Annotated in this window: 51 protein-coding genes and 2 pseudogenes; 23 read left to right on the top strand and 30 right to left on the bottom strand. The window is 64.3% G+C overall.

The window, feature by feature from the left end:
• The first annotated feature begins 31 nt into the window (after nt 1-31).
• From ASD21_RS07105 to ASD21_RS07090, 4 genes are read left to right on the top strand one after another with little or no spacing between them, the layout of a single operon-like run.
• The gene (locus ASD21_RS07105) at nt 32-241 is read left to right on the top strand and encodes a hypothetical protein (protein ID WP_056438748.1); all 210 of its coding nucleotides are present in this window, start codon (nt 32-34) and stop codon (nt 239-241) included.
• The gene (locus tag ASD21_RS07100) at nt 238-1,002 is read left to right on the top strand and encodes a ParA family protein (RefSeq protein ID WP_056438745.1); all 765 of its coding nucleotides are present in this window, start codon (nt 238-240) and stop codon (nt 1,000-1,002) included. The genes ASD21_RS07105 and ASD21_RS07100 overlap by 4 nt, the downstream gene beginning before the upstream one ends.
• A 12-nt stretch (nt 1,003-1,014) precedes the next feature.
• The gene (locus tag ASD21_RS07095; RefSeq protein ID WP_056438744.1) at nt 1,015-1,974 is read left to right on the top strand and encodes a ParB/RepB/Spo0J family partition protein; all 960 of its coding nucleotides are present in this window, start codon (nt 1,015-1,017) and stop codon (nt 1,972-1,974) included.
• A complete protein-coding gene (locus tag ASD21_RS07090; protein WP_056438741.1) occupies nt 1,975-2,271 on the top strand; it encodes a hypothetical protein in 297 nt (98 codons plus the stop codon).
• Here ASD21_RS07090 and ASD21_RS07085 read toward each other — a convergent pair.
• Entirely contained in the window at nt 2,230-2,613 is a 384-nt protein-coding gene (locus ASD21_RS07085; RefSeq protein WP_056438738.1) for a MerR family transcriptional regulator, read from the bottom strand. The genes ASD21_RS07090 and ASD21_RS07085 overlap by 42 nt on opposite strands.
• Before the next feature lie 416 nt (nt 2,614-3,029).
• On the opposite strand from ASD21_RS07085, the gene ASD21_RS07080 reads away from it, so the two are divergent.
• Both ASD21_RS07080 and ASD21_RS07075 read left to right on the top strand, forming a co-directional pair.
• Entirely contained in the window at nt 3,030-3,542 is a 513-nt protein-coding gene (locus ASD21_RS07080) for a MobC family plasmid mobilization relaxosome protein (protein WP_056438737.1), read from the top strand.
• A complete protein-coding gene (locus tag ASD21_RS07075; protein WP_200941405.1) occupies nt 3,539-4,603 on the top strand; it encodes a relaxase/mobilization nuclease domain-containing protein in 1,065 nt (354 codons plus the stop codon). The genes ASD21_RS07080 and ASD21_RS07075 overlap by 4 nt, the downstream gene beginning before the upstream one ends.
• A 46-nt stretch (nt 4,604-4,649) precedes the next feature.
• Here ASD21_RS07075 and ASD21_RS07070 read toward each other — a convergent pair whose 3' ends face one another.
• From ASD21_RS07070 to ASD21_RS07010, 14 genes are all read right to left on the bottom strand, one after another.
• Complete coding sequence (locus ASD21_RS07070; protein ID WP_056438734.1) at nt 4,650-5,057, bottom strand: helix-turn-helix domain-containing protein; 408 nt, start codon at nt 5,055-5,057, stop codon at nt 4,650-4,652.
• Nucleotides 5,058-5,074: 17 nt separating this feature from the next.
• Nucleotides 5,075-6,565, bottom strand: a complete 1,491-nt coding sequence (locus ASD21_RS07065; protein ID WP_056438733.1) for an LPD7 domain-containing protein — start codon at nt 6,563-6,565, stop codon at nt 5,075-5,077.
• An 18-nt stretch (nt 6,566-6,583) separates the two neighbouring features.
• A complete protein-coding gene (locus tag ASD21_RS07060) occupies nt 6,584-8,533 on the bottom strand; it encodes a type IV secretory system conjugative DNA transfer family protein (RefSeq protein ID WP_056438730.1) in 1,950 nt (649 codons plus the stop codon).
• Entirely contained in the window at nt 8,499-9,506 is a 1,008-nt protein-coding gene (gene virB11, locus ASD21_RS07055; protein WP_235523783.1) for a P-type DNA transfer ATPase VirB11, read from the bottom strand. Before virB11 ends, ASD21_RS07060 begins: the two co-directional genes overlap by 35 nt.
• Nucleotides 9,503-10,735, bottom strand: coding sequence for a type IV secretion system protein VirB10 (gene virB10 / locus ASD21_RS07050; RefSeq protein WP_200941404.1), 1,233 nt, complete (start codon nt 10,733-10,735; stop codon nt 9,503-9,505). The genes virB11 and virB10 overlap by 4 nt, the downstream gene beginning before the upstream one ends.
• Before the next feature lie 2 nt (nt 10,736-10,737).
• On the bottom strand, nt 10,738-11,589 hold the full coding sequence (locus ASD21_RS07045) for a TrbG/VirB9 family P-type conjugative transfer protein (RefSeq protein ID WP_056438727.1): 852 nt from the start codon (nt 11,587-11,589) through the stop codon (nt 10,738-10,740).
• Entirely contained in the window at nt 11,586-12,266 is a 681-nt protein-coding gene (locus ASD21_RS07040; RefSeq protein WP_056438725.1) for a virB8 family protein, read from the bottom strand. The genes ASD21_RS07045 and ASD21_RS07040 overlap by 4 nt, the downstream gene beginning before the upstream one ends.
• Nucleotides 12,267-12,629: 363 nt before the next feature.
• Entirely contained in the window at nt 12,630-13,580 is a 951-nt protein-coding gene (locus ASD21_RS07035) for a type IV secretion system protein (RefSeq protein WP_056438721.1), read from the bottom strand.
• A gap of 15 nt (nt 13,581-13,595) precedes the next feature.
• Nucleotides 13,596-13,826, bottom strand: a complete 231-nt coding sequence (locus ASD21_RS23850; protein WP_156390604.1) for an EexN family lipoprotein — start codon at nt 13,824-13,826, stop codon at nt 13,596-13,598.
• A complete protein-coding gene (gene virB5 / locus ASD21_RS07030; protein WP_056438719.1) occupies nt 13,826-14,569 on the bottom strand; it encodes a P-type DNA transfer protein VirB5 in 744 nt (247 codons plus the stop codon). Before virB5 ends, ASD21_RS23850 begins: the two co-directional genes overlap by 1 nt.
• Nucleotides 14,569-16,971: a VirB4 family type IV secretion/conjugal transfer ATPase gene (locus ASD21_RS07025; protein WP_056438716.1), complete on the bottom strand. Its 2,403-nt coding sequence runs from the start codon at nt 16,969-16,971 to the stop codon at nt 14,569-14,571. The genes virB5 and ASD21_RS07025 overlap by 1 nt, the downstream gene beginning before the upstream one ends.
• The gene (locus ASD21_RS07020) at nt 16,964-17,299 is read right to left on the bottom strand and encodes a type IV secretion system protein VirB3 (protein WP_056438714.1); all 336 of its coding nucleotides are present in this window, start codon (nt 17,297-17,299) and stop codon (nt 16,964-16,966) included. Before ASD21_RS07020 ends, ASD21_RS07025 begins: the two co-directional genes overlap by 8 nt.
• Before the next feature lie 59 nt (nt 17,300-17,358).
• A complete protein-coding gene (locus ASD21_RS07015; RefSeq protein ID WP_235523782.1) occupies nt 17,359-17,700 on the bottom strand; it encodes a TrbC/VirB2 family protein in 342 nt (113 codons plus the stop codon).
• Between the two features lie 354 nt (nt 17,701-18,054).
• Nucleotides 18,055-18,699, bottom strand: a complete 645-nt coding sequence (locus ASD21_RS07010) for a lytic transglycosylase domain-containing protein (RefSeq protein ID WP_056438712.1) — start codon at nt 18,697-18,699, stop codon at nt 18,055-18,057.
• Nucleotides 18,700-19,078: 379 nt separating this feature from the next.
• Between ASD21_RS07010 and ASD21_RS07005 the strand changes: the two genes are divergently transcribed.
• Nucleotides 19,079-19,306 (top strand): ribbon-helix-helix domain-containing protein, encoded by a 228-nt coding sequence (locus ASD21_RS07005; RefSeq protein WP_056438710.1) that lies wholly within the window; start codon nt 19,079-19,081, stop codon nt 19,304-19,306.
• Complete coding sequence (locus ASD21_RS07000; RefSeq protein ID WP_056438709.1) at nt 19,303-20,328, top strand: replication initiator protein A; 1,026 nt, start codon at nt 19,303-19,305, stop codon at nt 20,326-20,328. The genes ASD21_RS07005 and ASD21_RS07000 overlap by 4 nt, the downstream gene beginning before the upstream one ends.
• 1,303 nt (nt 20,329-21,631) lie before the next feature.
• On the opposite strand, the gene ASD21_RS23255 is transcribed toward ASD21_RS07000, so the two are convergent.
• Nucleotides 21,632-22,090 (bottom strand): SOS response-associated peptidase family protein, encoded by a 459-nt coding sequence (locus ASD21_RS23255; protein ID WP_082554662.1) that lies wholly within the window; start codon nt 22,088-22,090, stop codon nt 21,632-21,634.
• Nucleotides 22,091-22,173: 83 nt separating this feature from the next.
• Nucleotides 22,174-22,335 (bottom strand): annotated as a pseudogene (locus ASD21_RS25210) (helix-turn-helix domain-containing protein); the annotation flags it as partial.
• Between the two features lie 499 nt (nt 22,336-22,834).
• Here ASD21_RS25210 and ASD21_RS23245 point away from each other — a divergent pair.
• The 4 genes from ASD21_RS23245 to ASD21_RS06980 all read left to right on the top strand — a co-directional run bounded on the left by ASD21_RS23245 (nt 22,835) and on the right by ASD21_RS06980 (nt 29,323).
• Entirely contained in the window at nt 22,835-23,290 is a 456-nt protein-coding gene (locus ASD21_RS23245) for a MucR family transcriptional regulator (RefSeq protein WP_082554661.1), read from the top strand.
• A gap of 642 nt (nt 23,291-23,932) precedes the next feature.
• Nucleotides 23,933-25,426 (top strand): putative bifunctional diguanylate cyclase/phosphodiesterase, encoded by a 1,494-nt coding sequence (locus ASD21_RS06990; RefSeq protein ID WP_056438704.1) that lies wholly within the window; start codon nt 23,933-23,935, stop codon nt 25,424-25,426.
• Between the two features lie 159 nt (nt 25,427-25,585).
• Nucleotides 25,586-27,496 carry a hybrid sensor histidine kinase/response regulator gene (locus ASD21_RS06985; RefSeq protein WP_162250214.1) on the top strand — a complete coding sequence of 637 codons (1,911 nt, stop codon included), beginning with the start codon at nt 25,586-25,588 and terminating at the stop codon, nt 27,494-27,496.
• Nucleotides 27,497-27,616: 120 nt separating this feature from the next.
• Complete coding sequence (locus ASD21_RS06980) at nt 27,617-29,323, top strand: hypothetical protein (protein ID WP_235524853.1); 1,707 nt, start codon at nt 27,617-27,619, stop codon at nt 29,321-29,323.
• A 30-nt stretch (nt 29,324-29,353) separates the two neighbouring features.
• Here the strand turns inward: ASD21_RS06980 and ASD21_RS06975 are convergent, their stop codons facing one another.
• The 8 genes from ASD21_RS06975 to ASD21_RS23240 are packed head-to-tail and all read right to left on the bottom strand — an operon-like array spanning nt 29,354 to nt 36,703.
• The gene (locus ASD21_RS06975) at nt 29,354-30,466 is read right to left on the bottom strand and encodes a protein-glutamate methylesterase/protein-glutamine glutaminase (protein ID WP_056438696.1); all 1,113 of its coding nucleotides are present in this window, start codon (nt 30,464-30,466) and stop codon (nt 29,354-29,356) included.
• A gap of 3 nt (nt 30,467-30,469) precedes the next feature.
• Nucleotides 30,470-31,327: a CheR family methyltransferase gene (locus ASD21_RS06970; RefSeq protein WP_056438693.1), complete on the bottom strand. Its 858-nt coding sequence runs from the start codon at nt 31,325-31,327 to the stop codon at nt 30,470-30,472.
• A 32-nt stretch (nt 31,328-31,359) separates the two neighbouring features.
• Complete coding sequence (locus ASD21_RS06965) at nt 31,360-31,848, bottom strand: chemotaxis protein CheW (protein ID WP_056438691.1); 489 nt, start codon at nt 31,846-31,848, stop codon at nt 31,360-31,362.
• Nucleotides 31,848-33,530, bottom strand: a complete 1,683-nt coding sequence (locus tag ASD21_RS06960; protein WP_056438688.1) for a methyl-accepting chemotaxis protein — start codon at nt 33,528-33,530, stop codon at nt 31,848-31,850. Before ASD21_RS06960 ends, ASD21_RS06965 begins: the two co-directional genes overlap by 1 nt.
• A gap of 17 nt (nt 33,531-33,547) precedes the next feature.
• Nucleotides 33,548-34,048: a chemotaxis protein CheW gene (locus tag ASD21_RS06955; RefSeq protein ID WP_235524852.1), complete on the bottom strand. Its 501-nt coding sequence runs from the start codon at nt 34,046-34,048 to the stop codon at nt 33,548-33,550.
• Nucleotides 34,049-34,062: 14 nt separating this feature from the next.
• Entirely contained in the window at nt 34,063-36,024 is a 1,962-nt protein-coding gene (locus ASD21_RS06950; RefSeq protein ID WP_056438682.1) for a chemotaxis protein CheA, read from the bottom strand.
• A complete protein-coding gene (locus ASD21_RS06945; RefSeq protein WP_056438680.1) occupies nt 36,021-36,386 on the bottom strand; it encodes a response regulator in 366 nt (121 codons plus the stop codon). Before ASD21_RS06945 ends, ASD21_RS06950 begins: the two co-directional genes overlap by 4 nt.
• Complete coding sequence (locus ASD21_RS23240) at nt 36,383-36,703, bottom strand: STAS domain-containing protein (protein ID WP_162250213.1); 321 nt, start codon at nt 36,701-36,703, stop codon at nt 36,383-36,385. The genes ASD21_RS06945 and ASD21_RS23240 overlap by 4 nt, the downstream gene beginning before the upstream one ends.
• An 896-nt stretch (nt 36,704-37,599) precedes the next feature.
• Between ASD21_RS23240 and ASD21_RS23235 the strand changes: the two genes are divergently transcribed.
• On the top strand, nt 37,600-38,244 hold the full coding sequence (locus ASD21_RS23235; RefSeq protein ID WP_082554657.1) for a response regulator: 645 nt from the start codon (nt 37,600-37,602) through the stop codon (nt 38,242-38,244).
• On the opposite strand, the gene ASD21_RS06930 is transcribed toward ASD21_RS23235, so the two are convergent.
• The 4 genes from ASD21_RS06930 to manD form a co-directional block, all read right to left on the bottom strand.
• The gene (locus ASD21_RS06930) at nt 38,216-40,048 is read right to left on the bottom strand and encodes an ATP-binding protein (protein WP_156398307.1); all 1,833 of its coding nucleotides are present in this window, start codon (nt 40,046-40,048) and stop codon (nt 38,216-38,218) included. The genes ASD21_RS23235 and ASD21_RS06930 overlap by 29 nt on opposite strands.
• Nucleotides 40,049-40,105: 57 nt before the next feature.
• Entirely contained in the window at nt 40,106-40,495 is a 390-nt protein-coding gene (locus ASD21_RS06925; protein ID WP_162250212.1) for a response regulator, read from the bottom strand.
• 472 nt (nt 40,496-40,967) lie between these two features.
• On the bottom strand, nt 40,968-43,295 hold the full coding sequence (locus tag ASD21_RS06920; RefSeq protein WP_056438668.1) for a glycoside hydrolase family 3 N-terminal domain-containing protein: 2,328 nt from the start codon (nt 43,293-43,295) through the stop codon (nt 40,968-40,970).
• An 88-nt stretch (nt 43,296-43,383) separates the two neighbouring features.
• The gene (gene manD, locus ASD21_RS06915; RefSeq protein WP_056438665.1) at nt 43,384-44,595 is read right to left on the bottom strand and encodes a D-mannonate dehydratase ManD; all 1,212 of its coding nucleotides are present in this window, start codon (nt 44,593-44,595) and stop codon (nt 43,384-43,386) included.
• 844 nt (nt 44,596-45,439) lie between these two features.
• Here manD and ASD21_RS06910 point away from each other — a divergent pair.
• The 10 genes from ASD21_RS06910 (at nt 45,440) to ASD21_RS23845 (ending at nt 55,832) form a co-directional block, all read left to right on the top strand.
• Complete coding sequence (locus ASD21_RS06910; RefSeq protein ID WP_056438662.1) at nt 45,440-47,662, top strand: TonB-dependent receptor; 2,223 nt, start codon at nt 45,440-45,442, stop codon at nt 47,660-47,662.
• A 115-nt stretch (nt 47,663-47,777) separates the two neighbouring features.
• Nucleotides 47,778-48,323, top strand: coding sequence for a sugar-binding domain-containing protein (locus ASD21_RS06905; protein WP_056438659.1), 546 nt, complete (start codon nt 47,778-47,780; stop codon nt 48,321-48,323).
• A gap of 321 nt (nt 48,324-48,644) precedes the next feature.
• Nucleotides 48,645-49,289 (top strand): TetR family transcriptional regulator, encoded by a 645-nt coding sequence (locus ASD21_RS06900; protein ID WP_200941403.1) that lies wholly within the window; start codon nt 48,645-48,647, stop codon nt 49,287-49,289.
• A 141-nt stretch (nt 49,290-49,430) separates the two neighbouring features.
• Nucleotides 49,431-50,792 (top strand): MFS transporter, encoded by a 1,362-nt coding sequence (locus tag ASD21_RS06895; protein ID WP_056438656.1) that lies wholly within the window; start codon nt 49,431-49,433, stop codon nt 50,790-50,792.
• Between the two features lie 73 nt (nt 50,793-50,865).
• Nucleotides 50,866-51,168 (top strand): hypothetical protein, encoded by a 303-nt coding sequence (locus tag ASD21_RS06890; RefSeq protein ID WP_056438653.1) that lies wholly within the window; start codon nt 50,866-50,868, stop codon nt 51,166-51,168.
• A 98-nt stretch (nt 51,169-51,266) separates the two neighbouring features.
• Nucleotides 51,267-52,418 (top strand): Gfo/Idh/MocA family protein, encoded by a 1,152-nt coding sequence (locus tag ASD21_RS06885; protein WP_056438650.1) that lies wholly within the window; start codon nt 51,267-51,269, stop codon nt 52,416-52,418.
• Nucleotide 52,419: 1 nt separating this feature from the next.
• The gene (locus ASD21_RS06880) at nt 52,420-53,595 is read left to right on the top strand and encodes a dihydrodipicolinate synthase family protein (RefSeq protein WP_056438647.1); all 1,176 of its coding nucleotides are present in this window, start codon (nt 52,420-52,422) and stop codon (nt 53,593-53,595) included.
• Nucleotides 53,595-54,413 (top strand): sugar phosphate isomerase/epimerase family protein, encoded by an 819-nt coding sequence (locus ASD21_RS06875; RefSeq protein WP_056438644.1) that lies wholly within the window; start codon nt 53,595-53,597, stop codon nt 54,411-54,413. The genes ASD21_RS06880 and ASD21_RS06875 overlap by 1 nt, the downstream gene beginning before the upstream one ends.
• Complete coding sequence (locus ASD21_RS06870; RefSeq protein WP_056438641.1) at nt 54,397-55,680, top strand: glycerate kinase type-2 family protein; 1,284 nt, start codon at nt 54,397-54,399, stop codon at nt 55,678-55,680. The genes ASD21_RS06875 and ASD21_RS06870 overlap by 17 nt, the downstream gene beginning before the upstream one ends.
• Nucleotides 55,677-55,832, top strand: coding sequence for a hypothetical protein (locus tag ASD21_RS23845; RefSeq protein WP_156390601.1), 156 nt, complete (start codon nt 55,677-55,679; stop codon nt 55,830-55,832). The genes ASD21_RS06870 and ASD21_RS23845 overlap by 4 nt, the downstream gene beginning before the upstream one ends.
• 192 nt (nt 55,833-56,024) lie before the next feature.
• Here the strand turns inward: ASD21_RS23845 and ASD21_RS23230 are convergent.
• Nucleotides 56,025-56,549: pseudogene (locus ASD21_RS23230) on the bottom strand (transposase); the annotation flags it as partial.
• Nucleotides 56,550-56,782: the final 233 nt, after the last annotated feature.

Here is a 56,782-nt window from a genome sequence, read left to right as displayed (position 1 = left end):
CGGCGGCGCGGTCTTGGGGGTTTAGCAAGGCATGGAAGTGAGCGACGAGGCTGGCGAGTCCATGTTGAACATGAAGGTCCCAACGGCGCTTCGCGACGAGCTGAAGAAGCAGGCCGCCGAACAGGGCGTGACCCTGCGTGTGATCGTGCTTAGGGCCCTGAAGGCGGCAGGCTTCACCGTCAACGACCACGAGCTGGCTGATCGGCGCCCCGAGCGTTCGGGCAGGAAGAAAAGCGCATGAAAACCATCGTCGTGAACAACCAGAAGGGCGGCGTGGGTAAGACCATGTTGGCGATCCATCTGGCGTGGTTCCTGGCCGAGGAAGCGGCGACCCGCATTCTGTTCGTTGACCTAGACCCCCAGGCCAACGCCAGCCACACCCTGGCCGCCGAGCGTCAGGGGGGCTTAAGCAGCGCCCTCTTTTTCGGTCCTGACCTGACGCTCAAAGGCCTGCCGGGCGTGACGGTGCTGCGCGCAGACGACAAGCTGCACAATGTCGATGGGCTGTTGAACGAGGCCATCCCGGCGATGGCCAAGCGGTTCGCCGCGCTGAAGGACCAGTTTGATTACTGCGTGATCGATACGCCGCCCACCTGGGGCGGTCGCAATTTCGCGGCCCTCCTGGTCACCGATCTGGTGATCTCGCCCATCGATCTGGAAGACTATTCGCTGTTGGGCATCGGCAAGCTTCGCAAGCAAATCAAGCTGGTCGAGGACCAAGCGCGCGGCGGCCGACGCATCGATTTCCTGGGCCTGCTGCCTTCGCGGTTCGTCAGCACCTCGCCGCGCCAACGCGAGAACCTCAAGACCCTCCTGACCCAGGGCGGCACCTCGCTGATGTTCGACGGCGTGCTCACCCAGCGCCAGGGCTACGCCGAGGCCGTCAGCCTGAAGGCTCCGGTCTGGACGATCAAGAAGAAGGCCGCCCAAGACGCCGCAAAGGAAATTCGCGGCGTGCTCGGGACCATCAAGGGCCGCCTGTCGGCCGCTGTCGCCGCGTAGAGGATCATCGCCATGACCACCAATTTCGCGGCGCTCGTGGGCGGCCTGGTCGAGGACAGCGGAGAGCCGGACGGCTCGCGCCTGAAAGAACTGCCGCTGTCGGAAATCTACGAGGACCCCAACAATCCGCGCACCGGTTTCGACGACGGGCAACTCGCCGACCTCGCCGCCTCGATGCGCGAGCACACGGTGCTTCAGCCCATCACCGTGCGCCCCAAGGACGAGACCGGTTACATGATCCGGTTTGGCGCGCGCCGCTTCCGAGCCGCGCAGCTGGCCGGGCTTGCGACGATCCCGGCGGTGATCACCACCAGCAACGCCAGCGAGGTCGATATCCTGGCCGCCCAGGTCATCGAGAACGACCAGCGTGAGCCGCTCAATACCGAGGAGATGACCACGGCAGTCGCCCGTCTGATGGGCCTGGGGCTCAATCAGCAGCAGGTCGGCGAAAAGCTTGGTCGGTCGAAGGAGGCCATCTCCATCTATGCGGCGCTTCGGGACCTGCCGCCCGAGCTGAAGGCCCTGGCGTCGAAGCTGGGCGCGCGGACGCTCTACGAGCTGTCCATCGCCTGGAAGCGCGACGCTGCCTGCACCCTGGCGCTCGTGAGTGAGCGCGGCGATACGATCACCACGCGCGAGGCGGTGGCCTTGGCGGCCGAGCTGAAGCCCGCGCCCAAGGGCGGGAAGGATACCCCCGCCGCCGCGTCGGTTAAGGGCAAGGCAGCAGGGAAAGCCGGGGCAGGGGAAGGGAGTTTGCACGTGCAAACCGAAACACCGGCCGACGGCATTGCGCCCAAGTCCGGTGCTAGAGGCAAGCTCGCCGGGTTTGACGTGAAGGTCGGCAGGCGCACGGGGCGGCTGCTCTTGGAGCCCGGCCCCAATCCGGAGACGGCGCTGGTGGCTTTCGATGGCGGCACCACCGAGCCGACCGCCGTGGCCGACATTCGGCTGGTGAGGGCACGGAGCGCGTAGTTGGATCTTCACGGCATAGGCCGCGCGGCTCTGCGCGCGATGGTGACGGGGCTGCGATACGCGGCGTTCTTCGTGATGCTCTATTGCCGGGGCGTCGTGCAGTTTGTGCTGCGCGGCTACGTGGTGCTGGGTGCCCTGGCCTTCATCGGATTTGCGGTCTTTCGGGGCGGGCTACCTTGGTACGCTTACGCCTACCAAGGCGCTTCGGTGTTCCTGGCCGCGCTGGCCAGTTGGAAGTACGACACCTTGCTTGGCCTACTGACGCCGGATGGCCGTCGCCTGATGCTGGACGTCTAGCGCCTCGTCGGTCACCAGCAGTCCGACCAGTTCGGCGCGGGTGGCCTTGAGCTTGGCGATCACCGCGTCGATCTTGGCGATGCGGCGGCCCTGCAGATCGCTGATCGGCGCGCAGTGTTCGGACGGCTGATCGTCGATGCGGTCGAGGAAGGTACGGATTTCTCCGGTCGTGAAGCCGAGGTCGACCAGGACGTTGATGCGCCGGGCGAGCGGGGCGGTCTGGGCGGCGTATCTGGGTTGGCCTTGGGCGATCGTGGCGGGGCGGATGAGGCCCTCGCGTTCGTAGCGGCGCAGTTGACGGGGGGTGAGTTGAGCGAGGCGGGCAAGATCTCGAATTTGCAAGGGACGGTCTCCGGTACGCACTTGGCCGGTTAGGCACGGTTTCGTTGTCGGCAGGGTGTAGGCCCGCCTGAACCCCTGCCCGCCGGCGAGGCGGGGGTAGCAAGTGGGGTGCGGCCGGGGGGAGGGGGATCACCCGACCTGCACTGAGCGCAGCGAGGGAAGGTGGGGGAAGCCCCCCGGCCGGTCGCAGCGAAGCGGAGACTTCACGCCCCGCGCGCGAGGGGCAAAGCCCCTTAGCTCTTTCTTGATAGGGAGCCTCAAAGGCAACTTTGAGGCGAAAGTAGATCTGCAGTACACGGCGCGAATCTTGGCCGTAGATGCGAAGAATCGTGGGAACGTTGTGAGGAGCGTATGTCAGATGGGGTTGAGGGCAGGATAGGCTTTGCGCCGGCGTTTTTATAAATTACGCTCCGCTGATGGCCATGTTCGCGTTCCAGCTCCCGGACGACCTCGCCGCCAAGTTCGACGCGCTGGCATCGTCGGGCCGGTCCAAGAAGCTTCGAGACATGGTCGCCCAAGCGGTCGGTGAGAGCGCCTCCGGCTCTGGCGTCGCGCCACGCGGCCAGTCGACCAAACTGACCCTTCGCCTGAAGCCCGACGACCAGGTCGCTCTAGACGACGTGTCCGGCTCCGACGGCCTTCGTCGTACCGAGTGGGTCCTGGCGCTCTTGCGCCGGCGGCTGTTCGGGCGGCCGCGCTTTAGCCGTCGTGAGGAGCTGGCCTTCTACGCCGTGCAGGAGGAGCTGCGGCGGATCGGCGTCAACGTGAACCAGATCGCGCGGGCCATGAACACGGCGGTGATGCCAGGCTCAGTGCTGGATGCTGAGATGTCGTCGATCGAGGCGTTTCGCAGCGAGATCCGCGAGCATGTCCGCGGCCTCTCCGAAGCCTTCAAGGGGAACCTTGCCTACTGGGAGGACGAGGCATGAGCGACTTTCGCGATGTGGGAGGGTTCGACCAAGTCTGGCGCGCGCCGGCAGGCGGTCGAAAGATCATCGCCAAGGGCAGCGTATTGGGCGGGCCGACGAGTGGGGGAGGGGAGGCCGACGCGAAGGCCAAGCTCGCCCGCGTCGTTCAGAAGGCGCCGGAGGTGATGGTCAAGATCACCGGCAAGACCAAGGACGGCGAGCACCTTGGCGCGCACCTAGATTACATCTCTCGGAAGGGGGAGCTTGATCTGGAGCAGTCGGACGGCGCGTTCGTCCATGGCCGGGATGGCGTCAAAGAGCTGGCGCTGGATTGGGCGGCGTCGGGCGAAAGCGACAGCCGCCGACGCGCCAACAGCACGATGTCGGTGTCGATCGTGCTGTCGATGCCGGTGGGGACCGATCCCGAGCGCATGAAGGATGCGGTCCGCGCCTTTGCCCGGGCCGAGTTTGGCGAGACCTATCCTTATGTGTTCGCCTTCCACCAGGACGCCAAGGGCGAGCAGCCCCACGTTCATCTCAGCGTTCGATCGCTGGGGGTTGGCGGCGAGCGGCTCAATCCCAAGAAGGCGGATTTGGCCGATTGGCGTGAGCGGTTCGCCAGCGAACTTCGTGGGCGCGGGATCGAAGCGGAGGCAACACCGCGCCGCGCGCGCGGGATCACGCAAAAGCCCGAGCGGACACCGGTGCGTAAGGCGCGCGAGCGCTTCGAGCGGACGGGCCAGAACGAACCCCGGGTTCTGCGGGAGGCGCGGCGGGAAGCCGAGAGCCTAGCGCGCAGCGGAGGAAAGGCTCAGCCTTGGGACGACAGCATGCGCCAACGTCAGGCTCAGGTGCGTTCGTCCTATAGGGCCGCGGCCAAGGTGCTGGAGGCGTCGGTCGATCCGCGTGACCAGGCGCTTGGTCGTTCGGTGGAGGCGTTCGTCAAAGCCATGCCGGCTCCGGTCAGTCGGCGTGTCACGCTGGCCAGGACGCTGGTTGAAGGCGGCAAGCAGATCGAGCCTGCCAAGGCCGTGACTGAAAAGAGCCGAGGCCCAGGCAAGGATCGGTCGCGAGGTCGCTAGCTTTGCACGTGCAAACTTGTTCAGCGGACGCCGGCGGACGAGGTCCTTAGACCTCGTCCTGGATCGTCGCGTTGATCAGATCGGTGATCAGCTTGCGGCGAGCTGGAGGAAGCCGGCGCCAGGCCAACAGCAACGCCATGGCCCGCGTGTCCGCCGCCAAGGCCGCTACTACCGGGTCAAGCGCGCCGGCCGGGCCCGCGAGCAACTCGGCGATCTCCGAAAAGAAATACTGGATCGGCACTTGGAAAAAGAGCGCCGCCTCCGCAAGCTTGGAGGCGGAGACCCGGTTGTCTCCGCGCTCATATTTTTGAACTTGCTGGAAGCTGATGCCGATCGCCTCACCGAGCGAGGCCTGGCTCAGGCCACGCGCCTTACGGGCCTGGCGCAGCTGGCGACCAACGCTGACATCGATCGGATGCGGCGGGTTGGAGTTTGCACGTGCAAACTCGTTCAAGGTTGAACCCTTCACACCTACCGTCCCCTCGTTCGTTCCGGCCCAGATTTGGAAGGCGATGGCTGCGCGGTAGGATGCGGCATCCGATCCGTATTGGACTGGTCCGCCGAACGCCCGCCAGGCTCTCGCACCTTGGCGGCCTCAAAGCGCGCGCCGCGCTCGATATGGTCAGCGATCTTTTCCTTGGCGCCGGCGATCAATCGGTCCTGCACAGTTGGGTCGGCATGACGGTCCTTAACGATCGCCGTCACGACCGCGAGCCGGCTTTGAGCCGCGTTGAGTTCAGGGTCCTTGGCCGCTTGGCCGGGGCTTGCGGCGCGAAACCGATCAGCGTCGATGGACCACTTGTTGCGGGGCACTTCTCGCTGCTGAAGTGAAAGTTCGCCTGAGACCTTGTCGCGAACCTCCAAGGTTCGAATGACCCGCTCGACGCCGTCCCGCCGCAGTGTGATCTCCTCGCCGGTCGCGGCGCCGGACTTCTCCAGAGCCGCCGGCAAACCGACGCCCCAAACTTCCACCTGCCGTCCGCTCGCCAGTTCCACCCTAACGAACGGCGTCAGTTCCTGACCAGAGCGATGACGGTATGGCGCCTGGCCACTCTCGAGCAGCTTACCCGTGACGCCCCTATCGTAATCCAGCCGTTCCTGGACGGGCTTTGGCGCGGGGGGCGGTTCGCCGCTGCCGCCGGTCCGGCCGGCTGCATCAGGGTCCTGGGGCGCTCTGTCGCGCGCCGGCGACACCGAATTGGTGTCCCGGGCCGACAGGCGGCTACCAAGCTCTTGGAGGTCCCGTTCGGTTGGCTTGTAGCCACGCACCTCCAAGCCTTCGGCGCGGGCCTGCATCCACACCTCCCGCCGGAAGGCGTCTTCGCCGCGAACGTCGATGGCGGTCCAGACGCGATGCTCAGCGATGGCGACCAAGTCCTTGATCACCTCGGCGTTCGTCTGGCGCGCCAGGAGCTTGTCGCCTGTGTCGCGGAACGCGGCCTCCTTGCCCGTGGCGTCGGTGAAGAACCGGACCTCGGGCGCAAACTGTGGCTCTTCGGTCAAATAGCGGCGCTTGACAGCGTCGGGGACGTCGCCGCGCTCGACCGAGAAACGGTGAGGTCCGTCATCGTTGGCCGGGGCCGGTTCGGCGGTGGCTTCGGACGGGGGAGGGGAGGGGGCGGCCTTGTCAGGTTCTGGGGTTTCGGCCTTGCTGTTTTGAAGCACGGGCTCGGCGGTCAGGGGGCGCTCGGTCTCGTCTTCACGCCGCAGCCGGGCCTCGGCCAAAGCGATGCCGATGCGCTCGGCCTCGTCGATCGAGCGCTCGTAGGCGATATCCTCTGGCTCGGTGGCGTAGTCGCTGGCCCGCTCGACAGGCAACGGCAAGTCCAGTTCAGCGGACGGCGAGATGGTGTTTTCCATCTCGGGTCCCGCCGCGCTCGTCGCTTCGGCAGGTGCCAGGTTTGGCGGCGGCGTGATCGCGGTCACGGGAGCGTCGGCAGGGGTGTCGATGTTATCGGCCATGGCGGCCTCCTTTGCGCGTTAGCGTTCGATCGCTTCTTCCAAGAGCCCCGAGTTGATGTAGCGGTTGATCCAGTCTTCGGATTCCGCCTCGGTGGCGCCGGCCGGAAGGTCGTCCATGTCGATGGCGTCCAGCTCCAGCGAGATCGCGCCCAGGTCCAGCTCCGCGTCGCCGGCGGCTTCGCTCACGGTCAGGGCGCGCTCGACCACGCGCGCGTGGATCTCATTGACGGTTTGGCTGAGGGCCGCCAAGTCGGCGGTGATGGCGTCCAGGCGATCGTCCGAATTTGCGGGTGGCTGTCCGGCAGGCCCGGCCGACGCCAAGGGCGTGATCGGCGGAGGCGGCAACAGGCGCTTGGTGAAGTCGGCGTTCTTGAAGAAATAGATCTTGGAGGCTCGAATGGGCGCGATGCCACCGCGCATGATGATGAGCGTGTCCTTGCTCATCTGGATCAGCTCCTGGGGAAGCATCAGCGCCCGGCGTTGGTCGCTCTCTGTCGTCGTGCGCTTGCCCTCACCCAGATAGGTCGGCCGCGACTTGGAGCGTCCCTCGAACGTGTAGTAGCCGAGGCGCTCGGAGAGGTCCTGGGCGACCTTCAGTTCCTTGGGCGTGAAGACGACCTCGACGCCGCAGTTGGTCATGATCTCGTCGGCGACGTCGGGACCGTATTCGGCGCGCAGCTGAGAGGGACTTTGGAGGACCGGCAACAGGCGAAGGCCGTAGCCGGCAACGTAGGAGAACCCCTTGGCGATCACGGAGGCGTGCCCGATCCGGGCGAACTCGTCGAGAAGGACCAGGACCTGGATGGGGTGGCGTCCGCCGCCCGGCAACTCGCGCGTGTTGAGGTCCACCAGTTGCTGGAAGAAGAGATTATAGAGGGGAGCGACCCGGGCCATGTTGTCGGGCGTGACACCCAGATAGATCGAGATCGGCTTGGATCGCAGATCACGAAGGTCAAAATCGCTGGCGCTGGTGGCTGCATCGACCCGCGGATTGAGCCACAGGTTCATGCGCGAGGTGATAGTCTGCTTGATGGATGCGAACGTGTTGTCGGACGCGGAGCAAAAGTCGTTGAGCGCGTTGACCGCCCCGGGCGACAGAGCGTCCTTGCCGCCGGCGCGGGCCTCGACCAGGGCGGGGAACTTGACCTTGGGATTGCCGCCGGTGAGCTGCCGGTAGATCTCACCAATCGTGAACGGCAATTGCGGGCTCTCGGCGACATAGGCCCCGACCCCGACAAAGCCTGTCCGGGCGGCCTCCGACCAGAAGGGATCGCCTTTATCCGGCGTAGGAAAGAGCATGGTGGCGAGCTTTTGGAGCTCGTCCAAGGTGTCGATCGCGCTCGTGCGGTCGATGTAGGCCAGCGGGTTATAGCGGGCCGTGCGGCCCTCCGGATCGAGCGGATCGAACATCAGGACCTGCTGACCATGCTTGGCGCGAAAGCCGGCCGTCGCGTCCCAATTCTCCTTCTTGATATCCAGGACGACGACGCTGTCGGTCCAGTTCAGAAGGTTTGGGATCACCACGCCGACACCCTTGCCGGTGCGGGTCGGCGCATAGAGCATCACGTGCTCATTTCCGCCGAAGACCAGGTATCCAGCGCCCTTGCGCCCGAGGATGATCCCTTGCTTGGCGCGCAGGCCCTCGCGCCGGATTTCGCCCTCATTGGCCCAGCGCGCGGAGCCATGCAACGGCCGGCGGATGCGCAAGCCCGCCATCGCCGCGATGATCAAGATGAGCAATCCAGATCCCAAGGCTGAGACCTTGAACCAGAGCTGGACCTGGAGATGGCCGCGATAGACCCAGAGCCAGCCAGGCACGGCCGCGAAATCGACGTTCGCGCCAAGGCGTCCAAGTCCGATCAGGGTCCCCAGCGTGGTGAGCACCGCCCACAGCACCAGCAGCAGGAGCGCCGAGGCGACTAGGATGGCGGCCTTACCGGCCGGCGTGGCGCTTGCGAACCGGGTCATAATAGAGCTCCGTCATTCGGAAACGGCCGTCCACCTTGCGCATCTGGACGACGACATCGACCAGCAGGTGGAGAAGGCCACGGATGTCATCGCGGGAAAGATCGCGGCCGCCTTCGGATTCCTTGACCAACAGGGTCAGCTGTTCGAAAGCCAAGGCAGCGGAGTCGGCGTGGACGGTTGTGATCGAGCCGGGATGACCTGAGTTGACGTTGCGCAGGTAGAAGAAGGCAGTGCCGTCGCGCAGCTCTTGAAGCAGGATCCGGTCGGGCCGCATGCGCAGCGCGCTTTCCAACAAGTGCTTGGGCCCGATCTTGGCCAGGCCCTGTTGGTCCTTGGAGTAGGTCAGGTGGACGACGTTGCGATGGGGAACCGTCAGCTCGCGGGTGTCCTCGATCGTCAAAAGCCGCTCGTGGTCGGGGATCAGCCGAACCAGGCCCTTGCTGAAGGTAGTTTTGCCCGAGCCCGTGGCGCCGCTGATCAGGATGTTTTTTCGGGATCGGACCGCTAGGTCGAAGAAGGCCGGCCATAGGCGTTCGTCGCGCAGGCGAAGCAGCTCTTGTTCGTCATCGCCCAGGGCGTCCGAGGTCAACATGGTCTCCTCGAAGAGACCCGACGCGGTGAAGTCGTCCATGCCGAAGGTCACCGTGGAGGGTTTGCGGATGGTGATCGACACCGTGCCCTCGGGGACGGCCGGCGGCAGCACGATTTGGCAGCGCTCGCCTTGCGGCAGGACCGTCGAGCAGATCGGGGTCTCGGCGTTGACGTCCTGGCGTGAAAAGGCAGCCGCCGCGTTGGACAGGGTGGCCAACCAGGTCGAGGTCAGCTCTGGAACCTCGAACCACGACCACCCCTTTGCGCCCTCGACGCCCACTTCCCCCGGCCGATTGATCACCAGCTCGGTGACGTCGGCGGGCTCGAGAAGACGCTGCAGCGGCTGCATGTAGTGCAGCAGGACCGAGCTGTCGGCGATCATCGCGCCTTCACGCCGTAGACGTCAGAGAAGTCGAAGTCCTGAGCGACCATGATCCCGACGTCCTCGCCCTGGTTCTTGCGCAGGATCGGTGGGATGTTGATCGAACCCTCCAACGCTGTGTTGGCGACCTCGGAGGGCACACGGGCGGTGTTTTGATAGTTGCGGCCGTTACCGGCCGTGGCGGCATAGACGCCGTCGTCGACCAGAGACAGTAACAACGCTGCGCCAAAACGCTCGAAGAAGCGATTGTCGATGTCGCCACCAAAGCCGCTGCGTCCCAGGGCGTCCGCGCCCGGCGAAGCTAGATCGATGGCGATCCCGCGTGGCGTGACGGCCCGGGTCCATAGGATGAAGAGCCGACGCTGTCCGCGCTGCATCCCGCCGCGATATTCGCCCAGGACCTTGGTGCCCTTCTCCAACAGGACCACTCGGCCGTTGTCGGAGAGCACATCGCGCGGGATGATGCAGGTGGTGTAGCCTGGCAACGAGGAGTCCATCGCCGTTTGCAGGACACAGGGGATCTGCGTGCCGGCCAGGATCAAGTAGTTGCGATCGCCCAGCACGGTGGCGCGCGCCGTGGTAATCGCCGAGCCACGTCGCAGGTTTTCAAGTTCGGTCGCCTGCCGGGCGGGCGCGCCTTGCGCGCTGGCGAGGATGGCTTCAGCCCCACCAGCGGCGCCGCCGGCTGGGGGCGAACCGCTATGGCTGAAGGCGACCAGCGGGGCGCGGCGGGTGGGGTCCGACAAGCTTTCGCGAGGAGCCGATGCGCTGGAGGCGGAGCCGCCTGCTCCGGCGACGGGCGCGGGCACGACCTGTCCAGGCGCGAGGGGTTGGCCAGTCGCCGGATCGATAGCGCCGGCGGCGAGTGTCGGTGCGGGCGGGAGCGGAGCTGTATCGGTCGGGGCGACCTGGTCATAGCGAACCGTTTGCCGGGCCGGGTCCTTGGGCTTTGTCGGCTTGGCGTCGCCTCGATCCCAGGTGACCCCTATCAACAAGGCCGCCACGCCGACCATGCCAGCGATCCCGGCGATCTTGGCTTGTGGAGTGTTCATGCGGCCGGCGACGGGCGAGATCCCCCGTTCGCCCGGGACGCCGCCGCCTTGATCGGTCGAGCGAGGTGCGGCGCTGTGTTCCGCGGCCGCACGTCGCCCTGCGAACGGGTCGGCGGGCGATGCAGCTTGCGCATCAGGCGCAGTGGAACCGGTGCTGGTGTCGTGGTGATCAGTCATCGTCATTGACCCGTGCGAATGGTGCGATCGACGTTGGCGGAGGCCGTGCCCGTGCCGTGGGTGACGCCGTAGGGCGTGACGGCCTCGTTGAAGATGCAGAGCACCTCGCGGCCCCGGCGCAGGACCAGCTTGGCGGCGACGGTGTGCAAAACCACGAACTCGTCGCGGACATCGAACGGCACCTGGCTCTCGGATCCGTCCGGCAGGGTCATGAAGAAGCTGGGCAGCTCCTGGTTGGCCGGGAAACGCAGCACGGTGAACTGGCCGTTGTCGGAGACTTCAGACGGCTGAATCCGTGAGGAGCCTTGGACCGTGTAGTTGAGGTTTCTTGGGCCCTCGACCACAGCGTGGTCCAGCATCAGGCCGGTGCGAGCGCCCTCGATGGCGGCGGCTTGGCCAACGATGGTCCTGGCGAGGGCCGCGCGCTCGTCGTCGGGATATCTGAACCTGACCTGGAAATAGGTGTCGGCCGAGGTGGCGGTGATCGGGCCCGAACGGATCCCAAGTTCGAAGGTGTAGTTGCGCAGTTCCGAGCCACGACGGGTCGTGACGATCAAATTGGTCGGCATGCCCTTTTCGCGCGGCTTGACGAAGAGGATGTTGGTCTCTGCCGCGACCTCCCACGACACCGTATCGCCCAGGGCCACGTGCTGGATCTCCTCGCGCGGGTCGAAGACGATCTGGGTGGCGGTTCGGAATGTGCCGATGATGCGATAGACCTGCCAGGGGTCGTAGTTGACCCATTTGACCCGAGGATCCGACTGCCCCGCCTTGGGGACCTCAACCGCCGCAGCGGCTCCTGCGAAGGAAAAGAAGGCGACGCCGGCGCAGGCGGCGAGCAGGCACGACCTCATTGGGAAATCTCCGGGTCGGCGCGATAGCTGTCGACCTGGAACCCGAGCGGGTTGCGGATGCGGTCTGACTCAAGCATCGGCGCCTTGGTGTAGGCAAAGGTCAGGGTGGCGATCCAGTCGGTGGTCTTGACCTCTTGGCCGAGGCGGACCGTCTTGGAGAACCTGACGTTGGCGACCTTGTCGTTGATGAAGGTGATGTTGCGGATCAAGACCGTGGCCGAGCCAGCAGCGCCAACGACGACCTGTGGGCTCTGGGGATTGGTCGCTCGATAGAGGTCGGCCCAGCGCTGTTGTTCCTCCGGGGTCGAGAGGATCGTGACGAACTGGAAGTTTTCTTGCGCGGCCGGAGGGAGGTAGCCCTCCCGAGCCCGGACGTACTGGGCGAGGAAGGATTTGCTGACCGCTTCGTTATAGGTGACGCCCCGTTCGCCCGTCAGGCCGGTCATGACGTCAACCGAGCCGGTCGTCTGGTTCACCCGAACGACGTAGGGCTCGACGGACTTCAAGGGCGCGAGCGCCGCGACAGCTGTCGAGGCGGCGATCGCCACGGTGGTCGCCAGGATGGCCACGGTCCAGGCCACGCGCTTGGACCGTTCCGCCGACTTCAGACGGTCCTGATCCCAGCGCCGAGCCTCGTCAAAATAGGCCTTGAGGTCATTTGACGCCACGCCCGTCATCCCAGCACCTCCTGGCAGCTGGGGTACTGGCCGGGCGCGAGGGCCGAGACCTTCTTGGTTCTGCCCTTCCTGGCGGGAGCCGGGACCGAGGTTCCGGATATCGACGGAACGATGGTGCTTGGCGCCGGGACACGGGCCGGGCGGCCATCTGGCCCGGGCGTGGGGGGCGCGGCGATTGGAGCCGTGACCGCGGCAACCGTCGTTCCCGGCAGGACCGATCCGTTGGGATTGGCCGGCCGGCGGCTATGTCCGCTGCAGGACTTGGGCTTGCCGGCAATAGCGGCCGAGTGGGAGCTGAGAGCGATCAGGCACGCCGTCAGGACGATTGGACGAAGCATTCGCGGATCTCCAGATGACGCGGGGCTACCGGCGCGGATGGCCGTTGCGGGACGAGCCGGATGAGGATGGAGCGACCGAGCCGCCGCCGCGTCCGTTCCCGCCGTTGCCGGTGGGAATGGATTTCACGGGCTGGCCAGAGGTCATGGCGCGGGCGGCATTGGCGAAATCGCCAAGGCCTGCTGCGGCGCCGCCCGCGATGCCAGCTGCGATATTTGGGGTCTGCAGAAAGAAGATCATGCCCAACGCAGACAGCGCGATGAACAAAAGGCCGCCGGCCGTAGGATCCGCCTGTCCGTCGATGTTCGCCCACTGGCCTTCGACCAAGCCGAGAATGAGCTGAAACACGGTGATGATCAGGGCGAAGAGGACGAGATAGTTCACGCTCTGCTTCAGCCAGCCGTAGAAGAACTGGCGGGACTGTTCGAACACAAGGAGGGCGATGAAAATCGGGCCAAGCGCGACCAAGATCGCTAAAGCAAGCTTGGCAAGCATGACGATTCCAAAGCCTAGCGCGGCGGTAAGGGCGGTGACGATCCACACTGCGCCGCCGGTCACATACGGGCCTGGGTCGGTCATCGAAGCTGTCGAGAAAATCTTGGTTGCGAGGTATCCCCCGCGATTGAAGAAGCCGTCGAACGCACCACCAACCCCAGGGGTGGGACTGCCGCTGATCGCCTCGGCCAACCAATTGGGCAGGTCTGTAAAGAGCGGGGTTGTGACGAAGGCGTTGTAAGCCACTGTCGTCGCAATGGTGTAGATAAAGCAGAGCTTCACGAGCCTGATCACGCCGTCCATGATCGGTTCGGTGATCGACCCTCGGATGATGGCCCAGCCATAAAGCACCACGTAGAGGACGAGGGCGATGCGAAGCGGGCCGGCAACGTGGGCGATTACGTTGCTCAGACCGTCGTGCAACACGGCCTCGAGCCGGGTATCGACGTAGTCGTAGGACGGTCCGAATATTTGTGCCGGCATGTCTGCGTCCCCGCCCTAGAAGCCGCGCCGGTAGTCGTTCATCGTCTTGAGTTTGCTCGCCTTTTCCGTGGAGGCCTGAGCGTTCTTGCATTCAGTTCCCCGATGGCTTCCGGTCTGGCAATTCGACAGCACGGCCGACCGCTCGGAGGGATTGGCGTCGAAATACGACACGGACCGCGGCGCAGGCTGACAGCCTGCCAAAACGCTGGAGGCCACCGTTGCGGTCAGGATGGCAAGCTTCCGCATCAGAAGCCTCCTTTGTAGTCGGCCATTGTCTGCTGGTACTGCGCGGCTCTTGCTTCCCGGTCGCGCTGATCCGCCATGCGCTTCTCGGCGTCCTGTATCATTGCTAGGCCCTGGAGTTGCATCTGGTCGTTGTTGATCATCGCCTGTTCGGCTGCGATGCGGGCCTGCAGGTCCATCACCTCCTTCGGCGTGGACGCGGTGTTCAGCGCGAGGCGCAGTTGATCCAGGCCAGCCTGGCGCTGCCCAGCGGCCTTGTAGGCGCTCTCGCCCAGCGCCACGTCGCGAGCCGCCCGGTCGCCCGATTTGACAAGGGCGTCCTGGTAGTAGCGTTGGGCGAGCGACAACCCCTCAGTGGCCGGCGTAAACAGTCGATTGGCGTCGCGGATCGAGGTCGCCCGCGATCCGATCGAGCCCATGTCGGTGAGCGTTCCGTTCAGGAGCTTTCCAGTGTCCTGAACCTCAGCTGGCAGATAGCGGCGAAGCGCCGGGTTGTTCAGCACGCCGCCCAAGCTGTTGACGTTAGTCAGCCCGGTCATTCCGGCGTAGAGGCGCTTGCCCTGATCGACCATCTCCGCGCCCTGGCGGACTTGTGTCTGCAACTCGGCGAGCTGGGCGCGAGCCTGATTCAACTGCGAAAGCATCCGCGTGTAAGCGCCGGGGTCGGTCACGACCATCTGAGCACTGGCCGGCGCTGCGATCGTCGCGGCAGCCAGGACGAAGGGTAGAAGAAAGCGCGTTCTCATCAGGATCTCCGTCGTTCTTGTTGAAAGGCTGGGCTCCAGTCGACTGGATCGTCACCGTGCGTCGTGCGGATCCTGTCGAGCAGCTCGACGGTCTCGGTTCGGCCAGAGAGGATCGAAAGGGCGTCGTCCAGACCGTCGAGGTTCAGTTCGACGACAACCGAGTTGTGGCCTTGCTTGACGAGGAACCGCCGGGACTCGGGCGAAAGCTCCTCGCGGATCAGCCGGAACTCCTCGTTGGTGAGGCCAAAGCCGTCCACGTAGTCCCGCGCCTGGCCGTAGGGATTAGGCAGGAAGATCTTCGTCGGACATTGCTCGAGGATAGTGTGGGCGATCTCAGAACGGAGCACGTCGGCCGGACTTTGCGTGCCGAACACCATGAAGGCGTTCTTCTTGCGGTAGGTTTTCAGTCCGTCCTGGGCGAGGTTTCTGAAAGCCTCGTCGCCCAGAGCCTTCCAGAACTCGTCGATATCGACGACCAAGCGTCGCCCGTCGACCAGGCTTTCTAGCCGATGGATGAGATACATCATGACCGGCGTGCGGACCTCGGCGTTGTCGAGGAAGTCCGTCATGTCGAAGCCGAGCAATTTCGCGTCGAGCCCGACCTGATCGGCGTCGCCGTCGAGCACCCAGCCAAGCGGTCCCGCGCGCGTCCAGCGTTCAAGCCGGGCGCCGATGCCTTCAGCGTCCCGCTGACCAAGGAGCTGGCGCAATGCGGTAAGGGATCGCTGGTTGGGGGCGAGGGGTTCGAGCGAGGCGACGCCGTCGCTGATCAGGCGCTCCTCCTGGACCGTCAGAGCCCGATCAGCAGGCGTCACCAGTTTACGCACGAGCTGGGTGAGGAAGACGACGTTTCGCGGTGTGAACTCCAAGGCGCGAAACGGGGCAAAGCCGGTTGGCGCGCCGTTTTTCAGAGTCAGGTAGGTGCCGCCCGAAGCCCGCACGAAGATCTCAGCGCCCCGGTCTTTGTCGATGAAGACCCGCTGCACGTCGAACTTCTCCAGCTGGGCGAGCATGAAGTTTTGAACGACCGTCTTGCCCGAGCCCGATGGGCCGCAGATGAAGGTGTGGCCCAAGTCGCCGACGTGGAAATTGAAGTAAAATGGCGACTTGGCCGACGTCCTGAGAAGCGCGACGGCAGGGCCCCAATGGTTTCCCGCAGCCTGGCCCGATGGGTAGGTGTGGAAGGGGGCCAGGGCGGCGAAGTTGCGCGAGTTGATCGCCGCCGGCCGGCAACGTTTGGCGAAATTGCCTGGGAACTGCGACCAGAACGCCGCTTCAAGCGCAAGGTCCTCACGAGCGACCACCAGGCCTGAATCCGCCAGGGTTGCGCGTGCGGCCGACATGTTGTCGGCCAGGGCCTTGGTCGTCTCGCCATAGACAAGGAGCGAGAACTGGTGCTCGCCCATGACGAAGCGATTGCTCACCAGATCGTCGATCGCGTCATCGAGACCTTGCACCTGAGAGGCGGCCCGGTCGTTGGAGCGGATTAAAAGGTTCTGCTTTCGCTCCATGACGGCGCGCGCAGACGCCTTGGATAGGAACGCGAACGATTGAGTGGCGACGAAGGGATAGGGCGAGCGAAGCAGCCCGTCCCACAGGCCAGGCCGGGTGGTCGCGGGGTACTCCTTGACCCCGAAGATCCCTGCGTATTTTTCGTCGCCCGGTTCTCTGATCTCGAGCGCCTCGCGCCCGAAGATCACCCGCGCGGTGTAGATTGCCGCGCCGAGGTGTCCGCGCACCAGGGGGATGCGTTGGCGCCGGCCGGTGAGCACCAGATGCAACAGTTCCATCGGCTCAGAGAAGGCCAGACCGTTGTGGTCGTAGAGGCCCAGGAGCCGGACACCGTATCGACCAAGGTACTGAAGGAGATCGCGAGCCTTGTCTTCCAACAGACGGATCGCATCTTCATCGACCTCGAGCCCAGCTTTACTTCCCGCACTCAGCCGGTGGAGGAGGGCGCCCAGCTTGTCGCCGACATCTCTTCCCGGATGAAGGGTCAGGGTGATGTAGAGGTCATTGGTGAAGAGGCGAGTTGCACCCACGCGGGCGCGATAGGCGGCGTCGAGATCCCTGGCGAAGTCGGAGGCGAACTGGCCCTCGGGATAGCCTCGATCTTCATGCCGCACGACATGGTGCCAGATGGCCAGCCGCTCGTCGGCGATGTTGCGCCAGGCGTTGTTCAACTTGGCGTGCCAGTCGTTCAAATCTCGCACGTCAGCGGTTTCGAACGAGGCTCCGTCGAGCTTGAAGCAGACCATCATCGCGCGGGTGTCGAGCGCGACCACATGGTCAGAGACGTGGCGCGCATAGGGTAGATTGGCGCCGGGCTGAGGTTCGCGCCTCAAGACCATCGGGCCAGCGATAGACGCTGGACCTGTTCGCTTTGCAGCGCCGCTATCCATTGGGGAAATCCTTGCCGGAGTAGTGGCGCACGACAGGAAGGGGCGAGTGCGAACTGCCGCCCCACCAGGCGCGATTTCGGGCCCGGCCCTTGGTTTCGAGCCACATGAGAAGGACGCGAAAGGCGTTGTGGTCGTGCTTGACCACGGCGCGGAACAGAAAGTGCAGCGCGACGCCCACCGACAGGTAAGCCAGATTGTTGGCGGCCAAGAAGATCGTGCCGCTCAGCATGACATTGAGCGCCATGGCTTCGACCGGCACGCCCAGCACCATCGCCGGCCGCGTGCAGGCCAGGAACAGCGTGTCTTCTGTAATGTATTCGTCCTGCATGAGCGTGACCGCTCGGTGCGCACCTGCCCCCCAAAGGCGGCGCGCCGGGCGAACGGGGCCTAGGCCCCGCTCCCCGTGACCATGCTGACGATCTGGGCGGCGCCAAATACGACGACCATGCCAACGACGACGATTGCCATCCGGCGGAAGTCGAAGATGCCGAACATCGCCAGGATGCCCATGATGATCACCGCCAGGATCGCTAGCAGCCGCGTGGTGTTGCCGGTGAAGAAGTTGACCACGTTCTGGAGAAGCGTTTCGACGCCGACCGATTGAGCCGCGGCGGGCTCGACCAGGCCAAAGGCCAAAACAATCGCGGCCAAAGCGACAGCGCCGGCGCGCCGGTTCGTAAGCGTTGCCGGCGCAATGGCAGGCTTAGTGATGGCTTGGGGGCTCATCATGGGGGAGGGGCTCCTGTATCTCCGTTTCGAGGATTATCGAGCCACGGTATTGATAGGCGGCGCGACAATGGGCGACCGCAGCGGACAAAGATTTGTACCGCTTCGGTTGAGCAGAGCGGTAGACGGCGACCAAGTGTTCGCCGACCTTCCAACTAAGCTTGACGTACATGGACCATGTGCCGTCACTCGCCTCGACGATCCGAACGGCCACGATTGCTCCGCCGCTCGGGCGTAGGCTCGTGAGAAGTCGTTCGCGGATCGTCCGATCGGACATTCGGGGTTCCCAAGCTTTCTGAGGAACCCAACATATGTCGAGAGGACGGCAGCGGTCATTACGGATGATGGCGTGGAGGATCACTGTCCGCCCCCGCCGAAGACGACGATGGTGCGCGAGGCGCCCCTGGCGAAGACGTCGAGCGATGGTTTGCTCGCCGTCTGTTCGCCCCCGCCGATGTTCTCAGCGGCGGCCTCGACCGCCGCTTGCAGCGCAGGCGGCAGGGCTGGCTTTATCCCGCTGGCTCCGCTGATCGCGCCAGGCGAAAGCTTGATGGCCTCGGCCTCTACCTTGGCTACGTAGCCGTTGAGAAACCCGCGCCGATGATTGCCGGTGTTGTAGGCTGAGAAGGCCATCCTCAGCGCCTGTTGTGCGGGAGCGAGGCGGGCGGCCGCGACGTAGTTGGCCTGTAGGAGCGTTGCGGACGCCGCGAGGTTTTTACAGGGCTCAAAGGCGTCGGCGACCGTCAGGCCGAGCGGGGCCAGGTTCCTGCTGTTGATCTGCGCCAAACCCAGGTCGAGGTTTTGGCCTTGTGCGATCAGCCGTTCGGCCGTGGCGATAGCTTGTTCGCGACTACCGGCCGGGGGCGGATCCGGCGCGCGGTTCACATTGATGGCGAGCGGATTTCCGCGACTTTCGACCTGAACGATGCTGACCATCGTCATCGGAGCGATGGTCGGCGCGCAGCGCTGGGCAAGCTCGAACAGCGCGGCCAGGTCAACCATGGGCCATACTCGCCGGGCCCAATTCCACACTCGCGGATGCAGAAATTGCGCTGGCGGCGGCACGCAATCCTGACGTGAACGTCAGGTTTGGTTGTTTGGCTGCGGACACGCGACGCTTCATCAAACGCTCACTTGAAATGTCGCATAAGGAAATAAATGCGACATGGAAAGACACGGTGACGCTCAAGTAGCGCCATCAGGGATGGAGCCGCTGGAACGAGCCACTCCACCTTGCGTAGCGTTTGCGAGTGAAGGCAAGCAGAGCCATTGGCTTTTTTTAAGCGGGGGGCCCTGGAGGGTTTGAGGTGGACTTCGTCACCGACCTTGCCCAAACTCCACATGTGGACACGGATTTAACTGACCGATTCTCGGAGATGAGATGGCTCGACCGACGGCATCACAGAGCGTCACCGAGGGGTCGCTGTCCGGGTTCGTGCCTAAGGCGCGGGTCGGCAAGAGCATGGTCGCAGGCTACTTTTCGGCCGAGATGCAGCGCCGCGTGAAAATGCTGGCCGTCGAACGGGGTGTCACCGTTCAGGCGTTGATCGGTGAAGGCCTGGACCTTCTGTTCGTCGCCGCCGGCAAGCCTCCGATGGGTGAGCGATGAGCACGCGCAACGACCCGCACCCGGTGCGGGATTTCTTCATCAACGACCTGATTGACTACGCGCCCAAGGACAGCGCGGAGATGATGGAGCGGCCGTTCTTCTCGATCTCCAAGCGCAAGCGCAACAAGCCGATCCAGTACAACACCCCGGACGGCAAGCTCTACATCAAGGTGACCGCCAACCCGACCCACGGCATGGCGACGATCTGGGATGCGGACATCCTGATCTGGTGCATTTCGCGGATCGTGCAGCAGCGCGATAACCGCGAAAACGACATCCGCCCGATCATCCACACAACGCCGTATGAGCTACTGAAAGGCATCGCGCGCGGGACGAGCGGGCAGGACTACATCGAGCTTTTACGGGCTATCCGGCGCCTGCGGACCACGGAAGTCGAGACCAACATCCGGGCCGGCAAGCGGCGCTATACCGCCTTCCACTATCTGGGCGACATCGAGGGTGAAGGGGAGTCTGACGACAATCCCGAGCAGTTGAAGACGCTGACCCTTCGGATCCCTGACTGGCTCCTGGACGGCATCATGAGCGGCAACATCCTGACGCTGGACCGGGAGTATTTCCTGCTGACCGGCGGCATTGAGCGCGCGATCTATCGCGTGGCCCGTAAGCATGCCGGCAACCAAAAGGCCGGCTGGGTTTCCAAGATGTCGACCCTTTATGAAAAAACGGGCTCGGAGTCGCCGTTCAAGAAGTTCACGTTCCGGATCCGCGAGATGTGTCGGTCCGATGAGCTTCCCCGCTACGCGATGCGGGAAACGACGACTGCCGATGGCAGCCCAGCCGTTCATTTCGTGGACCGCGCGTTCGTTGTCGAGGCGGCCAGGGAGCGACGTGGGGCCGATACGGCTCAGCGAGGATGGGAGGATGCACGCGCGGCGTGGATCGACGCAGACAGAGACCCCAGGGCCTTCGAGGGGGCCTGGTCGCGTTGGATGGAGGACGGGCACAAGCCGGAGGGCTTCGCCAAAGCCTGCAGCGACCCCCGTTGCGTCATGCCCAGCTAGGCACGTGGTATTAGGAACCGGGGTCAATGCGGCGATTGCTGGGTCGTGGTTTTAGGAACCCGCCAGCGACGTTGAGTCCCCGATCAAGCGCCGATTCTCTACGATTCGGCGAGCCCCGGGGCAAATAGGTTGGGATAGGGGGGCAGTGGACCTGTCGTGGTTTTAGGAACCCGGTCTCCTTGGGGGTGTCGTGGTATTAGGAACCGGCGCGGAGGCGCACGTGGTTTCAGGAACCCGCCCGAGGCCCTGTCGTGGTTTCAGGAACCGATCGGAAGCCGCTTGCTATCGTGGTTTTAGGAACCAGAACGGCCGCTCGAAGTCGCCGGAGGCACGTGGTACCAGGAACCTGCCCACATCGTGGTATTAGGAACCGTTTCCCTCGTGGTTTCAGGAACTTATCGGCACGTGGTTTAAGGAACCGCCCTACGTGGTAACAGGAACTGAAGCACGTGGTATTAGGAACCACGTAGGCTAAAAGCTCCTTTACAAACAGGCAGTTGGCGGAGATTTTTCAACCTTAACTACCTAACTTCCCTTATCTAACAGAATCTCTTCTAACGAAAATCCGGCGCAAAACGCGCCGCAAGACACCGCCTCTTGGGGGCTACGCCCCCGCCGGCTCGCTGCGCTGCTACGCAGCTTCGCCCCGGGCGCTACGCGCCCTCCCACCCGGCATCCCCCACATACGGCGTCGAGCGAAGCCCGACACTCAATTCAACCAAGCGGTTCCTACGATTTCCACGACTCCAAACGCCTACAGCGACTGAATCTCAGCAAATGGCTCTCCGGCGAGAGCCAAGCGGATCTGGCAGCGAAAGCCAGGAACCACTGAGCCTGGCGGACGGGTCGAAAGGGGCAACTTTCTTCCCGGCCGGCGCAAGCCTATTGATCGGCTCTATAACCGGCGTCGCCGCAGATGTAGAAAAACTCAAGAACGCGGTCGCTCCGCGCCCGCCGTCATCTGGTGACCCGTGCCCGCCGATCGTCCGCCATCGACTCTCACACGTCCTACGCCGCACCTGCTGAAGCGGTTTCACCTGGACCAGGTGGGCAACGACACGATCGAGACCTTCCTGGCGAAGGGGTATTCTCTGGCCATTTGCTGCCGGGACTGTCCCCGACTCATCGAGTGGACGCCGCCTGACCTGGTGGAGAAGTTTGGCAACCGGACCAAACTCAGGATCGCCGATCTGGGCGCAAGGTTCACTTGCACAGGGGAGGGAGGATGCGGTTCCCACGATATGCTGTGTTCCCGCACCTTTACGATGGGCCGTGGTCTTGGGCGCCGGCGAAGGGCACCTAGTTAGGCTGGAATGACGTCGTCGCCCTTGCCGCCGCGGGCGAGGATCTTGAGCCTGCCCTCCGGCTGCGGGCGTTGGAGTTGGGCGACTTCCGTCCAGGGCGCATCACTCATCCAGAGATCCCATTCCGCCGGCTCGGTCAGGATCACGGGCATGGCCTTGGAGTGGTAGGTTTTTACCGGCTCGGCCGACTCCGTGGTCAGGAAGCCGTAGGCCTCGATTTCTTCCCACCCCTTGCTCTTCATTCGGACGCAGGCGTGAGGCGTCCAGATTCCAGCGAAGAAGGCGAGGGGACGGCTGTCGTCTAGGGCAAACCAGATGTTTTGCCTGGTCTTCTCGTGATCTTGGTCAGGCTTCGGCGAAGGACGTTGAGCCAGCCGGCGATCTGCTCGGGCGACCATTTCCGTCGCAGCTTGCCAGATACTGTCCGGGCCAGGGCGGGCCGGCAAGCCAGCTTGCATCGCTTCGGACGCAAGGCCCGGTCCCACGCCGCCTGATCGGAGCTGGTCGCTCGATACTGTTCTGGCCCGCCGTTGCGCAGGATCTCGCGACTGATCGTCGATGGCGATCGACCCAGCGACCGAGCGATCCCCCGCAGCGAGCAGCGGCTGCTGAGCCCTCGGGAGATTTCCTCCCGCTCGCCCAGACTAAGCGCTCGAACCGCTCGCCGCCGGTCTGGAGGCCGGATGGACGCAGCCGACTGCACGACGGCGCGTCCCGCCACGCGCGATGCGCGTGGCTCCTTACAGTCTTCATTTTTCGTAAAGGGCAGGCCGGGCGACCCGCCGCCGCGTGGTCTGGCGGGCAAAGACAGGTGATGGCGTAATCCTCGCCGACGTGGGGCTCGGCGTTGGTTCCGGCCCGGTCGGGGAGCTTGGCGGCATGCTCAAGCGCTCGCGCCAAAAGCCCCAGGGGTCCTCGCACGACCCTTCCAACACCCCGATTTTCGGCTTCGCAGCGCTGGTCGTTTGGCTCATGGCGACGGCCGGTTCCGCCAAAGGGCGCGCACGTCCGATCCTGCGTAGGGTGTCGCCGTTACGCATGTTTGGCGCGACGAGACATGGCGCCAACCGGCCTCGCCGTGAGTTCGTCAAGTCGCGTGGCGAGGGAGCGACAGCTATCCATATCATCAAAGGCGTACAGTGTTGTTGCTCTGAGCGTTCAGTGCGAGCTTCGCCGTTCGATTCCATTTGAGAGGCTGGACCATGAACGAAGCGAATGCAGCGACGATCGCGCTGACGGCAGAGATCGTTGCTGCGTATGTCAGTAACAACAGCGTCGCAGTCACCGAAATGCCCGCTCTGATCAAGAGCATTCATGCGTCTCTCGCGGGCGTAAATACAATACAGGACGAGCCGGCCGCAGAGCCGATTTCCAAGCCGACACCGGCGCAAATTCGAAAGAGCATAACGCACGATGCTCTGGTCAGCTTTGTTGATGGAAGGCGCTACAAAACTCTCAAGCGTCATCTTACCGGACATGGCATGACGATCGCGGAGTACAAGGATACATACGGCTTGCCCAACGACTATCCGACCACGGCTCCGAGCTATAGCGAGGCCCGCAGCGCCATGGCTAAGGCCTTGGGTCTTGGGCAAGGCGGGCGCAAAGTAAAGAGCCCGCCCAAAGCGTCGGCGAAGGGGCGGGTGGCGAAGGCTTGACACATTGGGCGGCGCGTTGAGGCGCGCTGCCCGCTATCAGGCTCCGAGGCGAACGCTCGGGCAACATCATGCGGTTTGATAAAGGCCCCGCGCGGCCGCTGCGTCATCCTAAGGCCCGCTGCGGCCTGGTCCAAGCCGGAGCGAGGTTGAGTCCCGAGGAATGCGTTCGGACGCGTTCAAAATAGCCCTGTGGGCATTTCGAAGCGGTTCATGGTGGCCGTGGCCGCCATCGTCTGGACGGCGAATCTTAGCGGGCACGAGATTTCGACGCAGCCCCTTGTCTCCACCACTCCCTTTTGATCGCAGTGGCGATTTGCCGCGCCGATCCAAACCCTTGACGGGCCGATCATTCGGTCTCCCACACTGCCGCTTGAGTCAAATATTATTCCTCCATTAACGTGTCTGGGCGACGCATATGGAAGTTCAGTTGAGGTATGGCCTCAGCCCTGTAAACGAGGGATGGCCCAGATGTTCAATTCGATACTTCACATACATTCTAGTCCGGAAATAAAAGATTTCATGCGACGCCATAGATTTACAATTATAGATTGTGTTGCAATCGCTGTGGTGTTAATTTTTGGGTCTGTTCTGTTTTGGCAGTTCAAGATATTTCCTCGGCAAGATGTCGCGCAACAAGCAAGGATGCTGGAGCTCGATGAGACTTTGGCGCTGACCTCGGTCGCGCTGGGACTTTTTTCCTTCTCCCGTTTGCGAGCACAGCGGCGCGAGACATTGTTGCGCCGCGCCGCTGAGGCGGAGGCGCGGGCGCTGGCCCTGGAGGATCCCCTCACGGGCCTGCCCAACCGCAGGCAGTTCGACGCCGCGCTCAAGGCGGCGCTCGGCGCTCCGCCGAGCGCCAACGCGGCCCACGCCGTCATGATGCTCGACTTGAACGGATTCAAGAAGATCAACGACGTCCACGGACATCCGGTCGGAGACGAGGCTCTGATCCAGGCGGCGAACCGCCTGCGACGCTCCGTGCGAGAAGGCGATTTGGTCGCCCGGATCGGCGGTGACGAATTTGCGATCATCGCTCAGCACCTGAACGGTCCGGAAGCCGCCACCAACATAGCGCTGAGAATCATCGAGAGTTTCGCGCAGCCCGTCATGGCCGGTGGGCGCGAGCATCGTCTTGGCACCGGGATTGGAATCGCGCTCTCGCCGCAAGACAGCGACGATCCGGTGGCGCTGACGCGACAGGCGGATGTGGCCCTCTATCTCGCGAAAAAGCAAGGCGTGAGCGCGCTATGCTTCTTCGAACCGGAAATGGACCGCAGGGTCCGAGAGCACGACCGGCTTGAGCGCGATCTGCGCCTCGCCATTGGGACGCCGGATATTCGCCCGCACTATCAGCCGCTGATTGACCTCAAAACGGGTCGGCTCCTCGGCTTTGAGGCGCTTGCCCGCTGGCGGCACCCTGAACTTGGTGAAATCGAGCCAAGCCGCTTTATTCCTATCGCGGAACATGCCGGTTTGATCGGAGACTTGACGGATAGTCTGCTGCAAAGCGCTTGCTGTGACGCGGTGACTTGGCCCAGTGGAAAGCTGGCCTTCAACTTGTCGCCACGGGAATTGGCCGATGCGACACTCGGCGCCAGAATTCTCGATATTCTCCAATCAACAGGCCTGCCGCCTCACCGATTGGAGCTCGAAATTACCGAGAGCGCGCTTGTGGGAGATCTGGAGGCGGCGCAGCGCATCCTTGGAGGGCTCCGCCAGAGTGGCGTCAGAATCGCCCTCGATGACTTCGGAACCGGCTATTCGAGCCTCTATCACCTGCGCAATTTCAAGCTCGACACGATCAAGATCGACCGCAGCTTTATCGGCGCGATGGCCAGCGATCAGGATAGCGCGGCGATCGTGAGGGCTCTGATCGGGCTCGGCGCGGGGCTCGGGCTCACCGTGATCGCCGAAGGCGTGGAAGATCTTGAGCAGCATGTCTGGCTGCAGCAGGAGGGGTGTGAGCAGGCCCAAGGCTTCCTGTTTGGTCATGCGGTGTCGGCGTTGGAAGCGCAAGAACTTGTGGAAAAAATGCTTGTGGCGGAAGTTCCGCGTGCTGAGCCGAAGTCCAAGCGAAAGGCGCTTTCGATGCGTGGCGCTTTGATGGCGGACGATGTCCGGAGTCAATTGCTTTGATGCCCGCACGAGCCATTTGACCTGTTTCTTGATGCACTAGCCTGACGTCGCATATTCAAAGCGCAACAACTTAAGGTTATTTCAACTCCGGTCGATCCTACTGATCTCGAAGACTGCGCAATGCTGCGACATGTTTCGGCAAGATCGGGAGGGCGAACGTTGAACAGCGAAGCTGCGTGCCGCGCCGCTGATATTCTGGACGCCATCCAAGATTGCGCCTGGATTCTTCGCCTTGACGGCTCGATCGAGCACCTGAACCGACATGCCCAGGAGATGCTGCCCGCGGGACCGGATAACCTACCCGATTGGCGGTGGATTTTTCCGGAGGAAAGCCGCTTCTCTCTCGACCGGTCCTTCAATAGCGCCCTCGCAGGTCAGATGGCCCGATTCCGCGCCTTTTTGGGCATGGCCCAACATTCCCGCGCCTATTGTGACACCACCATCTCGCCCATTCGTGATCGCAGTGGCGCTGTGATCCGTCTGCTGGCCACCGCGCGCGACGTCACTCGGGAGGTCGAGACCGAGGCCTTCCTGCGAACGGTCATCCAAATCCTGCCCTCGCCGCTGACCGTGAAGAATGTCGAGGACGGCTGCTATGTGTTGATCAATCGCGCGGCGGAAGACGCGTTCGACATCGTCGCCGACGAGGCGATCGGCAAGACGACGCTCGACGTTCTGGACGTCGCCGCCGCCAAGCGACTGGCCGCCAGCGAGTCCAGGGTTCTGCGCACGGGCGAGATGCACGTCTCCGAAGAGGCAGCGAGCCCCGACCCCGCCGTCGCGCCGCGCCATTTCCTGACCAAGACCATGGCCACCTACGACGATGTCGGCCCCCGACACCTGATCACCCTGAGCCAGGACGTCACCGCGCAGAAGGCGGCCGCAGCCTCGCTGCGGGTGGCGCTGGAGCAGGCCGAGCAGGCCAGCCTGGCCAAGAGCGCCTTCCTGGCCAATATGAGCCACGAGATCCGCACACCGCTCAACGGCATCGTCGCCGGGGCCGATCTGTTGGCCAAGGACGATCTATCGCCCCGGGCACGGGAGCTGGTCGATATCATTCAGACCTCCACCCAGAGCCTGGAGCGTCTGCTATCGGACATACTCGACGTCGTGCGGATCGAGGCCGGTCAGGTGGTGATCGAGAACGGCCCGTTCCATCTGGGCGATGCGGCCCGTTCGATCGCCGCCTTGTGCGCCCTGCGCGCGGAGGAAAAAGGCGTCCTGGTCGAGACCCGGCTGGCGGCCGGCGCCGATCTCACTGTGACAGGCGACTCGGCGCGCCTGCGTCAGGTGCTGACCAATCTGCTCAGCAACGCCGTCAAGTTCACCGATCAAGGCCAGGTCACCCTCGACATCGCCCCCGGAACCAACGGCGCCACGCGCTTTTCCGTCACCGACACCGGCATCGGCTTCGACGCCGCCGAGAAGAGCCGGATCTTCGACCGCTTCCAGCAGGCCGACACCTCGTTCACCCGGCGGTTCGGTGGCTCGGGCCTAGGCCTGGCCATCGCCCGCGAGTTGGTCGAACGGATGGGCGGGGCCCTGTCCTGCGACAGCACGCCTGGCGTTGGTTCCACATTCTGGTTCGAGCTGCCCTTGCCCGCGGATCACGACACGGCCACCCCGTCAGCGCCACACGACGACGTTGCCTCGATGGCCGGGATTCCCCGAATTCTGGTCGCCGATGACCATCCGACCAACCGCAAGATCGTCGAGTTGATGCTGGCCGATCTGGCCGAGATCTTTATCGCCGAAAACGGCCGCGAGGCGGTCGATGTCTTTAAGGTTTCGGGGCCCGACCTGATCTTGATGGACATGCAGATGCCGGTGATGGACGGCTTGACAGCTGTCCGGGAGATCCGGGAGCGGGAAGCATCGGACGGCGGCGGCCGCGTGCCGATCATCATGTTGACCGCCAACGCGCGTCCCGAACACATTCGCGCCAGCCGCGACGCCGGAGCAGATCTGCACCTTGAAAAGCCGATCACCAGCGCCGTGTTGTTCGCCGCCATCGACCAAGTCTTCAAGGCCGCCAGTTTCGAAGAGGAAGGCATAGCGATCAGCGCCTGAGGTTGAGAAATGCGTTCGATCTTTACCTGACCTTCGCACATCCCACTGATAGTGGCTCAAGAGAAATAATCCGGCGATTTCATGGGTTTGGTATCATCCTTGGCCGCTTCGGCCCCGCCCATGTCGCCGCTCTCGGGGGCGGAGATCGGCGCGCGCCTCGAAGCGGCTCGACAGGCTATCGAAGGACGGTTTCTCGAGGCCGGCGAGGTTCTGTCGCGAGCGGTCGAGGGCGTCGGGACGCTGATCGCTTCGCTCGACCGGATGCGTGCAAACCTTGACGCCGAGACCGTCACGACGACGACGGCGGATTTGGCGCAGGCCGCCGAAACGCTGCGGTCGCTGCCCGACAGCCTCGATGCACGCCGGGATCGCGTGGGCAATCTGGTCAAGGCCGGCGACGGATTGGCTGGCCGCATCGAAGAGATGCGCCTGCATCTTGCCTATCTCCGGGTCTTCGCCATCAACATCAAGATCACCTCCGGCGGCATTGCCGCAGCCGGCCCCGAGTTCGCGATCTTCGCCCAGGAAATCTACGACTGCATCGAACTGGGCCGCGCACAGCTCGACGCCTTCAACGACGACCTGATGAGCCTTGACCGGACTCTGCGAAAGGCTCTGGCCCAGGAACACGACCTGGGCCGCAGTTGCCTGACTCTGTTGCCTGCCGTGCCCGACGCCCTGATGGCCAGCGCCACGGCGATCGGCGCCCATCACGCCAAGATCGCGGGCGTCGCGGTCAGCGTCGCGGCCCTCGCGCGCGACGTCCAGAAGAAGGTCGGCGGCGGCCTCGCAGCCCTGCAAATCGGCGATATCACCCGTCAGCGCATCGAGCACGTCCAGGCCGGGCTGCAATTTCTGGCGGAGGTCGCCGTCCCTTTGTCGCCCGGTCAACGTCAGCGGACGGAAGCCTTCGTGCACCGCCTGCTGGCGGCTCAACTGGCCGCGACCGCGGACGATTTCCACCGCGATGTCTCGCGGATCGGCGTGAACATCGCGGGCATGGCCAGCGACGCGTCCGAGATCCTGCGCCTGCGCGACCTGGCCTACGGGCAAAGCGAAGGCGCCGAGAGCGGCTTCCTGCGCAATCTGGAAAGCCATGTCGGCCAAGCGCTTGGCCTGGTGGGCGACATGACGGCCGGCGAACAGGCGGCCGAGGACGTCAGCCGTTCGGCGGCCGAGGCGGCCCGCGACCTGACCGCGCGCATCACCGGCATCCAGACCATTCGCGCCGATGTCCAGATGATGGCGCTGAACACCACCCTCAAATGCAGCCGCATCGGCGAGACCGGCAAACCCCTCGCCGTGATCGCCGTCGAACTTCGCCAGCACGCCATCCATCTGGAGAAGTCCGCGGCCCAGACCCTGAACCTACTCGAGGACCTATCCTCCGCGGCCGAGGCGCCAAGCCAGCCCGACGTGATCGATGACCCCAAGGGCGGCGCCGCGGCGGCGGCGACCGTCCTCGGCGGCGCGGTCGCCCGCATCGCCAAGGCCGGGGACGGTGTCGAAAACGATCTCGCCGCCGTCGCTCGCCAAGGCGCCGACGTGGTCGACATGCTGCGACGGGCCGCCGAGCGGTTCGACTTTCACCGCCAGATTGGCTCGGTCCTCGACCAGGCGGCTGGCGATCTCATGGACGAGGCCGGCGAGCCGCAGGTCCCAGACGAAGACATCGTCGGCGTGCTGCGGCCGCTGATGAGCCGACTGGCCAAGCAATACACCATGGCTCAGGAGCGCGAGGTCCATCGCGCCTGGGTCGAGGATCTGGGCGAGGACACGCCCGTCGCCGTCGCGCCCGTTGAAGATCCGGACGACGGGCTGTTCTGAAAAACGCGGAGAGGCGTCGAAGCCCCCGCCTTACCGCGCCGCAGCCCGCAGGACTTCCTGGGTGATGTTGTGCAAGGGCACGATCCGGTCGACGCAGCCGCGGGCGATGGCTTCCTTGGGCATGCCGAACACGACCGAGGTCGCCTCGTCCTGGGCCAGGGTATAGGCGCCGGCCTGTTTCATTTCCTCAAGGCCGCGCGCGCCGTCATCGCCCATGCCAGTCATGATCACCCCGACCGCGTTCGAGCCAGCCGAGCGAGCGGCTGAGCGGAACAGCACGTCCACCGAAGGCCGATGGCGCGAGACCAGCGGCCCGTCCTTGACCGAGACATAGTAACGGGCCCCGCTGCGCTCCAGCAGGGTATGCTTGTTGCCGGGCGCGATCAGCACGCGGCCGCGCAGCACGGTGTCGCCATCCTCGGCCTCCTTGACGGAGACCGCGCATAGCCCGTCCAGCCGCTTGGCGAACGAGGCGGTGAACTTCTCGGGCATGTGCTGGACAATGACCATGCCTGGCGAGTCCGCCGGCAGACCTTCCAGCAGGACCCGCAGCGCCTCGGTGCCGCCGGTCGAGGCGCCGACGCAGACGATGGTCTCGGTGGTGCGGGCCATGGCGCGCCCGCCGATCGGCGGCGGCAGCATGGCGTCGGCGGTCAGTTTCTTATCCGGCTCTTGTCCCGAACGCGTCGGTGACGAGATCGTCGCAGAGGGGACTCGGCGCTGCCCCGGCAGCCGGGCCCCGGCCGCGGCCTTCACCGCGTCGCAGATGCGGATCTTGGATTCCATCAGGTGATCGGCGACGCCGATCTTAGGCTTGAGGATGATATCGACGGCCCCGGCCTCGAGCGCCTGCAGCAGGGTCTCCGACCCCACCTCGGTCAGGGACGAGCACATCACCACCGGAATGGGACGCTGAGCCATCAGCTTGCGCAGGAAGGTGATGCCATCCATGCGCGGCATCTCGACGTCGAGCGTGATGACGTCCGGGATTTCCTCGCTGATGCGCTTGGCGGCCACGAACGGATCGGCGGCGACGCCGATCACCTCGATCTGCGGATCGGATTCCAGCACCGCCGCCAGGGTCTGACGAACCGTGGCGGAGTCGTCGATGATCAAAACCCGGATCTTCTTAGGTGCGGTCATGAACTACTGTTTCTGGAAAACGGTGTTGGCGATCTGCCGGACGGGCAGATCGATGCCGACGATGGATTCCGAATGGCCAAGGAAAAGGTAGCCACCCGGTCGCAGATGCGAGCACAGCCGACCCAGCACCTTCGCCTGGGTGGGCTTGTCGAAATAGATCAAGATGTTGCGGCAGAAGATGACGTCCATGTCGCTATCGACAGGATAGGCCTCATCCATCAGGTTCAGGCGCGCGAAGGCAAGCTTGCAGCGAAGTTGGGGCCGGATCCGCACCTCGCCGCGGCTCTGGTCCTTGGCGCGCATCACGTAGCGCTGGCGACGGGCCATCGACACCGGCTCGATCATCTGCTCGGAGAAGCGCCCGGCGATCGCCTGATCCAGCACCTCGGTGCAGATATCGGTGCAGAGGATCGAATAGTCGATACCGCGTTGGCTGGCGCAGAACTCGTCCAGGACCATGGCGATGGTGTAGGGCTCGGCGCCGGTCGAACAGGCCGAGCTCCAGATCTTGATCTCCCGTCGGCCCTTGGCCGCTATGGCCGGCAGGCCCGTGTGGATCAGGAAATCGAAATGGACCGGCTCGCGGAAGAACTCGGTCTTGTTGGTGGTCACCGCGTCGATCAGATGGATGACCTCGGCCGCCATGCCGTCTTCCTCAAAGAGGTAGTGGCAGTAGTCGTTGACGTCATGGATCCGCGTGGCGCGCATCCGGCGGCGCAAGCGCCCCTCGAGCATGGTGCGCTTGTTAGCCGGCATCTTGATGCCGCTATAGTCCTGGATGAACGAGGCTAGGCGCTGGAAATTGCGCGCGCTGAGCTGTTCCATCTGGGACGGGGCCTGCAGGGCGGCCTGAGACGACATGATGGCTGCTCCATCCCGTTTGAAGGACAAGACTATGCGGCTTGGCTGAGGGCTGCGGCGTCATGAGCGGTCAGAAGGCGGGCCAGGTCGAACAGGACGACAAAGCCCGCCTTTCCAGCGGAGGTCTCGCGGCGCACGACACCCTGGATATAGTCTGATCGCCATGGCACGCCGATGTCCGGCGCGATCTCGATCTGCTCTGGCGCGATGGACACCACCTCGATCACCCGGTCGGCGACCAGACCCAACGCCAGGACGCGGTCGGCCAGCGGCACGTCAAGCACCAGGATGCGCGTGGTGCTCGTTGGTGTCGCGCGGGGCAGGCCCAACTTCATGCGCAGGTCGATGGTGGGTGTGCCGCGGCCACGCACATCGGTCAGACCTAGGAGGTAGTCGGGGCCATCCGGAATGGCGAACGGCGGCTGGTAGTCGAGGATCTCACGCACGAACGTCACGGAGACCGCGAACACCTCCTCGCCCAAGCCCAGGGTGACGAACTGGCCTTGGGGGGACCCCGCCATCAAGCGTAGTCCCGGAAGTCGGCGTCGTCGGCGTCGGCGCCGCCCTTGGCCAGGTCCAGGGCGAAACCGGTCGCGCGAGCCTGCTGACTGGCGACCGTCTGCCGCGCGGGCGTGGCGGCCTTGCGCGCGGCCGGCGCGGCAGGGCGCTTGGCGACCGGCCGCGGCGTGGCGCGGCGGACCGGGCCGCCCCCGGCTTCGGTCCGGAAGTAGGCGATCGAGGTCTGCAACTCCTCGGCCTGGGCAGCCAGCTCCTCGGAGGTCGCCGACATCTCTTCCGAGGCGCTGGCGTTCTGCTGGGTGACTTTGTCCAGTTGCTGGATGGCCTCGTTGATTTGCGAGGACCCGATGTCCTGCTCGCGGCAAGCGGCGCTGATCTCGGCGACCAGTTCGGCGGTCCGGCGGATGTTGGGCACCAGGCTGGTCAGCATCTCGCCGGCCGATTGGGCCGCCTTAACGGTGTCCGAAGACACCGCGCCGATCTCGGTGGCGGCGGTCTGGCTGCGCTCAGCCAGCTTGCGCACCTCCGAGGCGACGACCGCGAAGCCGCGACCGTGCTCGCCGGCTCGGGCCGCTTCCACCGCCGCGTTCAGGGCCAGGAGATCCGTCTGACGGGCGATCTCCTGGACGATGGTGATCTTCTCGGCGATCGTGCGCATGGCTTCGACCGCGCGGTTGACGGCCTCCCCCGAGATCTCGGCGTCCTTGGCTGACTGGCGGGCGATCTTCTCGGTCTGGGCGGCGTTGTCGGCGTTTTGCTTGATGTTGGCGGCCATCTCTTCCATCGAGGCCGAGGCTTCTTCGGCCGACGAGGCCTGTTCGGTGGCGCCTTGGCTGACCTGCTCGGAGGCCGCCGACAGCTCCTGGCTGCCGGCCGAGACATTCTCCGAAGCCGAAATGGCGTCGGACACCACGCCGCGCAGGCGCTCGATCATGATGTTCACGTGGCCCAGCAGGTCGCCGATCTCGTCCTTGGTTGTGATCTCGACTGTCTTGGTCAGGTCGCCATCGGCCACGGCGCGCACGGCGTCAGCGGCGCGGGAGAGCCCCTTGCTGACCACCATCGAGATGTAGAAGGCCGCGGCCGCGGCGATCAACAGCGAGACCGCCGCCATCCCGATCAGCAGCGCCCTGATCGACGAATAGTCCTTGTCTGCCTGTTCCTTGGCGGCGCGCATTTGCGCTTGCGACAACTCCACCAGTTCCTGAACCTGCGCGCCGGCCTCGGTCACGACCTTGCGACCTTCTCCCATCGACAGGGCCGCGGCCTCGATGTCTCGGCCGGCCATGGCGTGGTCGCGAACACGGGCGTGCACCTCGTTCAATCGTTCCCAGGCCGCGCCCAGGGCCTGCCACTTCGGCTTTCCCTCGGCCGTCGCCAGGCTCTCGGCCTTGGCGAGCAAGGTTTCGAAGGCGCGCTTTTCCTTGTCGATGGAGACCTCGTAGGCCTTCACCTCGTCGGCGGTATCGACCAGGACCATGTTCTTTTCGGCCCTGACCACGTTCAGCATGTGGATATTGAGCTGCTGGGCGGCCTCAAGCCGGGTAGCCGGTCCAGAGATCATCGCGTTCATGTCGCGGTTGGTTTCCGCCAGGCTGTTGATCCCGAACAGGGTCGCGGTCAACAGCAGGACAACAAGCAGGCCAAACGCCAGGCCAAGCTGCAATTTTATGGTGAAGCGCATGGAAAAGCCCCGCAGTGTTAGGATTGAAGCGCGTTGATGGGTGTGACGGTTGTGGTCGATCGACCCCGCGCGGCGAAGATCTGGCCAAGATCGGGAATGACGATCAGGTCGCCATTCCTTCGGGCCAACAAGCGAATGAAGTCCGGGCGCCAGCGCAAGCCCACGCGAGGAGCCTGTTCGGTGGTGTCGCGGGTGATCGAGGTGACCTCGTGCACCTTGTCGGCCCGCAGGCCGATCAGGGTGGGTTCGCCATCGAGGTCGTACTCGATGACGACGATGCGGCTGTCGATGGTGGGCGTGCCGGCCGTCATGTCGAAGGCCAGACGCAGGTCCACGAGCGGGATCACCCGGCCGCGAAAATTGATCACCGCCCCGACGAAGGGCGGCGCTCCGGGGACGTCGGTCTCCGGCAACATGTCCAGGACCTCGCGCACCAGACCGGCCTCCAGGGCGAAGGTCTCGCCTTGCAGGTCGAAGGTCAGCGCCTCGATCAGGTCGTCGGACGGTTCAGGGGTCATGGCTGGCGCTCCCATCAACTAGCCGTCCGCATCTGCGTGTCGGCCCGTTGGCCGGCCGCGACCAAGTGGCCGATGTCGAGGATCAGGGCGACGCCGCCATCGCCCAGGATCGTCGCGCCCGAGAACGCGCCGACCTCGGCGTGGAAACCCGACAGCGCCTTGATGACGGTCTGGTGGTCGCCGAGGATCTGGTCGACGACCAGGCCCACGCGGTCCTGACCGGCCTGGACGACCACGATCTTCTGATGAGGATCGGGCGCTTGGCCGGTGGAGAACATCTGCCGTAGGCGGATGAAGGGCACCAGCTGATCGCGCAGGGTGATCAGGCTGCGGCCCGTTGAGCGGATGTCCTGCTCGACCGACAGCTCGACGCATTCCTCGACCGCGGGCAGCGGAATGACGTAGAGACCGGTTCCGACCCGCACCAGCAGGCCGTCGATGATCGCCAGGGTCAGCGGGATGCGCAGCGAGACCACCGAGCCCTCGCCCGGCGTGCTGGTCAGCTCGATAGAGCCGCGCAGGCCTTCGATGGTGCGCTTGACCACGTCCATGCCGACGCCGCGGCCCGACAGGTTGGTGATCGCCGCCGCGGTCGAGAAGCCGGGCGCGAAGATCAGCTGAAGCAGTTCGTTGTCGCTCAGCACCTGGCCAGGTTGGATCAGGCCGTTTTCCTCGGCCTTGGCGCGGACGCGGGCCCGATCGACGCCGCGACCGTCGTCGGTGATGGTGATCACCACCTCGGCGCCCGACTGACGGGCGGCCAGCACGACGTGGCCGGTCTCCGGCTTACCGGCGGCGAGGCGCTGTTCGGGCGTTTCCAGGCCGTGGTCGGCGGCGTTGCGGATCAGGTGGATCAAGGGATCAGCCAGGCGCTCGATCACCGTCTTGTCCAGCTCGGTGGTCTCGCCTTCGGTCGACAGCTCGATGGTCTTGCCGGTGTCGCGAGCCAGGTCGTGGATCAGGCGGCGGAAGCGGCCGAACAGCTGAGCGATCGGCACCATGCGCACGACCATCATGGTGTCGCGCATCTCGGACGCCAGCCGCTCGATCTCTTCGGCGACGGACCGCAGGGCCATGTCGGTGCTGGAGTTGGCCAGCTGCTTGAGGCGCGATTGGGCGATGACCAGCTCGCCGACCCGGTCCATCAGCTCGTCCAGCCGCTCGGCCGGGACGCGGACGGTGTCGCTGGACTTGGCGGTTCGCCCGTCGCCGATGGCGGGCGCCTCGTCATTGGCGCCGACGGCCTTGGCAGCGACCGTCTCCGCAACGTCTGCAACTTCAGCCGCCGGGGCGGTGAGATCCTGGATGTCGAGGGTCATGTCGTCGATCACGAAAATGAAGACATCCTCGATCGCGTCGCGACCATGCTTGGTGGTCAGGGTGACATCCCAGGCCAGGTGGCATTCGGTCGGAACCAGCTCGTCGAAAGCCGGAACGGCGTCGGTGATCGCGACGACCTTGCAGTCGCCCAGCTCGCGCAGCTCGTCGAGCAGGGGCAGGGGGCGGGTGCCGTTGACCAGGGCGTCGGCTGGCAGGCTGAACTTCACGCGCCAGGTGTTGAGGGCCGGAGCGGCGGGCGCTTCGGCGGGCACGGAGGATGCGTCGGCGCTCTCGACGACGCGGTGCAGCTCGGCCAGCAGGGTCTCGCCAGTGGCTTCCGAAGCCGGGCGGCCCTCGGCCAGGGCGCGCATATGGTCCTGGCAGGCCAGGACGGCGCCGACCAGCTCGGAGGTGGCGGCGACCTCGCCCTTGCGGACGCGGTCGAAGGCGGTTTCGCAGTGGTGGGTGAAGGCCGCCAGGGCGTCGAAGCCGAACATGGCGCCCGAACCCTTCAGGGTGTGCAGGCCGCGGAACACCGCATCGACCAGCTCGCGATCCCCGGGACGATGCGCCAGGTCGAGAAGACCTTGTTCGATCTCCTCGAGCAGCTCCTGGGCTTCCTGGCGGAAGGTCTCGACGGGATCGAGGCCGCTCACTTGGCCAGGACCTTCTTGACGACCCGCACCAGTTGCTCGGGATCGAACGGCTTGGTCAGCCAACCGGTAGCGCCGGCGGCCTTGGCCTGGGCCTTGATCTCGGCGTCGGACTCGGTGGTCAGGAACAGGATCGGCACGCCCGCGCCCGCTGGGCGCTTGCGCAGCTCGCGGATCATCGCCAGCCCGTCCATGACCGGCATGTTGAGGTCGGTGACGATCAGGTCAAAGCCGCCCGCGCTGCCCTTGTCCAGCCCGTCCTGGCCATTGACGGCCTCGGTGACGGCATAGCCTTCGCCGCTCAGGGCGATCTTGATGGCCTGCCGAATGCTGGCGGAATCGTCCACGGTCAGGATCGAGGTCATTGCTTGGGCCCTTGCAGCCAGAATTTGGCGCGGTCGGAACCTTCGTCGTCGAGGAAGCCGCCGCGCTGCAGAACCTCAAGCACCGCCCCTGCGGCAGGATAACGCAACTCAAAGCAATGGCCGGCCTCATTACTCGCCTGGCGTGCGGCCTCGATGAGTTGCACGAAGGTCAGGTCCACTTCGGTGACGCCGCTGATATCGACAAGGACCGCAGAACCCTGCCGCAGGGCCGCGCCCAGGTCTGTGTGAGCTGCATCTATATTTGAAATGTTCACATCACCGACGAAAGAGATCGGTATGCCCGCCAGGCCTGACACCGTCTGGATCTCCGCAGCAAATAGATGAACACGACTTTCTACTGTTAGTCGCGATTTGAACGGAGAATTGTTTGTACATAGTTAAAAGTACATTAATGCCTAACATCACTGGTCGGAAATGAGCTTTGACCTCGAAGGAATCCGGAATTCGATCCGAAAGTCCTGCTGAGAACAAGGGTTCATCTATGCCTTTCGGTATAGATCCGTCGGTATACGCAGCGATGGCTGCGGACTGCTCGGTGGCTGGTATCTCCGACGCACTATCCGTTAGGTGGGTTTCGGTTGCTCGCAGAACGCTGTAATTTCCGTAGTGGCAGGCAAAGAGATGGATAGCGATGGGAGGGGAAACTGCGGCAGGCGTTGAGGTCGAGGGTCTTTGCGAACCCATCCTGATCGGTGGCCGGCCTGCAGCCGCGATTGCCGATCAGGGCAGGTTGCGGCTGATTGACGCGGGCGGCTTGAATACAGCCATCACCGTGGATGGTGCGATGGCGGCGAAGTTAGACCCGGCGGTCGCGCGGATTTTCGTCGACGCGGTCCAGGGCGGTGCGCCAACGCCAATCCGACTGGTTGCTATGCCGCCGGCGAGCGAGCCGCTCCGAGAGGTTCTGGACCGCGAAGCCTTAGTGCGCCTCTTTTTTCCAAGTGACGATTTGGATCTTTGCGCCCCTCTGCAGAGCCCGCGTCGAGGTCCCAAGTGAGCCGACCTGAACCGGCGAGGCATCGTCATCGAGTTTGCTAAACCACCAGATCGTGCGGCGGCCTGAACGAGGCCAGCGTCGTTCTATCGACATAAACCGGTTGCCCGATGGCTGACGCGGCATTCGATCTTACGGAACAGGCGATGACTATTCGCCGGAAGCGAGCATATCCTGTCACAGTCCCTCAACACGCCAGTGCAGCGACGTTTCGCCGTCGTCGTTGACGATCACGATCTCGTCCGGGACGGCTTGCGGCGCGTGCTGCTCGATCGTTGCCACTTCGAAAACGTCCTTGAAGCTGCGGACCTGGAAGGCGCGCTGGATCTGTTGGCGCAACTACCCATTGTCGATCTCATTGCGATCGATCTGCATATGCCAGGCGCTTCGGGGCCGGAGGCTTTGCCGGCGCTCGTCGAAGCGTTCCCTGACGCTAGAATTGTCGTGATTTCAGGTTCGGAGTCTCGCGACGACATCGTCGGATGCCTCGCCGCAGGCGTTGACGGCTATATTCCAAAATCCCTGTCGGTGGTCGAGATTGTCGCCGCTATCGAGTCGATCCTGAGCGGGCAGATGTTTGTTCCGAGAAATATCCTTCGGCGAGGGGCGGTGGTGGTGGATCCACCAAGCCGGGCGAGGCGTGAAATCGTCGGGATGGAGCACCTTACGCCGCGGCAGCGTGAGGTCCTTGGCGAACTCCTATTGGCCAAGACCTCCAAGGAGATCGCCCGAGCGCTCAATGTCGTCGAGGGCACGGTCAAGATTCACCTTGCCGCGATCTACCGCGCGCTTGGGGTGAGGAGCCGCTCGGAAGCTATCGCGAAACTGGCTTCCCGGTCCTGAGCGGGCGCCTCTGCAACTCAGTAGCGGCCGCGCTTGCCAATTGTTCGGCGGACACAGGTTTGATCACCCACCGGCGGTTTGAGCGTCGAAGTCGATCCAGCACGTCGGAGGATGTTGAACCTGTCACGATCAGGCAGGGCAGGGGCCGCGCCAAGAGTATTTCAAGATCTTCGAGCAGTGTCAGACCGTCGGCTTCGCCGAAACGGAGATCGAGAACCAACAGATCAAACGGCTGACGGCTCAATTCGATCAGCCGCGCCCTCGAACCCGCCGTCTGAACAATGGCGCCGGCATCTTCGAGTGACATCCGCATGGCGCTCAGCGCCAGAGGCTCATCATCGCCGAGCAAAATTCGCACGCCCGGCAGGTGACCCTTGGGCGTGAAGGCTGGTTTCGGGCTCGACGTGGCCATGGGAAGCGTGATCGCGAAGATCGAGCCGCTTCCCTCTCGTGAGCGAACAGTCAATTCGTGACCAAGCATGTCCGTCAGGCGCTGGACGATCGACAAACCCAAACCCACGCCTTCGGTGGCGCCGACGCCTTCTCCCCGGACAAACTCGGTAAACATGTCCTTGAGGCGCTCGCTGGGTATGCCCGGGCCATCGTCGTGAACCTCGACCCTGACCCAGTCGCCGGCGCGACGGCAGCCGATCAAAACCCGACCGCCGTTTGAATATTTGATCGCGTTGGAGGCCAGGTTCCGGACAACGATCTCCAAAAGGTCCGCGTCGCTGAGAACCTTGAGGTTGGTCGGTACAACCGTGATCCTGGACTCGTAGCTCGTGTTCAACTCACTCGAAACTGCGGCGACATCCTGCAAAAGCCCCCCGATCTCAAACGCGCTGACCTCGGGGCGCAAAACGCCGGCCTCTAGCCTTGCCAAATCAAGCAAGGCGGAAAACAACCTGGTCATCACGCGAACAGCGCTATCCATGTTTGTGAGGATTTCTTTCGCTTCAGTGGTTTCCACACGGCGCTCTAGTGCGGCCAAGTAGAGGGCCAGTGCGTGAAGCGGCTGGCGCATGTCATGACTGGCGGCCGCCAGAAAGCGGGATTTCCCCTGGGCCGCGCTCTCGGCCGCGCTACGCGCGACGGCGAGTTCCTCGTTCATCAGTCTCTGGATGACGGTGCTGCGATATGTGGCCAATCTCTCCAGGGCTACGGACAGGGCTGTCACCAGCAGCGCGACAATCGCGACAAGAGCGATACCGACACCATAGGCCCCGAGCTTGCGGCCTTGCGAGATCTGCAGGGCGTAGGACCGGGTCTGAGCGTCTCGTGCGGCGTTGATGATCGAGCTGGTCTCAAGGCGGGTTCGTCGCAGGAGATCTCTGTTCTCCGCGGAGGTTAGAATCTCAATGGCCCTGGCGCGGCGCCCGGCCTCGCGCGCCCGGCTTGCCGTATCAATCAGTTTAAGTCTTTCTCGCGCTAGCGCTTCGAGGCGGTCTATATGGGGTGTGGCCTGCGGATCGTGTCGCGACGCGGCGCGCACCACCTTCAGGGATGTTGCGATACGGGTCCGCGCCTCTTCCACGGGGCGAGTTCCCAGAGGCGGCGCTGAGGAGCCGGTCAACAGCAGGGCGCGCTGCCACTGTTCAAGGTCCATCAGGCCCTGCTGGACCTTGAGGCTGTCGGCCAGGATGCGCTGTGCGTTCAGGCCGTCCGCCAATGCCTCGGTTTCAGATTGAGAACCCGCAAGATATTGTTGGGCGCCTAAGATGACCAGTGTCACTAATATCGTGACGGTCAGCACAAAGCCTATTGCTTGCGCCAGAGTCGGCGACACAATCTTAAACTTGGCCACATTCGGATCTCAAAACGAACCGTCAAAGGAGCGGTGAAGACCCAAACGCAAATCGCGTCAATCGTTTTCTGTGCCTGCAAAATCTCGGAGCCAGGCGTCCAGGCGTTCCGGCCGGACAGGCTTTTCGAGAACGGGGTAACGCTCGGTCAACTGCCGGTGCTTCGCGCCCCGCCGCAGCGACCCCGTCAGGAGCAGGGCGGGGGCCTTGACCCCCAGCGCGCGCAGCTGCGTTAGGGCTTCCACGCCGGTCAGGCCGTGATCCAGATTGTAGTCCGCCAAGACCGCCTTTACCTCGCCGGCTCGCCCGTCCAAGGCCGTGACGACGCTGGCGACGTCGCGGCCATGAACCGCGCGATAGCCTCGGTCGGTAAGGAACATGGTTAAGGCGGTGGCGGTGCGGGGGTCATTTTCCAATACAATGATCAAGTGACCGAGGCCTGCGTTCACAAAGGACTCCATCGCCGCCGGGGGCAGCGAAACGAACGGCCTCACTATAGCGCCAGCCCCTCGACACAGCGAATCGGCCAAACGCACTAGCCAAACGGCATAGCTCACTCGATCGGCAGTCTTAGGGCTCACCTCAAGGTTTGTACGCTAAAAGGCGCTTAAAAGTACGAACCATGAGGTGAGCCCTACTTCAGAATGAAGACCCGCACGCCCGGCGGCGCCAGCAACTTGGCCACGTCATAGCCCTCGGTTGTCCATGGCTAGGAACTGGAAGCCGCCGCCAGGGACCAGGATCACCGCGGGGGCGTTCAGGGCGGTCAAACAAGCCGCCGCCCGACCAGGAAGCCAATCAGTCTGCGGGAAGGGGCGTGACGCAAGGCGAGGTCTCCTGTGTCGCGGCGGGGTCACGCCGTTGTCGTCACGAGGCAACTGGGCGCGCTGTCGTTCAACTGACGCAGGCCTAGGCGCTTGGTCAGTAGCTAAGGCCAAAGCCGTAAGGGTAGAGCGCTCCGTCGGCCGTCTCGGCGTATCCGGGGGCGTCGGGGTTCTGTTCCAGCACGGCCCTAGTCGTACGAGGCAGGGCGAAGGGTAGGCGGCCTCTAGGAGCGGCGCGGCCACTGATGACGTCCAGTTGCGCCTGGTCGCTGACGCCGAAGGTGGCGATCAAGGCCCCGGCATCCTTCACGCGGCTGGCGTCGTCGATCACGAAGGGGCTGCGGAAATAGATCGAGATGACCAACTTGCCGGAGCCGCCCGCCTCTCGCGCGGCAGCCTGAATCTCGGCCAGGGACGGCGTCATGGTCCAGCTCTGCGCCTCGGCGATGTCGCTGAGCGCCAGCATGTTGATTTCCCAGGGGAAGGGGCCGCCGAAAATGAGGCGGCTGTCGAGGCAGGTCTCTTGCCCTGGCGGCGGCTTGACCTCCGGCTCATAGACGCAGGGGTCCTGCGCGCCCCAGGTCGCCTGCCGCTTTCCGGTACGCGGATCAACCAGGGAGAAGTCGGCGGGGAGACGGCGGCCGCCGGTCGCCGGATCGTCCGAGGCGTATCTTGCGGCGCGGCTGTTATCGATCAGCACCTTGACCAGGACAGCGTCGGTCCCAGCGGGGACCGGTGGACGGTTCTTGGCGTTGCCGTCGGTGACGGAAAAGCCGTACCGCGCGGCTTCTTCCGCCTGGAACCCCATGACATAGACCCGCGCGCCCACTTTGAGGGGCAGCAGGGCGTCGCGGTTCTGTAACAGCACGACCGACCGGTGCTGGATGTTCAGGCCAGCGGCGCGGTTCTCTAGCCTGCCGATATGGCCGGAGGCGGCCTCGGCATCGACATAGGGGTTCTCAAACAGGCCTAGCTGGAACTGCTCGGTCAGGAGACGGATCACCGCCGGGTCGATGTCGGCGTGCTCGTTGAGCAGACCTTGGCTCACCAGGCCGGTGATGGTGCTGGCGGAGCTGAATTCGGACAGGACGTCCGAGCCGCTCTTGATAGCGATCGCTGTGCGGTCGGCGGGGGTGTAGGGCCTGTCGGTCGCCGGATTGACACGGTAGCTCTCAAGGCCCCAGCCGCGCGTCTCGATGACGCCACTGTCGGAATTGACATAGCCCTTGAAGCCCAGACGGGCGCGCAGCAGGTCGGTGACGATCTGCTTAGAGAACGCCATGCCCTGCTCCTCATAGCGCACGCCCTCGTAGGTCAAGCCGACGGGAACCCCGTAGTAGGGCATGATGGAGGAAGCGCCCGCCGCGATGGCCGCCTGGAAGGGCCTGAGGTGATAGGCGAAGCCGTAGCGGCCGGTCTTGTCCAGGTAGAGCTGGTTCTTGCCGAAGGTGTAGTGCGGGTCGAGGCCCATCTCCTGCGGCCCTCCGCCGGGGAAGTGCTTCACCGTCATGGCCACTGCGGATGTCGGCGACAGCGACGTGCCATCCGCGCGCACGGGGCCCTGCAGCCCGCGCAACAGTTCCCTCATGATGTCGCTCATGAGATCCGCGTCTTCGGTGAAGGTTTCGTGGGCGCGGGTCCATCGCGGCTCTGTCGTCAGGTCCGCCATGTAGCCGTACATGCCGCGTAGGCCGATAGCCCGCCACTCTTCGCCCATCACCCCGGTGAACTGCCGGATGACCGACATGTCCCCCTTCAGCCCGGCGGGTGCGGCGCCATCCTTTGTCGTCGGCGCGCCTGCGCCGAGGGCGGCGGCCGCCAGGCCCGCCTCCTTGGGGAACTCGGTGAAGACGCCCGCTCCAGCGGCGATGCCGAACAGGGCGTTGGTCTCGACGTGGTTGCGGGCATTGTCCTTGAACAGCCCCGGGATGCCGAGGCGGGCGGCCTCCAGCCTTTCTTGCACCGCATTGGTGAACCGGGCCATCTGGAACGGGCTCTGGGCGTAGCCGCCGCGCGGGGCGGGACCCGTCGGCTTGTGGCTGCAGTCCGCCCCCGTCGCCGTCACCTTGGCCCGCAGGATGAAGCGGGTCATCTTCTGGGTGTCGATCAGGTCGGCGCCGCGCGCCGAGATGCCGCCATCGCACTCTGGGTTGTTGGTGGCGATCAGCATCGTCCCGGCCTTCTCCGCCAGGGTCATGCGGCCGACCAGGTCGCGGGCGCGGGTCTGCGGGGTCAGTCGCCAATCCTCATAGGGCTGTAGCCTGCCGTCGCCGTTCAGATCCTTGAACTTAAGACCGCCGATGGAGAGCACCGGCTTGGCCCTGGCCGCGACGGCCGGCTGTTCAGCCGCCTGGGCGCCGGCGGCGCAGGTCGCAACGAGGAAGAGGGTAAGGCTGGCGAGGCGCATGCGGTCGGCCTTTGTCATCTGTGAGGGTTTCAGGCAGGGGCGCTGTTGGCGTGATGGTCGCAGCGCAGGTGTTTGATGGTCCGGCGTGCGGGCATTTGGGCGGTCCTCACCAGTTGAACAGCGTGCCATCCTCCAGGCGGTTCACCGGCAGTTGGGCGGGGCGATAGGGGTACTTGGCCGCCAGGGCTTCGTCGATATCGACGCCGTGGCCCGGCGCTTCGCCCGGATGCAGATCGCCGTTCTTGAAGGTGTAGGCGTGGGGGAACACCGCGTCGGTTTCGGGCGTGTGGCGCATATATTCCTGGATGCCGAAATTGGGCACCCACAGGTCGAAGTGCAGGGCCGCGCCCATGCACACCGGCGACAGGTCGGTGGCGCCGTGGAAGCCGGTCTTGACGTTGTTGATCTCGGCCAGGCCGGCGATCTTCTTCAGGTGCGAGATGCCGCCGCCATGGACGATGGTGGTGCGGATGTAGTCGATCAGCTGTTCTTCGATCAGCTGCTTGCAGTCCCAGATGGTGTTGAACACCTCGCCGACGGCCAGCGGGGTCGTGGTGTGCTGGCGGATCAAGCGGAAGCTGGCCTGGTTCTCGGCGGGGGTGACGTCCTCCAGCCAGAAGGGGCGATAGGGCTCGAGGTCCTTGCCCAGACGCCCGGCTTCGATGGGGGTCAGGCGGTGGTGGCTGTCGTGCAGCAGGTGGACGTCCCAGCCCAGGGCCTCGCGGGCAGCCTCGAACAGCTTGGGCACGGTGGGCAGATAGCGGGAGGTCGACCAGACGTTCTCGGTCGGCAGGGCCGCGTCGGCCGGCTCATAGAACAACTTGTCGCCGGAGACGCCGTAGGTGCTGGCCAGGCCGGGCACGCCGGTCTGCAGGCGGATGGCCTTGTAGCCCATGGCCTTGTACTTGATGGCCTCGGCGATGGTCTCGTCGATATCGGCCCCGTTGGCGTGGCCATACACCATCACCCCCGTGCGGCTGGCGCCGCCCAGTAGTTGGTATAGCGGCATGCCCGCCAGCTTGGCCTTGATGTCCCACAGCGCCATGTCGACCGCGGCGATCGCCGACATGGTCACCGGGCCCCGGCGCCAGTAGGCGCCCTTGTAGAGAAACTGCCAGATGTCCTCGATGCCGTGAGCGTCGCGGCCGATCAGGCAGGGAGCGACGTGCTCCTGCAGATAGGCGACGACCGCCAGTTCGCGGCCGTTCAGCGTGGCGTCGCCAATGCCGTAGGTCCCGTCTTCGGTGGTGATCTTCAGGGTGACGAAGTTCCGGCCAGGGCAGGTCACGATGACCTTGGCGTCGGTGATCTTGGGCATTTGAGTCTTCCGCGAGTGTCTCTGGCGACGTCGAGGCCGTGTCTGGCCTTTCTGGCGTCGCTCGTCAAAGTGGCCTGGCCAATTGCGTTAGTTCACCAGGCTCTGTCAAGCGTGCCCTGGCCAATCCGAGCCTCTGTCGCGGAGCTGTCGGACCAAAATGTCCATAAGACATTGAGGATTTTCACAAAACAACGGTAACCGGCGTCACCGATTTTTGGCGAGAGGTCAGGGGAATAACTTGAAATTGGCCAGGCCACTTGTTAGGTTCCGTCCTAACGACGAAGGGCCCTCATGGCCCAAAACAAGTCGAAGAGGGGAAGAACCATGAACCGCCTGCTTTGCTGCGTCTCCCCCCGTGCGCTTTGGCGGGCTCCATGGAGCCCGCCATTTTTCTTTTCGAGACCTAGAACGAGGCAGTGATGGCTGACAATACCCTGCCGAGACTCTGGTCCGCGCTGGATGAAAAATCAGAGGCAGGTCATCGCCTTCGCGGCCAAGGGTTTTGGTCTCATCTTCGTTCCTTCGTCACTACGACGAGACCAAAACCCTCCTCTAAACGGAACCCTCAATCTGTCTCATGGGCGCTGACGGCGGACACTCGGGGGGAGATCATTGACACACCTCTCCCTTTGCGTAACTAGTTGGTTACCGTGGCCTGATCTGCGGAGTTGACCGGCCGCAGGGCTGGCGGGGGAGGGCGCATGGGCCAGCGTTATATTTCGCGTGCTGACATCGGGTTCCGAAACGGAGCCGAGGGGTGAGGGCGCTCGGTTCCGACGCCCGGGCCATCGGCGCGGCCTCCCAAAGTCGCAAACAAGTCGAACAAACAAGAAGGGAAAAATCCATGAACCGGTTGCTCTACTGCGCGTCCACGCCCGCGCTCCTGTTGGCGATGGCCACGTCCGCTTTCGCCCAAGCCGCGCCCGACGCCATCGCGCTCGACGAGGTGGTCGTCACCGCGCAAAAGCGCGCCGAGAACGTCCAGAACGTGCCCCTGGCGGTTTCAGTGGTCACCGCGCGGCAGCTGGAAAGCGCCGGCATCAAGGAATTCACTGACGTCTCGCGCGTCGCGCCGTCCCTGACCATCCGCCAGGCCGACCAGCCCATCAACGCCTCGGTGGCGCTGCGCGGCATCGGCACCTTCGCCTACGGGATCGGCGTCGAGCCCAGCGTCGCGGTGCAGATCGACGACGTGCCGATCTCGTTCCAGGCTCGGGCCTTCTCCGACCTGACCGACGTCGAGCGCATCGAAGTCCTGCGCGGGCCGCAGAGCACCCTCTACGGCAAGAGCGCCTCGGCCGGCCTGGTCAACATCACCACCCGCGACCCCAGCGCCAAGTTCAGCGTGCTGGCCAACGCTCTGGCCACTGACGATCACGAGTACCGGGGAGCGGTCAGCCTGTCGGGCCCGATCGGCGAGACCCTGGGCTACCGCCTGAGCGCCAGCCGCAGCGAATACGACGGCAACGTCACCAACCTTTACGACCACACCAAGATCAACGGTCGCGACGAGACGTCCATCCGCGGCAAGCTGCAGTGGCGGCCGATGGACGAGCTGAAGGTCACGCTGGGCGCCAGCTACATCGAGGGCACGGCGACGCCCGACGCCACGATGCGCGTCTATACCCCGGGCGCGACCCTGCGCGGCACGCCCGGCCTGACGGCGAACGTGACCATGCCCGGCGTCGTGCCGGGCGAGGAGAACCTGACCGTCAGCAACGACACGCCGCCTTATGCCAAGAGCGACGGTTTCGGTCAGTCGCTGAAGATCGAGTACGAGCTGCCCAAGGACTTCACCCTGGTCTCGATCAGTTCGCACGACCAGTTCCGACTGGACGACCAATCGGACTCCGACCGGACGTCCTATGCCGGCATCAAGAACTCGTACGGCGGCTACTTCAAGGCCAAGGCCAATACCCAGGAACTGCGCCTGCTGTCGCCCGGCGACGGAGTGTTCCGCTACACCTTGGGTCTGTTCTATGGCGACAACGACCTTCAGCGCAGCTTCAGGCGCGGCCCGGTCTTCTCGCAGGCCCAGTGGTACGCCATGGCCACCTCAGAGAACAAGGCGGCCTTCGGCCAGGGGGAATGGACCTTCCTGCCGAAGACCACGGCGATCGTCGGCCTACGCTACCAGAAGGAAGACATCGGCTACTATTTCAACGACATCCGGAACGGCAACGCCAAGTTCTCGGGCGGCGCTTCGGACAGCTCGGCGACCTATCGGCTGGGCCTGCGGCAGCAGGTCAACGACGACGTCATGGTGTTCGGCTCGTTCGCCACCGGTCACAAGGGCCAGACCTACGACCTGACCACGGGCTTCAACCAGGCGCGGGCCGATGTCGGCCCGATCAAGCCGGAGACCTCGGACTCGTTGGAGGCGGGGATCAAGAGCCAATTCCTGGATCACCGCATCCAACTGAACGGCACGATCTTCCATGTGAAGTACGACGATTATCAGGCCCAGGGGATCGACCTGGTCGGCGGCACCCAGAACTTCCGCCTGACCAATGTCGGCAAGGTGCTGACCAAGGGCGTGGAGGTCGAGGCCAACGCGATCCTGACCAAGGACCTGCGCCTCAACGGTTCGATCGCCTATGTCGACGCCAAGATCACCTCGTTCCCCAAGGCGGCCTGTTGGCCGGGGCAGACCGCGGCCCAAGGCTGCGTCGCCGGCTCGCCGTCGTTCCAGGACCTGAAGGGCGAGACCCTGCCCAACGCGCCCAAATGGAAGATGAACCTCGGCCTGGATTTCTCCCAGCCGGTAGGCGACTACGAGATGATCTTCTCAGGCGTCTACGCCTATCAGACCAAGGTCAACTTCTCGCTGAACACGGACCCTGGAACGGTGCAGAAGGCCTATGGCGTGCTCAACGTGTCGGGCGGCTTGCGCAAGCCCGGCGGCGGCTACCAGGCGGTGATCTTCGTCAACAACGTTTTCGACAAGAGCTACGCGGTGAACGGCGCCAGCCAGTACGGCAATTTCGGCAACCAGTTGGTCACCGAGCTCCAGCCGGCGCGCGACTTCCACCGCTATGCGGGCGTGCGCCTCTCGGTTTCCTACTAGGGCGTCCTCCCAAGCCCTTGGGCGGCGGGCTTCGGCCCGCCGCCTTTCTTTGTGGTCACGGCGGCGAAGTTCCCCGCTAGGCTGCACCAAACGCGTCTTCAAACAGAGGCGTACGATGTCGGATAATTCGCGGAACGATGGTGAAACCCGGCGTGGTCTGGTCACCCGCAGAGGCGCGGTCGGCGCCACCGGCGGCATGGTCCTGGCCGGCGTGGCGGTCGGCGCGAGCCGGGCCCAGGCCCAGGCTGCTAAACCCGGCCCCGCCTCCGGCGTCCCCAGCATCCTCTATCCGCATGAGAGCCCGACGCGGTCCACCAAGAGCCTGGCCGCCACCTGGCGCTTCCGCCCCGATCCCAAGGACGTCGGCGAGGCCGAGGGCTGGCAGAAGGGCCTCAAGGACTTCCGCCTGATCCCGGTGCCGGCCAGCTGGAACGACATCTTCGACGACGTGCGCAACTATGTCGGCTCGGCCTGGTACGAGACCGACTTTCGCGTCGACAAGGGCTGGGCCGGCCAGCGCATCCACCTGCGCTTCGGCTCGGTCAACTACACCGCCAAGGTCTGGCTGAACGGAAAGCTGTTGGGTGGCCATGGTCGAGAACCTCTGGGACCTGCGACAGCCCGCCTGCCGCGAGCTGCTGGCAGCGCGCGGGGCGGGTGAGGGCGCGGGCTCTGGTCAACGACCGCCAGGAGATCCTGGACGCCCTCAAAGCCCGCGATCCGGCCGCCGCTCGCACAGCATGGCGGACGTCTAGGCAGGGACCGCTTCGCCGTGGCAGGCCTTGCCCGGCGCGGCGTCCTCGTATTCGTCATGGCTGCGCATCCAGTCGCCCCTCGGTGACCCAGGCCGCCCGCTTCATCGCCGGGTCCTTCGGCAAGGTGGGTTGAACTGTCTCGATCCGCCTTGGTCGGGGCTGAAATCCAGCTGTCCGCGATGCTCAAGCACGCTATACACGACCTCATGAAAACTGGACTGGGCGGCGTGAATTCCGAGGTGCTCGACGCAGGGGCTAAACGCGCCTTCGATGTTCGCGAACGCATTCTCGAAGCGGCGCTCGCGGAGTTCGCCACCAACGGACTTGGAGGGGCGAGGGTCAACACGATCGCCGAGCGATCGGGTATCAACAAGCGCTTCCTTTATGAGTATGTCGGGAACAAGGAAGCCTTGTGGCTCGCGGTCCTTGAGCGGGTCTATTTGGACATGCGCAAGGGCGAACAGGCCCTCAAGCTCGAGGCGGTCGACCCTGAACAGGGCATGCGGCTCTTGGTCCGGTTCAACTTCCGATTCCATGCTGAGCACCCGGAATTTCTGGCGATGCTCAATGAGGAAAACCGACAACACGCCAAGAACCTGGCGCGGTCGGCACGGGTGCCGGGGATGTATTCGCCCTTGATCCACACGATCCAGGACCTTCTCGGCCGGGGTGCCGCCGCAGGATTGTTCAAGACCGGCCTGGACCCCGTCCAAGTCTACATCTCGATCGCCGCGTTGAGCTATTTCTACTGCTCGAACCGCTACACCCTCTCGACGATCTTCGATCGCGATTTCGGATCGCCTCGCGAGATGCTGCAGCGCGAAGAGCATGTGATCGAGGTTGTCATGGATCACCTGCGCCTTAGTCGTTGACACACCTCTCCCTCTGCGTAACTAGTTGGTTACCGTAGCCTGATCTGCGGAGTTGACCGGCCGCAGGGCTGGCGGGGGAGGGCGCATGGGCCAGCATTGTATTTCGCGTGCTGACATCGGGTTCCGAAACGGAGCTGAGGGGTGAGGGCGCTCGGTTCCGACGCCCGGGCCTGGTGGTGCGAGGTGACCCGTTACCAGTGGTTCGTCTTCGCGATCGTCTCGGGGGCCTGGCTGTTCGACACCCTGGATCAGCGCATCTTCTCTTTGTCGCGCATTGCGGCCCTGTCGAATTTGATGGGCGCGCCGGGCACGGACCTGGCGGTCCAGGCCATGGCCAAGAGCGCGACGGCCATCTTTCTTATCGGCTGGGGGGTCGGCGGCCTGGTGATCGGAGCGCTCGGCGACCGCTTTGGCCGTTCGCGTCTGCTCCTGGCCTCGGTGGCCCTCTATTCGGTCTGCAGCGGAGCCACGGCGATGGTCACTACGGCCGACGCGTTCGCTGCGCTTCGGTTGCTGACGGGCATCGGCATCGGCGGGGTTTTCGGCCTGGCCGTGACAATCCTATCTGAGGTGGTATCGGGACAGGCGCGCGTGGCCATGCTTGCCCTGCTCCAGGTGCTTTCGACGGTGGGAAACATCCTGGCCGCCGTGCTTAAAATGGCTGCCGACCACTTAGTGGCGAACGGTCATCTGGCGCAGGACGATGTGTGGCGGGTGCTATTCTTCATCGGCGCCTTGCCGATCCTGATCTGCGTCGTCGGGGCTTGGCGCCTGCGCGAGCCTGAGCCGTGGCGACGGCTGCAGGTCGCGGGCCAACTGCCGAAGGGGGCGTTGGGCGCCTTTATCGAGCTGTTCCGGTCTCGGGAGGACCGCCGCAACTTGGTGATCGGCTCGCTGCTGTCGATCGCGGGCGTTGTGGGTTTGTGGGCCATCGGCGAGTTCGCCGTCGATCTGCAGGACGCCGTCTTCACGCTTCATTTCCAGAAAAATCACCCGGCCCAGGCGGTGCGCGCTCTGGTGGCCGACGCCAAGAATTGGGCCTATTTCCTGCAGATGGTCGGCGGCGCGCTGGGCATGATGGTCTTTGGCTACGCGGCCAACCGCATCGGCCGGCGCCCCGCCTTCATCATCGCCTTCGCCGGGGCCTTCGTCGTCACGGTGATGGTCTATTGGAAGCTTCAGACGCCCCTCGACGCCTACTGGATGATGCCGTTGATGGGCGCCTTCCAGCTTGGCGTCTTCGCCGGGTTCTCGATCTACTTGCCCGAACTGTTCGGCGGGCGGGTGCGGGGCACGGGGGTCTCGGTGGCCTATAATCTGGGCCGCTTCGCCGCGGCGGCGGGCGGCTTCGGCTCGGCCTTCCTGACGACGCGGGTCTTCGGTCACATCGAAGGTCCTGACGCCCTGCGCTATTCCGCCATGCTGATGTGTTCGATCTTCCTGATCGGCATCCTGGCCGCGTGGCGTGCGCCTGAAACCCGGGGCGCCGAATACCGTGATTGATGCGCCGAGGCTTCGTTTGTTGAACGCGGCGCGGTGCGCGGACTGGAGCCATGAGGGGCGGGCGGCCTATTTCATGTCCGCCGAAGATCTCACCTATCCGTCGGACCTGCCCGTCCAGCAGGACCTGGGGCTGGCCGCTTTGGTCGGGGCCGGCCATGTCGAACGCAACGGCCACCACTATATCGCAGGCATACCCGCCGCCTCCACCGAGGAGGAGGAAGGCCTGCTGCGCGCCCATCCCGATCCTTACGAACGCAAGGGCGATCGCGTCCAACTGCGGATCGAAGACGGCCGTCTCAGCTTCGCCAGCCTCGACAAGCCGGGCTTTGCGTCCGGGTTCTCGCCGACTCTGGGCGATGGCCGGCCGCTGCTCTAACAGCGCTAAAATCATCACAACTGGTGCTCGGCGCGATTGACAAAGCTCGTCGATGCCGAGTAACCAACTGGTTACAGCAAGGTGGAAGGAATAAGAAAATGGCTCAGCAGCGGCTCGGCATCATCATGCACGGCATCACCGGCCGCATGGGTCTCAATCAGCATCTCATCCGGTCCATTTGCGCCATCCGTGCGCAGGGCGGGGTGACCTTGTCGAACGGCGACCGGGTCATGCCCGACCCGATCCTGATTGGCCGCAACCTGGAAAAGGTGCGCGCCATCGCCGCCCAGTACGGCATCGAGCGGGTAGCGACCGACCTGGACGCTGCTCTGGCCAATACGGAGGACACGGTCTTTTTCGATGCCGGTTCGACCCAAATGCGGATGGACCTGTTGCGACGCGCACTCGAGGCGGGCAAGCACATCTACAGTGAAAAGCCGGTGGCCGAGTCGCTGGACGAGGCCTTGAGCATCGCGCGCCTCGCGCGAGCTAAGGGCTTGAAGAACGGTGCCGTTCAGGACAAGCTCTACCTGCCGGGCCTACGCAAGATGCGCATGCTGCGGGACTCCGGGTTCTTCGGCCGGATCCTCTCGGTGCGCATCGAGTTTGGCTACTGGGTCTTCGAGGGCGACTGGCAGGCCGCCCAGCGCCCCAGCTGGAACTACCGCAAGGCCGACGGCGGCGGCATGATCCTCGATATGCTGCCCCACTGGCGCTACGTGGTCGACAACCTGTTCGGACAAATCCAGTCGGTCAGCTGCGTGGGCCGGGTCCATATCCCGCGCCGCGTCGATGAGCATGGCCAAGCTTATGAAGCCGACGCCGAGGATGCCGCCTATGTGACCCTCGAACTCGAGGACGGCGCGATCGCCCAGATTAACTCCTCTTGGGCGACCCGCGTCCGACGCGAAGACCTGGTGACCTTCCATGTCGATGGAACCTTGGGATCGGCCGTCGCGGGCCTGACCCGCTGCCACACCCAGCACCGAGTTAACACGCCGCGCCCGGTCTGGAACCCCGACCAGCCCCAGAGCATGGCCTTCGAAGCTCAGTGGGAAGAGGTGCCGGACAACGCCGTTTACGACAACGGATTCAAGTCGCAGTGGGAGGACTATATCCGCCACGTCGTCGAGGACGCGCCTTGGAAGTACGATCTGGTCGAAAGCGCCAAGGGCGTCCAGCTGGCCGAGCTGGCGCAGAAGAGCTGGGATGATCGTCGGGTGATCGACGTGCCGGCGCTTGAGGTCTGACATGGCCCACCTCACTCTGCCGACGGCCAATGGCCTTGAGCGCTACGATCTGTGCGCGCCGCGCGCCTTCGACGCGCCGCCCCCGACGACATTCAACCGCGTGGCCTTCTCGGCCGCCCATGTTGTCGCCGATCCGTTCGCGACGGGCGACCCCTGGTCGACCCCTGCGATAGACTGGGATCGCACCCTGGGCTTTCGCCATCACCTCTGGTCGCTGGGCCTGGGGGTCGCCGAGGCGATGGATACCGCCCAGCGCGGCATGGGCCTCAACTGGACCCTGTCGCAGGAATTGATCGCGCGGTCATTGAGCGACGCGACCCAGACCCCCGGCGCTCTGATCGCCTGCGGGGTCGGCACCGACCATCTCGACGCCGACGACGACACTACCATCGACGACGTCGTGCGCGCCTACGAAGAGCAGGCCGAATTCGTTGAGGCGCGCGGCGGCCGCATTATCCTTATGGCATCTCGCGCCCTTGTACGCGCCGCGCGCCGCCCGGCCGACTACGCTTATGTCTATGGACGGGTTCTATCGGCCGTGAAGGCGCCCGTGATCCTTCATTGGCTTGGCGCGATGTTCGACCCGGCACTCGAGGGTTACTGGGGCGCAACTGATCACTCGCAAGCCATGGAAGTGGCGCTTGAGGTCATCGAAGCCAATGTCGCCAAGGTGGACGGCATTAAGATCTCTCTGCTCGACAAGGAAAAAGAAGTCGTCATGCGCCGCCGGCTGCCAGCGGGTGTTCGGATGTATACCGGCGATGATTTCAACTATGTCGATCTGATTGTCGGTGACGGGTTCGGCGCGCCGCACCAGGCCCAGTCCGACGCCCTTCTGGGTATCTTCGACGCAATCGCGCCCGCCGCCAGCGCGGGCCTGTCCTGCCTGGCCGCAGGCGATGAGGCGGGCTTCAGGGCGATCCTCGAACCGACTGTTCCCCTTTCGCGGCACATCTTCCGAGCGCCAACCCGGTGGTACAAGACCGGGGTGGTGTTTATGGCCTATCTGAACGGACACCAGGACCATTTCACCATGGTCGGCGGGCAGCAGTCGGCGCGCTCGATCCAGCATTTGAGCGAACTCTTCCGCCTTGCGGACGCTGCGAACCTTCTGACGGACAAAGATGTCGCCGCCGACCGAATGCGGCGCGTCCTCGCGCTCGCTGGCGTGCTGTAGTGGCGGCGCTAGACCTTCTGTCGCTCAACACCGCTACGGTGCGCGACGCCTGGACCCTCGAGCAATGCATCGAGGGTTGCCAGCGCCACGGCGTCACCGCCATCGCGCCTTGGCGCGATAGGCTGCAGGAAATGGGCGTCGAGCGCGCGGCTCGCGCGATCCGCGGTGCGGGGTTGGACGTCAGCGGTCTCTGTCGGGGGGGCATGTTTCCGGCGCAGGAGGCTCAGGGCCGCCGCGCGGCGGTCGATGACAATCTCCGCGCCATCGATGAGGCGGCCAGCATCGGCGCGGCCTGCCTGGTGATGGTCTGCGGCGGCCTGCCTGCGGGGTCGCGAGATCTGCCCCAGGCCAGGGACATGGTTCGGGACGGTCTGGCGTCGATCCTGGATCATGCGCGGGCGGCGGGCGTGCGCATCGCGCTCGAACCCTTACATCCCATGACCTGCGCCGATCGCTCGGTGCTATCGACGTTGGGTCAAGCCCTTGACCTCTGCGATGAGCTCGGACCCGGCCTTGGTGTCGCGATCGATGTTTACCACGTATGGTGGGACCCCCAGGTCAGCGCGCAGATTGCCCGCGCCGGCGACCGCATTTTTGCGTTCCACACCTGCGACTGGCGCGTTCCGACCCGCGACCTGGTGTTTGACCGCGCCATGCCCGGGGACGGGGTGATCGACATCGCCGCGCTGCGTCACCAGGTACAAGCCGCCGGTTATGCCGGACGCCTAGAAATGGAGATCCTCTCCACCGACTGGTGGGCCCGGGATCCGAACGAGGTTCTAGCGATCTGCAAGGCCCGCCATGAAGCTTTCTGCTGAAAATCCGCCCGCGCCGAAAGATGTTCTGTTGGCGATGTTCCACGCGGCGGTGCGCGCTGCGGCCCCGGAAAACATCGTCGCGCACCTGCCTTCCGCGCCAACCGGCCGGGTCCTTGTGTTGGGTGCAGGCAAGGCGAGCGCGGCCATGGCGGCGGCGGTCGAGCGCGCTTGGCCCAGTGTTGAGATGTCCGGCCTAGTCGTTACCCGCTACGGACACGGCGCTGCCTGTGAGCGCATCGAGGTCGTCGAGGCGGGCCATCCCGTGCCGGATGCGCAAGGCCAGCGAGCCGCGGAGCGGATGCTGGAACTAGCCAGAGCGGCTGGTCCCGACGATCTGGTTCTGGCGCTGATCTCCGGGGGGGGGTCGTCGCTCCTGGTCAAGCCGGCGCCCGGGTTAAGTCTGGACGACAAGCGCGAGGTCACACGGCAGCTGCTGGCCTGCGGCGCGACCATCCAGGAGCTGAACTGCGTCCGCAAGCACCTTTCGGGCATCAAGGGCGGACGTCTTGCGCTCGCCGCCGCGCCCGCGAAGGTTCTCACCTTCGTGATCTCGGACGTTCCGGGCGACGATCCGTCCATGGTGGCGTCAGGACCGACCCTGGGCGACACGACCACCTCGACCCAGGCCCTGGCCATCGTTGATCGATACCGCCTGAACGTTCCGGAATCGGTGCGTAGGCATCTTACGGGCGCGCTCGTCTCGCCATGCACGCTGGACGCCCTTGCTAGCCGCTGCGCCATCGTCGCCCATCCTCAGATGTCGCTCGATGCGGCGGCGGCGGCTGCGCGGGCCTTAGGCGCTGAACCGATAATCCTTGGTGACGACATTCAGGGGGAGGCTCGGGAGGTCGCCGCGTCGATGGCGCGAATGACCCTGGACCATGTTCGGAGTCCCGGCGGTCGGTCCTCGCGCCGGGTCTTCCTGTCCGGCGGCGAGACCACAGTGACTGTTCGCGCGCCGGGTCGCGGCGGTCGCAATAGCGAATTCCTTCTTGCCCTGACAATCGCGCTAGGATCGACGCCAGGCATTTCGGCTATCGCCTGCGACACGGATGGGATCGATGGCTCGGAGGACAATGCCGGGGCAGTAATGGACCCGAGCTCGCTGCGCCGCGCAGCCGAACTCGGGCTAGATCCGCAAGAGTTCCTCTTCGAAAACGACAGCTACAGTCTCTTTCAAGCACTGGGCGATCTCGTCACAACCGGACCCACCCGCACCAACGTCAATGACTTCCGCGCCATCCTCGTGGAGGTCGACCCGTCATGAATGAAGCGCATGACAACGCGAACTCTGACGGCCACATCTGGGGGCTTCGCACAAAGCCCTACCGCAGCTATGTGCTGACGACGTTACTGGTCATCTACATCCTGAACTTCGTGGATCGGGGCCTGCTGTTCATTTCTTCAAGCGTGATATGATTGTCAAAGACTCTAAACCTTGAGAATCTAAATCCCTTAGGGGGCGCGGGGGCGCGGGGGCGATCAGACTCCAAATGTTGCGATTGACTCCAATCGATGCGGGTCCTGACTCCTAAATCTGCGACGGAGATTCTCATGGCCTATAGAGTCAGCTGTCTCTTGGCCTGGACCAAAGCAGCCGCTTTGGGCGGAGCCATGACGCTGCCGGCTCAGGATCGGGCCTGATTCATGGCTTCCGTTCGGAAGGTCTGCTGGGCCGCGTGGCTGTCGGGCATAGCGCACACGACGGCGCCGGCGCATCCTGGGCAACAACTTGTAGAGCTCTGCGGCCCGGCCATCTGGCCCATAGACGTAGCGATAGATGGTCTCGTGGCAGGCGTAGGCTTGGAGCTGGCGGGTCGCTTTGAGATGGCCGGCGATCTGTTCTGGCGACCAGGTCTCTCGCAGACGCTCCGTGACAAAGCGGGCTAGTTCTGGATCACGATGCAGCTTTCCGACACGCCTGCGTCGCGACGAGGCACGCTCGTCGGCGGCGATGGCGAAGTAGCCGCGCAGCCATGGGCCATCATCGAACCAATTGCGCCGGATCTCGCGATGGATGGTCGACGGGTGGCGGCCAAGTCGCTCGGAGATGACCCGGACAGGCACCTTGGCGTCACGCCAGCGACAGATCAGGTGGCGTTCTTCAAGCGTGATATGATCGTAACGCGATCCCATGTGAAAATCTCCGTGGACCTAAGTCCATAAAAACCCTCACAAATCGCACTTCAAAATAGAATCCGCCCGGCTACATATGAAAAACGCATAATAAGCATTATCGGCAATATTACATATCAGCTGCCGTCACGGCGTGTCACATATCGAAATAGACGCGACTGGCGCTGTGGTTTGGGATTTTCGACCCAAATTCACGCGACTATTCGATATTTCGCGCGAAATAGACGCGACTG

The sequence above is a fragment of the Caulobacter sp. Root1455 genome, from assembly GCF_001426905.1.
Lineage (GTDB): Bacteria > Pseudomonadota > Alphaproteobacteria > Caulobacterales > Caulobacteraceae > Caulobacter.
The sequence above is the reverse complement of the archived record's forward strand: the minus strand, read 5'-3'. Positions and strand labels throughout refer to the sequence as shown.

What these genes read in the sequence shown, in the direction of transcription:
- ASD21_RS07105 (WP_056438748.1), top strand. Translation starts at nt 32, where the DNA reads ATGGAAGTGAGCGACGAGGCTGGCGAGTCCATGTTGAACATGAAGGTC.
- ASD21_RS07100 (WP_056438745.1), top strand. Translation starts at nt 238, where the DNA reads ATGAAAACCATCGTCGTGAACAACCAGAAGGGCGGCGTGGGTAAGACC.
- ASD21_RS07095 (WP_056438744.1), top strand. Translation starts at nt 1,015, where the DNA reads ATGACCACCAATTTCGCGGCGCTCGTGGGCGGCCTGGTCGAGGACAGC.
- ASD21_RS07080 (WP_056438737.1), top strand. Translation starts at nt 3,030, where the DNA reads ATGGCCATGTTCGCGTTCCAGCTCCCGGACGACCTCGCCGCCAAGTTC.
- ASD21_RS07075 (WP_200941405.1), top strand. Translation starts at nt 3,539, where the DNA reads ATGAGCGACTTTCGCGATGTGGGAGGGTTCGACCAAGTCTGGCGCGCG.
- ASD21_RS07065 (WP_056438733.1), bottom strand. Translation starts at nt 6,565, where the DNA reads ATGGCCGATAACATCGACACCCCTGCCGACGCTCCCGTGACCGCGATC.
- ASD21_RS07060 (WP_056438730.1), bottom strand. Translation starts at nt 8,533, where the DNA reads ATGACCCGGTTCGCAAGCGCCACGCCGGCCGGTAAGGCCGCCATCCTA.
- virB11 (WP_235523783.1), bottom strand. Translation starts at nt 9,506, where the DNA reads ATGATCGCCGACAGCTCGGTCCTGCTGCACTACATGCAGCCGCTGCAG.
- virB10 (WP_200941404.1), bottom strand. Translation starts at nt 10,735, where the DNA reads ATGACTGATCACCACGACACCAGCACCGGTTCCACTGCGCCTGATGCG.
- ASD21_RS07045 (WP_056438727.1), bottom strand. Translation starts at nt 11,589, where the DNA reads ATGAGGTCGTGCCTGCTCGCCGCCTGCGCCGGCGTCGCCTTCTTTTCC.
- ASD21_RS07040 (WP_056438725.1), bottom strand. Translation starts at nt 12,266, where the DNA reads ATGACGGGCGTGGCGTCAAATGACCTCAAGGCCTATTTTGACGAGGCT.
- ASD21_RS07035 (WP_056438721.1), bottom strand. Translation starts at nt 13,580, where the DNA reads ATGCCGGCACAAATATTCGGACCGTCCTACGACTACGTCGATACCCGG.
- ASD21_RS23850 (WP_156390604.1), bottom strand. Translation starts at nt 13,826, where the DNA reads ATGCGGAAGCTTGCCATCCTGACCGCAACGGTGGCCTCCAGCGTTTTG.
- virB5 (WP_056438719.1), bottom strand. Translation starts at nt 14,569, where the DNA reads ATGAGAACGCGCTTTCTTCTACCCTTCGTCCTGGCTGCCGCGACGATC.
- ASD21_RS07025 (WP_056438716.1), bottom strand. Translation starts at nt 16,971, where the DNA reads ATGGATAGCGGCGCTGCAAAGCGAACAGGTCCAGCGTCTATCGCTGGC.
- ASD21_RS07020 (WP_056438714.1), bottom strand. Translation starts at nt 17,299, where the DNA reads ATGCAGGACGAATACATTACAGAAGACACGCTGTTCCTGGCCTGCACG.
- ASD21_RS07015 (WP_235523782.1), bottom strand. Translation starts at nt 17,700, where the DNA reads ATGATGAGCCCCCAAGCCATCACTAAGCCTGCCATTGCGCCGGCAACG.
- ASD21_RS07010 (WP_056438712.1), bottom strand. Translation starts at nt 18,699, where the DNA reads ATGGTTGACCTGGCCGCGCTGTTCGAGCTTGCCCAGCGCTGCGCGCCG.
- ASD21_RS07005 (WP_056438710.1), top strand. Translation starts at nt 19,079, where the DNA reads ATGGCTCGACCGACGGCATCACAGAGCGTCACCGAGGGGTCGCTGTCC.
- ASD21_RS07000 (WP_056438709.1), top strand. Translation starts at nt 19,303, where the DNA reads ATGAGCACGCGCAACGACCCGCACCCGGTGCGGGATTTCTTCATCAAC.
- ASD21_RS23255 (WP_082554662.1), bottom strand. Translation starts at nt 22,090, where the DNA reads ATGCAAGCTGGCTTGCCGGCCCGCCCTGGCCCGGACAGTATCTGGCAA.
- ASD21_RS23245 (WP_082554661.1), top strand. Translation starts at nt 22,835, where the DNA reads ATGAACGAAGCGAATGCAGCGACGATCGCGCTGACGGCAGAGATCGTT.
- ASD21_RS06990 (WP_056438704.1), top strand. Translation starts at nt 23,933, where the DNA reads ATGCTGGAGCTCGATGAGACTTTGGCGCTGACCTCGGTCGCGCTGGGA.
- ASD21_RS06980 (WP_235524853.1), top strand. Translation starts at nt 27,617, where the DNA reads ATGTCGCCGCTCTCGGGGGCGGAGATCGGCGCGCGCCTCGAAGCGGCT.
- ASD21_RS06975 (WP_056438696.1), bottom strand. Translation starts at nt 30,466, where the DNA reads ATGACCGCACCTAAGAAGATCCGGGTTTTGATCATCGACGACTCCGCC.
- ASD21_RS06970 (WP_056438693.1), bottom strand. Translation starts at nt 31,327, where the DNA reads ATGTCGTCTCAGGCCGCCCTGCAGGCCCCGTCCCAGATGGAACAGCTC.
- ASD21_RS06965 (WP_056438691.1), bottom strand. Translation starts at nt 31,848, where the DNA reads ATGGCGGGGTCCCCCCAAGGCCAGTTCGTCACCCTGGGCTTGGGCGAG.
- ASD21_RS06960 (WP_056438688.1), bottom strand. Translation starts at nt 33,530, where the DNA reads ATGCGCTTCACCATAAAATTGCAGCTTGGCCTGGCGTTTGGCCTGCTT.
- ASD21_RS06955 (WP_235524852.1), bottom strand. Translation starts at nt 34,048, where the DNA reads ATGACCCCTGAACCGTCCGACGACCTGATCGAGGCGCTGACCTTCGAC.
- ASD21_RS06945 (WP_056438680.1), bottom strand. Translation starts at nt 36,386, where the DNA reads ATGACCTCGATCCTGACCGTGGACGATTCCGCCAGCATTCGGCAGGCC.
- ASD21_RS06920 (WP_056438668.1), bottom strand. Translation starts at nt 43,295, where the DNA reads ATGACAAAGGCCGACCGCATGCGCCTCGCCAGCCTTACCCTCTTCCTC.
- manD (WP_056438665.1), bottom strand. Translation starts at nt 44,595, where the DNA reads ATGCCCAAGATCACCGACGCCAAGGTCATCGTGACCTGCCCTGGCCGG.
- ASD21_RS06910 (WP_056438662.1), top strand. Translation starts at nt 45,440, where the DNA reads ATGAACCGGTTGCTCTACTGCGCGTCCACGCCCGCGCTCCTGTTGGCG.
- ASD21_RS06905 (WP_056438659.1), top strand. Translation starts at nt 47,778, where the DNA reads ATGTCGGATAATTCGCGGAACGATGGTGAAACCCGGCGTGGTCTGGTC.
- ASD21_RS06890 (WP_056438653.1), top strand. Translation starts at nt 50,866, where the DNA reads ATGTCCGCCGAAGATCTCACCTATCCGTCGGACCTGCCCGTCCAGCAG.
- ASD21_RS06885 (WP_056438650.1), top strand. Translation starts at nt 51,267, where the DNA reads ATGGCTCAGCAGCGGCTCGGCATCATCATGCACGGCATCACCGGCCGC.
- ASD21_RS06880 (WP_056438647.1), top strand. Translation starts at nt 52,420, where the DNA reads ATGGCCCACCTCACTCTGCCGACGGCCAATGGCCTTGAGCGCTACGAT.
- ASD21_RS06870 (WP_056438641.1), top strand. Translation starts at nt 54,397, where the DNA reads ATGAAGCTTTCTGCTGAAAATCCGCCCGCGCCGAAAGATGTTCTGTTG.
- ASD21_RS23845 (WP_156390601.1), top strand. Translation starts at nt 55,677, where the DNA reads ATGAATGAAGCGCATGACAACGCGAACTCTGACGGCCACATCTGGGGG.